This window comes from Mycobacterium sp. (assembly GCF_029961025.1).
In the GTDB taxonomy this organism is placed as follows: Bacteria; Actinomycetota; Actinomycetes; order Mycobacteriales; family Mycobacteriaceae; genus Mycobacterium.
Map to the genome: position 1 here is coordinate 228,670 of NZ_JASBVP010000011.1, position 56,239 is coordinate 284,908.

Here is a 56,239-nt window from a genome sequence, read left to right on the forward strand (position 1 = left end):
TCAGGCCCCGATCCCCGGCCTGCTCACGCATCGCCTCGTCAACGGCTTTCCCGGTGGGGGCGATCACCAGAACCTCTTTGTTGGCGCGGCGCGCCCCGGCGCGCAGCGCGCGCAGGGAATGCGTTTTGCCCGCGCCGGCCGGCGCCTGCAGCGGCTGCACCAAAAACGGGGAGTGCGCGATCGCATACACCGTGTCACCCTGATCGGGGGAGAGATCATCCAGGTCCTCGTCGCGCACATCGACTCGGCTGCGGTTGTCGCGCGCATCAACCATCTGCAGGACGCGGATTTCCTCAGCGATGATCGCATCCACGGTGTAGCGCTCATGTCCTTCGCGATGGTGGGCTTGCCAGGGAGCGCTGACCCGCAGGCTCACCGCGTCCACCGCCTGCTCGATGAGCAGCCGCGGATCCCCGGCCGCGTCCACCGGCAGCTGCGCGCCGACCAGCTCCACCAGATCCGCGCGGGTTAACACGGCCTTGTCGATGCGCGCCGCGGCGCGCGCCAGCGCCGCGCGGTCGGCCAGGATGCGCGGCGCGGCGCGGCGAGCGCGCCGCGCCGCCAGGTGCGATTCGCGGTCCAGGCGCAACCCGCGCGGGTCGGCGCGCCACTCCTGCTGCAGTTCCCGCCAGGCTTTCGACTCCGGCTTGGGTGGGCGCGTGGCTTTCTGCGCCGCGGCCAGCTGCGCCGCGCTGGGCCGTCCATCAATGAGCACCAGGTTGTCGCGCGCCCATTCACGCAGCCGCGTGGATCGACGCGACCACGCGTGGATACAGCTTTTACGCACCCCGGTGATCTCAGCCATGCCGGAGAACTCATCAACCGGCAGCCACTCGAAGCCGCGCTCGCTGTGCAACTCGTGGCGCAGCACCGCCTGATAGATGATCCCGGCGGCCTTGGCCTCATGGTGCAGGGATTTCGAGTCGATCGACACCAGCACCCCGTCGGCGCGGGGCTGGCGGTTCGGCACGATGACATGGGTGTGCAGGTGCGGATCCCCGCAGCGGCTCGTCTCATGCTGGTAGTCGACCGCCACCAACCCGGGCAGCAGCGGCTGACGACCGCGCCGTCAGCGAACCCACCAGCCAGCTCGCCGCCACCCCAGCCCGGTCAAGAGTGGTGGCCGCGCCGCCGGCGCGGCCACCACCAGGGTTGCACACCCTGTGTCAATGTGCCAGAAGCTGAGAGGGTGTGGTGTGGGGTTTGGAAGGTTGGGTTGAGGGTGTGTGGCGGGAGATGAGGGCCGTGGGGAGGGATCTGATCTGGTCTGGGCGGATGGTGGACGGTGGCTGGTGGTGATGGTGGGCTACGATCACCCCATGCCGGGCGGCGCAGCGGGAGGCGGGAATGCCCTGAGGGTGCTCGCCTCGGGGTTGCATCAGCTAGGCGGCGCGTGCGAGACGGTCAGCGCCGAGATCCTCTCCGTCGCCGACGGGGTGGCGTGCTGTAGCGCTGTGTCGTCGTGGCAGTCATGCGCCACGACGGTCAGCCTCGCCGCGGGCGTGGCCGGGAAAAACCTCGTGGAGATCGCGCGGCGGGTGAGCGCGCGCGGCGGAGGGTATCGGGCCGCGGGCGGTCGCTACACCCGGGCCGATGAGCACAACGCGGGCATGTTAAGTGGGCTGGTGAGCTGATGGCGGCGCTGCCGGGGGGCTGGCCGACGCTGTCGCAGCTGTGCACCTCGCAGTTCGACTATCTGCAGCGCTTCGCCGACTGGTGTGAGCGCATCGCCGGCGTGGAGGAAACGCTGCAGCGGCTGGCCCGGGAGGTGCGCGCCCCCGGGGGTGTGGAGTGGGAGGGTGAGGCCGCCGACGCCGCGATCACCCAGGCCGAGACGGATGTGTTTCGGGCGCGCCCGTTTTTGTGGAGCGTCGCCGATGCCGCGGTCATCGCCCGCAACGGCCAAGACATGCTCGAGGCCGGCCGGCGGGCGGTCTTGGACGCGGTTGATGACGCCGAGCGCGACGGTTTTGTGGTCCAGGAGGACTACAGCGTCACCGACACCCGCCGGTGCGCCACCCGCGCCGACTACCAGCAGCGTCTGGGGATCGGCGCCGCGCACTCGGATTACATCCGCCACCGCGTCGCCGGGCTGGTCAGCAACGAGCAGTGGCTTAACAGCCAGCTCAAACAGGCCACCAGCGGCTGGGGCACACTGACCTTCGAAGAGCCAAACACCGCTGACACCAGCGCCGGCGACAACCACCACACCCAGGCCCAACCCGTCGACCACCACTGGAAACAAGACCCGGCTCCGAAGCCACCGCCAGGACCCAGCGGTGACGATATTCGCCGCGTGCTCGACAAACTGCCCGTAGGCGATAGTCCTGAAGTGAGAGAGGTCCGCTCGCAGCAGGATCTCGACAATCTGTGGAACTGGATGACACAGAACGGGGTAGACAACCCAAACCGATATGGTGACCCCGCAAAAGGCGAGTGGAAGGACTTGCCTGATGGTTCCGGTGTCGGTCGACGCGGCGCCGCGCGTTCGACCAACCAGCCCGTGCTGGACGTCCGCCTCCCAGGCAAGGATGGCTACGTGAAAGTGCACGTCAACCCTAGGGGAGGAGTGCCGGACATCCCAGCCTCAGCCGGCCCAGGATCGGCATCGGTGATCAGCGCGCCGCCCAATTTACCGCCGGTGCTGGCTCATCCTCCAGTCACCGCAGTTCCCCCAACAGAAGCCAACCATCCGCCTGTGGCGGTACCGCCGAGCGTTCTTGACCACCCGCCGCTTCCGCCGTGGTTACAGAATCCGTCGCCGCCCGGTTTCGATGTCCACCCCGGCGAGCCTCCCCTGTTTGCTCCAATGGATACCCCTGGCGAGGCTATTCCGCCGCCACAGCATGGCCCGCTAGTCATCCTGCACCTGCCGCAGGTCCACGCGCCCGACATGCCCCCGCCTACCCCGGAACAGCAGCGCGGATTCCTTGGAATCGTGGGTGCGTTCGTTTTGGGTGGACTGGCCGCCTTGGGCAGACTGGGTGAAGGGTTAAAGTAATCATGTCCCTGAACAGCGATGATCTTGTGGCCGAACAGCGTCGGCTAGCGAGCGCCTCATCTGTGATCAATGTGGTCGCGGACTATGTCGATGACTTGGTTCAGCTTGCCCCCGAGCAGCTGCCCAACCCGCTACAACGATTAAGCCTGCCGCCGGGATGGCGGATCGCTCGCGTGGACGGTGCGGGTATTGCGCCATCGCGGATTGCGGTGTGCGGCCAGCGGCCCGACGGCCGCTGGGACGGGTGTGACACCATCAACGTTTTTGGGTTCACCGGCGAATCGCCAGAAGAAGCCGTGTGGGACAACGCCGATTGCACATTGCGCGACCTTGACGCCGACGACATCACGACGTCAGCCCCGGCCGCATCGCTCATACCTAGAGTGACGGCGGTACGGTGCAGCGGCTATTTCAGCGCTGCGGGCCAGCGTGTCTGGGCTCAGTACAGCACCTATGTCGCTGGCTCCAACGTCTCCGGCGAAGGTCGCCTGATACAGCACAGCCTGTTCATCGACGCGAGCTGCCGCGCGACGCTGATCGACGACATTGCCCAGCTCAGCAACGGTGTTCAGCGGGCCTTCCTCGCCAGCATCGACGTGCCTTAAGTCGGTTGCCGACGCCCCCCATTCTCGGTGTCTTGTCGCTTAGGCCGAAGTTGCGCCTGTTTGGGTGGCTGATCTGGGCTTTGGGCTGGGGATTTGGTGGTTTTTGGTGGGTTGGGTCTGACTACGCGGCGATGGTGAGGGGTATGGTGACCCCGATGAGGTCGAAGGCGCGGCGTTGTTCGGGTGTTGGCTGGGTGAGTGTGTCGATTTCGATGTTGGTGTGGTGGTAGCGGATTCGGTTGCGGGTCAGGGTGCCCAGGTGGTCGAGCAGGGCGCGAAAGCTCCGCGGGGTGCTGTGGGGGGTTTGTTGGCGGGAGGCTTTGGCTTTCGCGGCTGGTGAGCGTTGGGCGGGCGCGACGGGGTTGTCGCGAGCTGGTGGGTGTTCGTCGGTGTAGGTCAGCGGTGCCCAGGTTTTACGCAAGTGCCAGGTCAGATAGCAGGCCAGCAGGCAGATCAGCACGTGGGCTTTGACACGGTCGGACAGCCGGTGGTGGATGGGCCGCAGGTCGAGGTCGTCGGTTTTGATGCTGCGGAAGTCGCGTTCGAGGTGGGCGAGGTTCTTGTAGCTTTGCACCACGGCGGGGGCGTCGAGGTCGGTGGCGGGCACGCAAGTGCGCAGCACGTAGATGCCATCGAGGGCGGCTTCGGCGGCGATGGCGGCCTCATCGCGCCCGTAGGTGAAGCCGGTGTCGGTGATCTGGTAGCGAAAATGCTTGCCCACCTTGTATTGATTGATGACTTTCCCGACGGCTTCTCCGATGCGGGCCGCGCCGGTGAGGGTTCCACGATCGACCCGCTCGGCGATACGGGCCAGCAGCGCCTGGGTCGCGGCCAACAGTTCGGCGCGTTTGCGGGCGCGCTCGGCGGCCAGGGCGGGGTTGCGGCAGGCGATCAGCCGCTCGCCCGGGTAGTCGGGGTGGGTGATCTCGGCGAGGTCTTGGATGTCGAACAGGCTCATCTGCAGCGGCCCGTCGTCGGCGGCGAGTTTGGCGATCGCCGGGGCGCGCAGCGCGGTGATCCACCCGAACCCGGCGCCGGTGTCGTTGAGTTTTTTGATCGCCTCGATGCGCGCGCGGGTGATCATCCCGCGATCACCGATCAGCACCAGCTGGGTCAGCCCAAACCTGGTTCGGATGACGTCGACGATCTCGGTGAAGGCGAGCGGGTCGGCGGTGTCGCCGGGAAACACCCGCACCGCCACCGGACGCCCGGCCGCATCGGTAAGCACCCCGTAGGTGATCTGGGGAAGTCCCTTTTTGCGGTCGCGGGAATACCCGCGGGCGGCCAACTCGCAGCAGCGCCCGGTCACCCACGAGCTGGTCAGGTCAAACAACGCCATACGCGACGGGTTCACATCGCGACCAAGGTGTTTGGCGACAAGCTTTTTTTCGATCACGTCTTGGCGGGCCAGCAGCCAGTCCATCGCGGCATACACCTCGTCGGTGGATGCGCCGGCAATGGCCAGGTCGGCTCCCAGCGTGGTGTCAGCCCAGCGCGACAGCGTCGCCAGCTTAGAGCCCGGGTGAATCACCCGGGAGATGATCAATCCCAGCACGAGATCGCGGGACCGGCAGGGCGGTCCCAAAAGCGCCGGCAAGCCAAGCTGGCGGGCCATCGCCGCCACGGCGGCCACATGCCCGTGCGGCAGCGCCCGCGTCACCGTGAATTCATCGTCGGCGGGCACCAGGGTATGCCCCTTCAACGTCGCCTCCAGCGCGGCGATCGCCGCCTGGGGCAGCGTCGACAGATTGGCCACCGTCTCGTTACGCACCTTGGGCCCATCACGGTAGGTGCGGCGCAGCAGCACCGACTCATAGATCCGTTCGCTGCCCTGCTTATCCACGTGAGTCTTCCTCACTCTGACTACGTGGGCCTTCATCGGGCTACGCGGCATAGCCACAAGTGTAAACGCTTCACACCAGAATACTCCGAACAACACACACCTAAATTCGTGACTACATCTTCAGGCCAGGTCCATGCCCAAAATGTCAGCTCAAACGGCTAATCCCCGATCAGAACCGTCGCAACTTCGGCTTAGGTCGAAAGATTGCACCACCGGCTGCTCGATTGGGTGCAGGCTGAAACTCGACGGCGTCTTCTAGTTGTGTAACAGCGTAAAAGCTCGCAGCTCGCTACGCTTAGGCTACTGCGAGGTATGGAGAATGATGACTCAACCCGATGAGGCCCGCTCAACCGAGTACCAGACTGCGATGGCCGCACAAGATCGGCTGCGCACGGAGTTGCTTATTAGTGGACTCTACGACTGGGTGCCACTGGCACAGGTCCAATCGTTAATTACGCGCGACAGTCTCGCCGAAACGCTCCCGGGTCAGCAAGATTTGGCTTTGCAGACAATCCGATCGCTTGTGGCAGACGGGCTCATGGAAGTCGGGGACCTGCCCGGCCCGGGTGAGAAGTTTTCGGCATGGAATCTACCGATTGATGCGGTCATGGAGCGTGTATACGACCGCTTCGTACGACACTACGATGATCCAACACTATGGGAATTCTCCATCTGGCTCAATCTGACTGACCTAGGCGAGCGCATCGCTAAGGTGCTGAAAGCGAACCCGGCTGACTGAGCATGCGATTCGGCGATGGCCACCGCGGGGCGGCCAAACTTGATACCAGTGGAGAGCCGGTGGGTGTCGGCGACGCCGACTTCGCGCTCGTAGCGTTCGACGAACTGACTACCGAGCCGCCAGAGCACGAACCCGCTCAGCACTTGACGCCGAAAGACCTCGCCGGCAACAAAGTGGAACGAGGGGGCAGCACGGTGGCGAACGCGAACGGGTCGATCCAGCTGGGATGGTTGGCCACAGCGATCGAAGGCCTGCGCGAAAGCCGGTCAAGATCGTGCCCGGTGACCGCGGTGCCGGTGAGGCGGGCCAGTAGCCGGACCGCCCCGGAAGCCACCCGCCACGGCCACCGCTGCGCGGGTATCAGCGCCAGCAGGGCCACCACCGTCAATCCCAGGACCGCGTACACCGTCCACGCGTAGACCGCGAACCCGACGGCGGCTGCCGCCCGACCGGCGCGGCGCACCGACGGCACCGAGCCGTGCGGGCGAAAGCGGGCCAATTCCCACCACAGTGCCCGCCGCCGGGCACCGATCTTTCCTGCCTCGGAGATCTGCCGGCTGGCGGCCCGCCGAATCTTGCCGCTCGAGGTTTTCGGGACGGTGCGCGGCGGGGCCAGGACCACGTCGTCGGGAGGCACCCCCAGCAGGTCCACCGTCGTCGCGACGATTTCGGAGCGCAACGTGTCCAGCCAGCCGTCGTGAAACAGCGAACGGGTGGCCGGGGCGTTGTTGAAGTAGCCGGCGGTCGCCGAGGGACCCCGGAACGCGATGCGGCCTTCACGGCGATCACCCAGCTCATTGCCGGCGGCGTCGACAATCCGGATCTCATGGCCCGGCAGCGGTTGGCCGCAGGCGACGAAACGAAGCTCGTCGTGCTCGCCCGGTTTCACCGGCCGGGCGCGCCCGGAACGCACGAATGCGTCGCGGCCGATTCGGTCGATGAGCGGACCCCGGCCCAACGGCGGGAAAGCCAGCCCGACCGAGGACTCGGCCAGCCCGTACACCGGCGTCATCGCCTCCCGCCGGAACCCACAGGGGGCGAAGCGTTCGACGAACCGCTCGACCGTCGCAGCGCTGACCGGCTCGGCGCCGTTGAAAGCCAACCGCCACGAGCTCAGGTCCAGTCCTTCCAGCTCGGCGTCGCGAACCTTGGCCAGGCACAGCTCGTAGGCGAAGTTCGGGGCGGCCGACATGGTGGCCCGGTTGTCGTGGATGGCCCGGAGCCATCGCGACGGGCGGATCAGGAAAGCCTGGGGACTCATCACCACCAGCGGGACGCCGAAATAAACGAAATAAAGAGGTGCAAGCCAGGCGCCGATCAGGCCCATGTCGTGATACAGCGGCAGCCAACTGGCGAAGCTGTCCGTCTGTGACACGGCCGCGGCCTGGCCCAATGCCCGGATGTTGGCCATTAGGTTGATGTTGGCCATTAGGTTGCCGTGGGTGAGCGCCACCCCCTTGGGCTGACCGGTGCTGCCCGAGGTGTACTGCACCAGCGCCAGGTCGTCGGATCGCGGCCGGGGAAGAGCACCCCCGGCTGCGCCGGTGAGGGATTCGGGGACGAGGACGTGACGCAGGCTCTCGACGTTGGAGCGCAGCAGGTGGCCGAGCGCCACGGCTTCGGGCACGGTGATGAGCAGTGCGGCGCGGGCGTTGGCGAGGATGCCGGCGGTGCGGTGCAGGTGTTCCGCCGGCTGGGCACGCCGGGTCGGCGGGTAGACAGGAACCGGTACGGCGCCGGCGAGGAGCACGGCGGTGAAGGTGATGAAGTACGACCGGCTGGTGGGCAACATGATGGCGACCGTCTCGCCGGGCATGATGTCGTGTGCCAGCAGCCCGGCCGCCGCGGCAATCGCCTCCCGGTGCAGCGCCGCATAGGTGATGTCATCGGGGCCGCCCCCCTCGTCGAGGATGCGGATGTGGGTTCGGTCCGGGGTAGTTCGCACGTGCCAGTCGATCGCGTCGTTCAGGGTGGCTGCCTCGCCGGGAGCCCAAACGCCCGGGGAGGTTATTGGCGCTGCGACCATGCCGACGCCCTCGCCTGCGGGCGGGCGACCGCGGCCGATGGCCTGCACCAGGTCACGCGGCGTCTCCGCGCTGGCCAGGATATGCGGGGGCAGCGCCACCCCGAATTCGTCCTGGATCCGCAGCAACAGCTCCGCCAGTTCCAGGCTGCCGATGCCCAGGTCGTCGAACGCGGTGTCCAACGCCACCGGCGGCGTGGCGCGCGGGTGAACCTCGGCGACGAGGCCGCTTACCAGCGCGAGAACGGCAGACGCGCGCTCTTCGGCAGCCATCGCTCAAAATTCAGCCTGGGAACCGGCAACCCGCGGCAGCTCACCCGCGCTACCGCATCGCGGTGCTGCACGGCTCCGAGCTCAACATCGCCGCCGACGGATCCCTGGATTGGGATGACGACTGCCGCGATCATTTCCCGGCGTCGCATTTCGCGGGGGCGCCGAGGATGCGGATGCCGGTGATGATCTCGGGTTCGATTGCGATCACGGTGTCCGCCGGGTGCACCCATGGCTGCAGCAGCCGCTCGTAGCGGGCGACCTGCTCAGGGTCGGTGATGGTGCTCGCCAGCCCGGTCACCACCACGCTCCAGCCCGTGCGCCGCCGCGGGTCGAGGTCGTCGGCCTCGTAGGCCACCACCGTCCCGGTATCGTCGCCGGCTCGCACCGCGGTGGAGAGCCGAGCGGTCAGCCGGGTACGGATGATCACCCGTCCGGCGTCGACGAGGTGGTTCACCGGGCGGATCGCCGGCAGCGCGTGCTGGGTGAACACCACCCGCCCGTGATCGACACTGGCCAACAGCCGCATCGCCTCGCCGCGGTCGAGTTCAACCACCCGGCGCGGTGTCGTATCGAGGCTCTCGCCATCCGGCCGATGGTCACTTTGCGGCATTTTCCCCTGTGTCCCCCACCGTGTCGGCGTCGTCGACCGGCGTGATCAGCCCGAGGTTGCCGTCGTAGCGTGGATACAGCAGCCGGCCGCGACCGGTCTGCGGGTCGGTGAAAAACAGGAACCGCAGGCCGTCGCGCACCCGCTCCACCGCGGCGGTCTCGCTGAGGGCCGGTGTCGGTGACGAGTTCACGATCAGGGGCACCGGCGGGTTGCAGGCGGCCGGCGACCACGACCACCCCGGCGGATACATTCGCCGCTGGCGGGCTAGCCGCAGCCCTGACGGCCCGGCCCGATACACCACCGCCTCCTCTCCGGATTCGACGTCGGTGAACAGGTGCGCGTCGTAGTCCATCGCGTCCATCACCGCCAGCGCCTGTAACGGTGTCTCGCGCTGCAGCACAAAGGCTTTGCGACGGGTGACCAGCGCGTCGGCGGACGCGGTCAGGATCCGGCGGGTCCGATCGGGCCAGGGCCGCGGCCGCCATGGCCCCCACACCCGCACGATCTGGCGATCCAGCCGCACCAGCGCCGGCGACAGATCATCCGGGCCGGCCGTGAGCGCCTGCACCCGCGCCGGGGTGTCCCGCACCCGCAGATTCACCTGCACCAGCATCGGCCCATCGGCACGGTCCGCGGTGGTCAGCCGCACTCGAGCACCCCCGGAGATCCCCCGATGCTCCAGCACCCGGCCCACCGCGTGTGCCACATGTTGGGCTTCCGCTGCCGAGATTCGGCCATCGGAGAAGACGGCGACGTCGGGGAAGTATTGAGCCGCCGAGGGCTCGACTGCGGACACCACCTGGCAGCCCCACTTTCTCCTCAACCCATCACTTACGAAGTGGCACATAAGTGTGACTTACCGTCACCCCAACCGGGTAGGGCCGAAAGTCCTCACCTGCAGACCGCGTGTGCGCAGCTCCCCACCACCGGCTAAGTAAACGGGTTTGGCTCGCAATGGTTTTCCCGCCGCACCACCCTGGGCCCTGGGCCCCGGTGCGCCCGGCGAACAAACGACCATCGGGGTGCTGAGCTTAGCCTTTCACCACGCCGAGGGGAACGAGGCGGGCGACCTTGCGGGCCAGCCCGGCACGGCCGCTGGTTTCGATGACAGCGTCAATGTCCTTATACGCCTCGGGCTTTTCCTCGGCGAGCCCCCTGCGGGATATGCCGCGCACCAGGATACCGGCTTCCTCGAGACCTTTGGATAGCGCGTCGGCATTGGTGTGGCGGGCGGCCTGATGGCGGCTCAACACCCGACCGGCACCGTGGGCGGTGGAAAAGAATGCCGGGTTGTCGGGCACACCCACCAGCACATACGACGCGGTGCCCATGGTGCCCGGGATCAGCACCGGCTGGCCGACCGCGGCCAACTCCGCCGGCACATCGGGGTGGTGCGGCGGCAGTGACCGCGTCGCGCCTTTGCGGTGTACGCACACGGTCCGTACCCGGCCGTCGACGGGATGGTCTTCGATCTTGGCCAGGTTGTGCGAGACGTCATAGAGCAACTCCAGCGACGCACCGGTGTGCTCCTCGAAGACCCGGCGGGCGGCCTCGGCGAGCAGCTGGCGGTTGGCACGCCCGTAGTTGGCCGCCGCCGCCATTGCCGCCAAATACGCCTGGCCCTCAGGGGAAGCGACGGGCACGCACGCCAATTGGCGATCGGGTACCTGAATTCCGTAGCGGCCCATCGCCTCTTCCATCCGATGCACGTGATCGGTGCAGACCTGATGGCCCAGCCCCCGCGAGCCGGTGTGAATCATCACGCACACCGTGCCCTCTGATAACCCCATCTGCGAGGCGGCCGCGGTGTCATAGACACGGTCCACGGCCTGCACCTCCAAAAAGTGGTTGCCGGAGCCCAGGCTGCCGATCTGCCCGAGCCCGCGTTCGACCGCCCGGTCGCTGAGCGCCGCCGCATCGGCCCCCGCCAACATGCCACCGTCTTCGCAGCGCTCCAGGTCACGAGCCACGCCGTGCCCCTGCTCCACCGCGAAGCGGGCGCCACCGGTGAGCACCTTTTCCAACATGGCGCGGTTGGGCAGCCGCCACACACCCTTGGTGCCCACCCCGCGCGGGATCGCGATGTCGAGGTGATCCATCACCGCTTTCATCTTCGGTTGCAGCCGATCACGGTCTACATCGCTCACTAAAAGCCGTACCCCGCAAGAGATGTCGAAACCGACGCCGCCGGGCGAGATGACCCCGTCGGCGTCGACGTCGGTGGCGGCCACCCCACCGATCGGAAACCCGTACCCCCAGTGCACATCCGGCATCGCGTACGACGCACGCACAATCCCCGGCAGTGTCGCCACGTTGGCGACCTGGCTCAACGCCATATCCCCGGGTTCGTCGGGAAGCAGCGATTTGGACGCATACACGATTCCGGGCACCCGCATTGCCCCTTCTTGCTCGATCCGGAATCGGTAAGGGGTTTCCTCGATGATCCTCATGGTTCGCCTCAATCACACATCAAGCGTCACCGCGCAACGCCAGCCTGCCTGACCGTGAGTAAAGCGCAACTCGTTGAGCGACACCGCCTTGGGCACCGCGCCTATCTGCGGCAGCGCGCTCGCGTCGACCATCGCAAACGAGACATTGACGTCCCCGTCCGCGTTGTTCAGCGTGACATCAACCGGCGCCTCACCATCAATGTCCAAAAGATAGATCATCTCGTCAAGCACGCCGACCAGCAGGTCCTCATCACCGTCGCAGCTCAGCCGGCGCTCGCGGATGCGCTGCGGGCGAGCGCCCGAGGTGTCCAGGAAGCTCTCCACCACGCCCAGCACCGCCTCCCTGACACACCCGTCACGGGTGGGTGCCCATGCCTCAATCCGCAGATCCGCCGTATGTGGTATGCTGCGATGCCCTGACATATTGCCCGCCACCGCTTTTCACCGTGACGCTAGGCGCGGGCGACCGGTGTGCGCAGGTGGGCGAGGAACCAGTCGCGGGCCAGCGTGGCAACCTGCTCGAGCGTGCCCGGTTCTTCGAAAAGGTGGGTGGCTCCGGGCACTACCGTCAGCCGGCTTTCGCTCGGCATCTCGGCCTGCGCCCGCCGGTTGAGCTCCAGCACCAGTTCGTCGCGACCGCCCACGATGAGCAGCGTCGGCGCCCGCACCCTGGCCAACGCCGCGCCCGCCAAATCGGGTCGGCCGCCGCGGGACACCACCGCCGCCACCTGCACCCGGGGATCGGCGGCCGCAACCAGCGCCGCACCCGCCCCGGTGCTCGCGCCGAAGTAGCCGACCGGCAGCGCCGCGGTGTCGGGCTGGCTCGCCAGCCACCCGGTGACATCAACCAACCGACGAGCCAGCAAGGAGATATCGAAGACGTTGGCGCGGTTTCGCTCCTCGTCGGGGGTCAGCAGATCGAAGAGCAGGGTGGCCAAACCGGCCCGGTTTAAGACCTCGGCCACATACCGGTTACGGGGGCTGTGGCGGCTGCTTCCACTGCCGTGGGCGAACACGACGATCCCCGCGGAGTGCGCGGGAACCGTGAGGTGTCCCGCCACCGTGACCGGTCCGGCGGTCACCCGGACTTCCTCATCGCGCAGCAGCGGATCGGCGGTGTTGTTCGCAGCGGGTTCTAGGAACCCGGCGCGCGCACGGTCGAGCAGCGCAACCACCTCGTCGTCGGAGGTCTTGGGGAACCGGTGGTAGCCCCGACCCACCGCGGCGTAGAAAAAGTAGGCCGGTGTCTCCAGGCACACCACTTCGTCGGCGCAGGAGCGCAGCACGTCGACGACATCGGGCGAGCCCACCGGGGCGGCAAACACCACCCGCGCCGCGTTTTGCTCCCGAACCGCCTGACACGCCGCCCTGGCGCTCACCCCGCTGACAAACCCGTCGTCCACGATCACCGCTACCCGTCCGGCGAGCGGAATACGTTCGCGTCCATGGCAATACAGCTCTACCTGCCACTGCAGCGCGGCGCGTTGCACGTCTTCCGCCTCGGCGATCTCCTCCGGGGTCAGCCCGGTCTGTTTCAGCACGGCATCGTTGATCACCCGCACCGCACCCTCTGCGAGGGCCCCGAAGGCCAACTCGGGCTGGAACGGCACCCGCAGCTTGCGCACCACAAGCACGTCCAGCGGGGCGTTGAGCGCTTTGGCGACCTCGAAGGCCACCGGCACCCCGCCGCGGGGCAGACCCAACACGACGACATCCTGACCGCGGAGCCAAGTCAGGCGTTGGGCCAGCCGGCGTCCGGCTTCCGCGCGATCGTGAAACAACTGCACATCGTCGAGTCTGCCGCGCTGTGCCGGCCCGGCGAAGGGTCCTATGGCCACTTTCATCGGGACCAATGCCCTGGCAGCACCGCTCGCGCTCCAGGTGTGACGTGCGGCCATGTTCGTGGTGACTTCCGGCCCTATCCGCCACGAGTGCACCACCCCGATGATGGGTGACACCGCAGACAGCACATCACCGCAGCCAGCTCGAAGACCGCGAGCGAGGGGAGACACGACATGCACACTGCCGGCGGCGATTCACCGTTGCTGACCGACGCCGACATTGATGCGCTGGCATGGCAGTTCCTGCATTCGGATTATGCCAGCGAGGGGTATCTCAGGTCGTCACTGGACCAACGTCTCGGCAACTTCCTTCGGCGCCGTGACCTGGTCCGAGTCGCCGATGACGGTGACGTGTTCGCAATCCTTCTCGACCGCGTGATGGCCGGGATCAGCCGCCATCCGGCAACCGCGATCAGCTCAGCGGCCGGGGTTCGGGCGGCCCGCTGACGCACTTTGGGCCGGTGCCCGGCGAATGGGGCGCGTGACCGCGGCCGCCAGTTAGCGGTCCCGGTCCCGCCGGACACCGAGAAGCTGGACCGCACCGAACCGCGGCAGCATGGTGCCGACGGCCTCGGTGAGCGGACCCGACCACCTCAGCAGCGGGAGGGGTTCGGCGGCATAGAGCAGCCCCCGGACCTGGGCGGCGCCATATCGACGGCCGAGAGCCAGCAGGGCATCCCGGGACAGGAACCGACCGGCCCGATATGGGGGGCGCTCACGCACGCGGCCGACCCATCCCCAGGGGCTGGTGGGGTTGAGCATCGCCGCCACCAGCCGGCCACCGGGGCGGGTGATGCGGGCCATCTCGGCCAGTGCCTGGGCGGGATCGGCGGTGAATTCCAGGGTGGCAACGCTCACCGCGGCGTCGACGCTGGCGTCGCGTAGCGGCAGGGCCATAGCGTCGGCACGCACCAACCGGCCCGGCAGCCGGAGAGCGGCCACGGCCAGCATCGCCGCATCCACATCGATCCCGATCACCTGGGCGTCCCGGGAAGCCAGCAGCGCGCCCAGCCGTCCGGTGCCACATCCGATGTCCGCGATCCGCCGCCCGGACACCGGTCCCAGCGCGCGCAGCACCGCAGCCGATTCGACACGCCATGCATAGCGGCCCCACCGCCGGTCGAACCAGCTGTCGTAACGGCGGGCCGCGTCAGGATCCGAGTGCGGAAAGGCTACCGACATCACAGGTCGAGCGCCTGCAGCTGCGTCAAGTCGATCTGCAGGCTGATCACCGGACCGTCGCGCTGCGTTGAATATCGCCACCCGGCGTCGAAGAGGACTTTCAGCATCGCACTGTTCTCGGCGAGCACATCGGCGGTAAAACTATGGATCCCGTTGTCGAGAGCGATCTTCGCCAGGCTTCTGAGCAAGGCAGTGGCCACACCGCGGAGATGGTCTTCGTGGGCGACCGCAACGGCAACTTCGGCGACACCCGGATCGGCGGACACCACATAGTTCGCGACACCGATCAGCCGTCCGGATTCAAATGCCCCAAGCGCCCACTGATTCTGATTGCACTCGACCACTTTGGCGGCGAACGTCTCCAGATAGGCCGGGCTGGGGATGAAAAACCGCAGGTATTGTTCGCGTGCGGTGAGCCGCCGGTGAAGCTCTAAGACGGCGGCCGTGTCACCGCGGTCGAGGCGGCGCAGCACCACTTCGGCGCCGTCGAGCAGCCTGACTTTTTCGTTTTCGTTGACGCGTCCGTCCGCCACTGAGCTTCCCTTACTCCCTCCGGCGAATACCGCCATACGTTCGCTGATCCGGATGTTTTGCGCAACGCCACGGTTTGGCCGTGCACGTGCCGTGTGCGTGACCTTCCGGGTGCCGGGCCCAACAGAGCCGAGCTTCGCAGCCGGCCGGGCCATCGCTGTCCGGGCCGCCGCGCCGCGGCGGCGGCCCGCCGGTCCACGCTGCGGCCGGGGACATCAAAGCCGAATGGACCCCGATCCGAGGGACTTCGGACCCTATCGCGGCACGGTCGTGTCGTGATCCCATCGAAAACCACGGATGCACCCAGCGGGTAGGGAGATTGAGATGACACTGCGCACCCGACGGCCACCGCGGTCGCTGCTCTCCGACGCCACCACCGCTCGATTCGGTGGGCGATACGACGAGGACCACCGGCCGCCCGTTGACGAGCTGCTTCAGGAAATGCTTCCCGGACAGAGCCTCGGATCCGGCCTGGCGGACATCGACGATGGCGGCGAATCCATTGGACCGGCACCATTCGAGCCTACCGACGCCGAGCTCACCGGCGAAGAGATCACCGTTCCGGTCATCCCCAGGCGGGCGGACGAATTTGTCTGTTCGAGTTGCTTTCTCATCCTGCACAAGAGCCGTCTGGCCGACTCGCGGGACGGTCGGCCGCTGTGCATGGACTGCGCTTAACCGCGCGGGTAGCGGCGTCCACGGCGATGACAGTGGACTGCGAGGAAACTGCGGAAAAGTGCAGGAGGTAGCGATGTCCAGCAACACAAAAGTCTCGGCACTTGACCATGCCATGCACGTCGCGCACACGTGGATTCACGACGTCGCAAAGGAGTTCGACACCGAGGATCGGGAGTTCGCCTATCGGGTGTTGCGGGCATGGCTGCATACCCTGCGCGACCGGCTTACCGTGGAGGCCAGCGCCCACTTCGCCGCCCAGCTGCCCGATCTCATCAGGGGTATCTTCTACGCGGGCTGGAATCCGCACATCGTCCCCGAGAAGTATGGCGCGCAGGACTACACCGCCCGCTTTGCCCGGGAAGCCAACATTTCCCTCGACGATGTCAGCAAGGCGGCCGCGGCAACCACCGCGGCCGCGTTACGCCACCTGCCGCCCACGCAGCTGGACAAGGCGTTGAACCAGCTTCCCGCCGACATCCGCGACCTGCTGCAACCCGCCCGCTGACGGGCTCTCCCCGACCTGCCAGGACACGAACGGTACACCGCCCGCAGCTTCCGGGGATCACGTCGGTGCCGCAGATCACCGGCGGAGATCACCGGGAGACAGCAGCCCCCAGGTACATCATGAACCAGTCACGGGCCAGCAGCGCGACCTTCTCGAGGGCACCCGGCTCTTCGAAAAGGTGAGTCGCCCCGGCGATCACCATGATTTCGCACTTGGCCGGGATGACGTCCCGCGCCCGCCGATTGAGTTCGAGGGTGGCATCGTCACGCTCCCCGACGATCAGCAAGGTCGGGGTGTGCACCAGCCTCAAGTGCTCGCCCGCGAGATCGGGGCGGCCGCCGCGGGCAACGACCGCCGTCACCTTGACCCGGGGATCGGCGGCGGCTGCCAGCGCCGCTGCCGCTCCGGTGCCGGCACCGAAATAGCCTATGGGCAAAGACGCGGTCTCCGGCTGACCGGCCAGCCACTCGGTGACGCGAACCAGCCGAGCGGCGAGCAGCTCGACGTCGAAGACGTTGGCGCGGTTGCGTTCTTCGTCGAGCGTGAGTAGGTCGAACAGCAGTGTGGCGAAACCGGCGCCATGCAGCACCGTGGCGAGGTAGCGGTTACGCGGGCTGTGCCTGCTGCCGCCGCTGCCGTGGGCGAAAACGACGATGCCCCTCGGATGCTCGGGGACCGTGAGATGCCCCGCCAACATCACCGTCCCGGCGGCGACCCGCACGTCCTCGTCGCGCAGCAGAGGATCGTCTCCGGCGGTGCTGGTGACCATGTCCGGATAGCCGCTGCGCGCTCGATCGAGCAGCTCGATGACCTCCTCGTCAGAGGTCTGTGCGAAATTGCGGTAGCCCTGCCCGACCCCGAAGAAGAACGCCGGGGACTGCAGGCAGACTACTTCGTCGGCGTATCCGGCAAAGTTTTCGGCGACGTCGGCGGGGCCGATGGGCACCGCCAGCACTACCCGGCGGGCACCTTGGGCGCGGGCAACCTGGCATGCCGCCTTGGCCGTCGCGCCGGTTGCGACGCCGTCGTCGATAATTATTGCGATCCGCCCGGCCAAGGGAATGCGGTCATGTCCGCGGCGGAAGCGATCGAGTCGATGCCGCAGCTCGGTGAGCTCCTTGTTTTCGACCGCGGCCATGTCGGATTCGCTCAGGTTGGCATCCCGGACGACGGATTCGTTGATGACCCGCACCCCGCCCTCACCGATCGCTCCGAAGGCCAGTTCAGGCTGAAACGGCACCCCGAGCTTACGCACGATGAGGACATCGAGCGGTGCCCCCAGCGCCTTGGCGACCTCGAATGCCACCGGCACTCCACCGCGCGGCAGCCCGAGCACAACAACGTCGGAGCCGCCGAACGAGGCCAGCCGCCGGGCGAGCCGGCGTCCGGCGTCAGCACGGTCAGCGAACTGCATCATGTTCTCAGTGTGACCCGGCGGGCCGCCACATCAAAGGGCCCTATGGCCGCACTTGGTGGGACTAATTCCCTGGAGCCACAGCAAGCTCCCAAGCGCGTCCGGACTCGCAGCGGCGTCATCGGCTGCCCCGCGGGGGGCGTCCGAGCCGCTGCTCGAGGGCCAGCACCGCTTTGGTGGTCTTGAGCACGGTGTCGGGGTTGAGGCTCATCGAGTCGATGCCGATCTCGACGAGAAACTCCGCCATGTCCGGGTAGTCGGAGGGCGCCTGACCGCACAGCCCCGAGTGGATGCCGTTGCGGCGGCAGCCCTCCACCGCCAGCCGGATCATCTGCTTGACACCGTCGTCGCGCTCATCGAAGTCGAACGCGACGATCTCGCTGTCGCGGTCGACCCCCAGGGTGAGTTGGGTGAGATCGTTGGAGCCGATGGAAAACCCGTCGAAGTGCTTGGAGAAATCGTCGATCAAGACGATGTTGTTCGGGATCTCGCACATCGCATAGATCTTCAGCCCGTTCTCCCCTCTGCGCAGGCCGAGTTCGGCCATCCGGGCCAGTACCTGCTCGGCTTCGGCGACGCGGCGCACGAACGGCAGCATCAGCATGACGTTGGTCAGCCCCATCTCCTCGCGCACCCGCTTCATCGCCTGGCATTCGAGCGCGAAGCCCTCCGCGTAGGCGGGATGGGCGTAGCGGGAGGCGCCGCGAAACCCCAGCATGGGGTTGTCCTCATGGGGTTCGAAGTCCGCCCCGCCGATCAAGCTGGCGTATTCGTTGGTCTTAAAGTCCGACATGCGCACCACCACGGGCTTGGGCCAGAAGGCCGCGGCGATGGTGCCGATCCCCTCGGCGAGCCGCTGCACGAAATAGGTTGCCCCGTCGGGGTAGCCGCGGGTCAGCTGCGCCAGCTGCGTGCGCGCCCCGGGATCGGTCACCTGGTCGGGATGCAGCAATGCCAGCGGGTGGCCTTTGATCGACTCGCTGATGATGAACTCCATGCGGGCCAGGCCGACCCCGTCGTTGGGCAGAAATGAGGTCTTGAACGCCAGGTCGGGGTTGCCGAGGTTGACCATGATCTCGGTGGCCGGCCGTGGCAGGTCGGTAATCTCGGTGCGCTCGACCCGGAACGGGACCTCTCCGCGGTAGACCCGTCCGGTATCGCCCTCGGCGCAGGACACCGTGACCATTTGCCCGCTGGTTAGCCGGCTGGTGGCATTGCCCGAGCCGACCACGGCGGGAATCCCGAGTTCGCGGGCGACGATCGCGGCGTGGCAGGTGCGCCCGCCGCGGTTGGTGATCAGCGCGGCCGCGGTCTTCATCACCGGCTCCCAGTCCGGTGTGGTGGTGTCGGCGACCAGCACCTCCCCCGGCCTGAACTCCGCGAGGTGGGTCAGGTTCTCGATCAGATGAGCCCTCCCCGACGCGATCTTCTCACCCACCGAGCGACCCTCCACCAGCAGCTCGCCCGGGCCGTCGAGCACGTAGCTTTCCAGCGTTGTCACCCGGCGCTGGGAGGCGACGGTCTCGGGCCGGGCCTGCACCACGTAGAGCCGTCCGTCGATACCGTCTTTGGCCCACTCCATGTCCATCGGCCGGCCGTAGTGGCGCTCGATCTTGATGGCGTAACCGGCCAACTCGAGGACATCCTCGTCGGTCAGACAGAACCGGGCGCGATCGGCCTTCGGGGTGGGGATGTTGCGGGTGGTATGTCTGGTCTCGCCCTCGACGAATACCATCTTCACCGCCTTGTCGCCCAGCAGACGGCGCAGCACGGCGCGGTAACCCGCAGCGTAGGTGGGCTTGTGGACATAGAACTCGTCCGGATCCACCGCTCCTTGCACGACGTTCTCCCCCAGACCGTAGGCGGCATTGATGAACACCACGTCGCGAAAGCCGGACTCGGTGTCCAGCGAAAACATCACCCCCGACGACGCCAGATCGGAGCGCACCATCTTCATCACGCCGATCGAGAGCGCGACCCTGAAGTGGTCGAAACCCTGGTCGATGCGGTAGTGAATGGAGCGGTCGGTAAACAGGCTCGCAAAGCAACGCCGGCAGGCGTCAAGCAGGCTTTGCTCGCCGCGGATGTTCAGGTAGGTCTCCTGCTGGCCGGCGAAGCTGGCCGTCGGCAGGTCCTCCGCGGTTGCCGAGCTGCGCACCGCCAGGCTCACGTCCGGGCCGTACTGCCGCTGCAGCCGCCGGTAGCCCTCGAGCACCTCCGCCGCGACGTCATCGGGCAGCCCGGCGCCGTAGACGATCTCACGGGCCTGCTTGCCGCGGCGCGCCAGGTCGGCGACGTCGCTGGGGTCGAGCCCGTCGAGGGCGGCCCGCAGCGGCGACCACGCCCCCGCCGCGTCGAGCATCCGGCGGTAGGCATCGGCGGTGACAGCGAAGCCGTTCGGGACCAGCACCCCCTCCCCGGACAGCTTGCTATACATCTCACCCAGCGAGGCATTCTTGCCGCCGACCAGCCGGACATCCTCGATGCCGAACTCCTCGAAAAACCGCACATACTTCAATGCGTTCACGGTGATCCTTCCTGGTGATGCCGTTCGAGCAGGCGCGCGGCCAGCGGGCCCCGGCCGGGTCGCTCGCAGCGTCGAGATCGCTCGGTGACGGGCACCCAGCCCGGCGTCGGGCCGCTCCGCTCGCAAATCCCCGCTCGCCATCCGCCGCCACCTCCTTAGCCAGCGAACCAACATGCGACCCGCGCGGATAGGGCCGAACGGCCTCGATCAGGGCGTCATTCGGTGTTCAGCTCCCGTCGAACGGCGCAGAACGGCGCGGCAGGCGAGCCGTTTTGGTCTACGGCTGGGCTTGCCGACATGCTGCGCAACCACCGCTTAGTCCCGGCCGGATTCGGCCAGGCGCTGATGCAACCGGGCCCGAATCTCAGCGGGGGTGTAGACGTTTCGCTTCCGCCGGTCCCGAACGACCAGCACACCCCCGGCGGCAACGCCGACGACTCCGGCCAATCCCAGCCATTTCCACAGCTTGCGCATGGCCTCAGGCTATCTGCGGCAACGTAATCCGGGAATCTAAGCTGCACTTGTGGACGCCAGCACGGTGACCCTGGAGCGGGCGCTAGAGGAGACCCGGACCGGTGACATCTGGCTGTTCCGCGGCGTCTCCGGGCCGGACCGCGCCATCCGGGCCCTGACGAACGCCCCGGTGAACCACGTCGGCATGACGGTAGCCATCGACGACTTGCCGCCGCTGCTCTGGCACGCCGAACTCGGCAACCGGCTCCCCGATGTCTGGACCGGCACCAACCATCGGGGCGTGCAACTCAACGATGCCCGCCAGGCCGTGGAGCAGTGGATGGGCCGCTACCGACAGCGGTGCTGGCTGCGCCAGCTCACGCCGTACGCCAACCGGGAGCAGGAGGACCGCCTGCTGCGGGTCATCGCCCGAATGGACGGCATCCCGTTTCCGACCACGGCCCAGCTCACCGGGCGCTGGCTGCGCGGCCGACTCCCGGGCGTTTACCAATGGATGCGCGCGATCCCGGTGCTGGGCGGCAAGGTTCGCGAGCGTGCACCGGCGCGCCAAGCGCGCCACACCGTGAGCCTGGAGACCGCGTACTGCGCGGAAACGGTGGCGATCACCTACGCGGAAATGGGGCTGCTGACCACCCGGAAGTCTGCGAACTGGTTTGACCCCGGGTCGTTTTGGAGCGGTGACAGGCTGCCACTGACGCCGGGTTATCAACTCGGCGGTGAAATCGCGGTGATAGCGGGGTGATCAGCCGCGTCTGGTTGCCCGGGATCTCAGAAGAGCGTGTAGATCAGCGGACCGGCACCCGAGCCGGCCACGACGATCAGGACCGCGACCAAAAGCAGGGTGGCAATGATCGGGATGAGCCACCACTTCTTGTTGTGCAGCAAAAACCGCCAGAACTCGCCGATGAAGCTGCTCGAGCGTTCGGAGGCGGCGCGGTCGAAATCGGGGTCGGGCACGAAATCTCCTCAGAATTGCTGAAAGTACCGGCGGGGGTCGTCGGCGGAGCGGTGCGCCACCCAGTATGACGGTGCCGACGGGTCGAAGCGGCGCTGCATGGGATCCTGCCCCAGCAGTCGCAACAGCAGCGCGACCGGGGTGACGACGACGACGAACACGGCCAACAGAATCAGGTGCGAGACCACCCAACCAATCGGGTATACGGCCCGCGACATCCCGAGATAGAGCGGCCGGCGCAGCCGCGGCACCGTGAGATAGGCCACGGTCAGCACGGTGCCGGCCACCCACAGCCCGGTGCGCACCCCGACCATGCCCAGTCGATGACCCGCCACCAGGCCCAGCGCGGCGAAAGTGAGGGGCAGCACGACGCCGAACACCGCCAGCTGGCGGCGGCCCGGATCACGGTCGAGGCGGATCATCAGTCCAGGGAGAACTCCCGCAGGTAGCGCTGCAGCTGCACCGGGGCGGTGCCACGCTGCTCGGACTTCAGCAGCACCGCGTCCTCGAGCACCAGCGCATCCATCTGGGTCGCCATGAAGCAGCGGAACGCGTCGTCGGGGGTGCACACGATCGGCTCGCCCCGGACGTTAAACGACGTGTTGACCAACACCGGGCAGCCGGTGCGCTGATAGAACCGCTGCAGCAGCAGGTGGAACCGGCCGTGGCGCTCGGCGTCAACGGTCTGCAGCCGCGCCGAGAGGTCCACATGGGTGACCGCGGGAATGCTCGAGCGGACCACACCAAGCTTGTCGAGTCCGTGGGCCTTTTCCCGGGCCGTCTCGGCGGCGGCCGGGGTGCGGCGCGCGGGAGCCACCGGAGCGACCAGCAGCATGTAGGGGCTTTCCTCACCGGCCGCCCGCTCGAACCAGTCGTCGACGTGTTCCAACAGCACCGCCGGGGCGAAGGGCCGGAAGGACTCCCGGAATTTGATCTTCTGATTCATCACCGACTGCATGCCGGGGCTGCGCGGGTCGCCGAGGATGCTGCGGGCACCGAGCGCTCGCGGCCCGAACTCCATACGGCCGTGGAACCAGCCGACAACGTTGCCGTCGGCGAGCAGCCCGGCCACCACGTCACACAGCTCGGCCTCGTCGTCGAACAGGCGGTAGGTCGCTCCGTGGCGGGCCAGGGCGGCGGTGACGTCCTCGCGGCGGTAGCTGGGGCCGAGGAACGACCCGCGCTGGGAGTCGCGACCGTGCGGCGCCCGTTCCCGGTCGAGCAGCTGATGCCAGACAAACAGCGCGGCCCCGAGCGCGCCGCCGGCGTCCCCGGCGGCCGGCTGCACCCAAATCCGCTCAAACGGCGTGTCGCGCAGGATGCGGCTGTTGGCCACGCAGTTAAGGGCAACCCCGCCGGCCAGGCACAGATTCGTTAGCTGCGTGGTGGCCTGCAGGTGGCGGGCCGCCCGGACGACAATCTCCTCGGTGACCCGCTGGACCGAGGCCGCTAAGTCCATCTCCCGCTGGGTGATCGGCGATTCGGGTGCTCGGGGCGGACCGTCGAAGAGCTCGTCGAAACGCTTCGATGTCATCTTCAGCCCGGTGCAGTAGTCGAAGTAACGCAGATCCAACCGAAATGACCCGTCGTCACGCAGGTCTACCAGTTTGTCCAGGATCTTCTCGGCATAGATCGGCTCACCGTAGGGAGCCAGACCCATCAGCTTGTACTCCCCGGAGTTGACCTTGAACCCGGTGAAGTAGGTGAACGCCGAGTACAGCATGCCCAGCGAGTGCGGAAAGCGCAGCTCGGCGTGCAACCGGATCCGATTCCCGCGGCCGGTGCCCATGGTCGCGGTCGCCCACTCGCCGACACCGTCGAAGGTCAAAATCGCGGCTTCGTCAAACGGCGAGGGGAAAAACGCGCTGGCGGCGTGGGACTCGTGGTGTTCGACGAAAGACAGGCGCCTGGTGTAGCCGGCGAGCTGACGGCGGATCTCCCGCGGCAGGTGCAGCTTCTCGGTCAGCCACACCGGCATGGCCCGCACGTAGGACCGGAAGCCGCGGGGCGCGAATGCCGCGTAGGTTTCCAGCAGCCGCTCGAATTTGAGAAACGGCTTCTCATAGAAGACCACGTGGTCGAGGTCTTCGGCCGTGAGCCCGCCTTCCTGCAGGCAGTAGGCGACGGCGTGCGCCGGGAACGACGGGTCGTGTTTGCGGCGGGTGAACCGTTCCTCCTGGGCGGCTGCCACCAGAGCACCATCGACCACCAGCGCGGCGGCCGCGTCGTGGTAATAGGCCGAGATGCCGAGGATGGCGGTCATCGGAGGGCCTTGGCCTCCAGCACTTCCCGCAGTAGGGGCTCGATCTGATCGGTGAGCAGCTCCGCGATCTGGCGGTGCCCGGTGGCGTTGGGGTGCCCGTCGTTGGGAATCAGGTTCTCCGGGACCAGCGCCGGGTCGATGCGCACCAGCGGAATGCCCTGCGCCTCGAAGGCGGGCATGTCGAGCTGCTGCAGGTCGAAGTCTTGGCCCATGAGCACGAAGCGCGCACCGTCGCGGCGCACCTCATCGGCCATCCGGCTGATGAGCACCGAGGTCAGCCGTTGGGAGTACGGGGTGGCCGGCGGCGGGGCCGGTGCCGGCGGCGCCGGCGGGGAAACGGCGTTCCCGGCAGCCGCTTGCGGGCCCGCCGCCGCGGCGACGGGCGGGTGGTGGGCGGCCTCGTCGTCGGTGCTGCCCAGGTTGTACAGCGCCGTCACCAGCGCCGGATTCCGCTGCAGGCGCTCGGCGACGAAGCTGAAGAAGGCGGAGTGGTTGGCCAGGCTCAACTGCAACTGGCACACCATTCGGGCGCGAGCGCCGTCGACGCGGCGCACCGCCTGGTCCACCACCCGATACTCCGAGCAGCGCGGATAGTCGGGCACCGGCTGGCCCACCACATGCAGGCTGTCGTCGGGACCCAGGATGAAGGCCGGCTTGCCGAACACCCGCCGCATCCGGTGCAGCGTCACGTTGTCATCCGGGTCGTTGGCGGTTTCGTGAAGCAGGACGACGTCGGGATGCAGCGGCTTGAGTCGTTCCCGGTATAACAGCCACTCCTGGTCGGTGCCGTAGCCTCGAACGCCGGCGTTGACGACTTGCACCGGCACGCTCAGCCGTTGAGACAGCAAGCCGGCCGCCACCGCCGAGTAGGTCTGGTTCTCGGCCACCTCCAGACCACTGGCCACCGAGTCGCCCAGCACCAGCACCCGCAGCCCACCGGGAGCAACCGGGGTTAACTCGGGACCGCGCAACCCAAGGGAGTTGATCCGGATGCGGGTGCGAAACGTGATGGGAAACGGTCGCGGCCCCGCGAACTCACCCGTCGTCCCCGGTCCATACGACCAGCCGACCTGCTCGTCGGCGACATAGAAGTTATCGGGCTTGGCGTAGACGTCGTAGAGGGGCTGGTAGCCGAGAAGGCGGAAGGCGACTTCAACCGCTCCCATGGTCGCGGCGACGGCGAGGCCGACGGCCAGCAGACGAAACAGCACCCTGCGGATCCGGCGACGCGGCCGGGGCGCGTCTCCTTCACCATCGGCGGCCGGCGGACGGCTCGTCACGTCCAGCGTGGCCATTGGTCCAGCTCCCGTCGTCGTCGCCGTTCCCGGCAATTAGTTACCGAGGTAGCGTACTGCAGTGCGCAACACCGGCCGGCGTGGTCGTGGTGCGCCGGCTTCGGTTGCATCGGGGCAACCTGGTCGCATTCTCGGGCACGACGACGTGAAATGACGGCCCATCGACATGCCCGGCTCCGGCGGGGAGGTATGCATCATTTGCGGTGAGCCCGGCGCGCGCGGGACGAGTCACGGCCCGGTGGCGGTGCGCCGCCACCGGGCCGTGATCAAGGCCGGGTGGCTTGTCCGCGCCCGCCGGTTCGGCGGGGCCGCACCGCCGCCGGGCAGACACCGCCGGGTCAACCGGACGGCACGCCGGTCCCGTCGTCCCGGCAATCCGCTCACCCGTCCCGCCATCCCGGCACTAGACGGTGTCCGCGCCCTGGCCATCGTACTCGTTCTGGCCGACCACGGCGGCATCCCCGGGGTGCGAGGGGGATTCATCGGGGTCGACGTCTTCTTCGTGCTGAGCGGTTTTTTGATCACCTCGCTGTTGCTGGCCGGCGATACCGGCCGGCTCGACCTGCCCGGATTCTGGGCGCGGCGCGCCCGGCGGCTGCTGCCCGCGCTGGTGGTGATGGTGCTGGCAGTGGGTGTGGCGCGCGGGCTCTTCCCGCCCGACGCCGTTTCCGGGCTCCGGACCGACGCCCTCGCCGCCTTCTTCTGGGTGGCGAACTGGAACTTCGTCGCCCATAAGACGGACTACTTTTCGCAGGGCGGCGCCCGGTCGCCGTTGGAGCACACCTGGTCATTGGGCGTAGAGGAGCAGTTCTACGTGGTGTGGCCGCTGCTGCTCACCGCCGTTGGCGCACTGCTGGTCGTGCGGGCTCGGCGCCGGCGCACCCCGGTTGCGCGGTCCGCGGTCCGGATGTGGGTGGGGCTGCTCGCCGTGTCGGGTGCCCTGGCATCGGCCGGTGCGGCCATCGTCTGGGCTTCCGACGCGGCGCTGAACCGGGTCTATTTCGGCACCGACACCCGGGCCCAGGCGCTGCTGATCGGGGCCGCGGCTTCGGCTGTACTGGTGCGGGATTGGCCGGCCCTGGCGGCAGGTCGCCCACCGGCCCGATCGCGTCGGGTCCGTGCGGTGGCCGAAGCGGTGTCGGTCGCGGGTCTGACGGGGTTGGCCGCGGCCGCCCACTTTGCGACCGGCAGCGCGGCGGAGTTCCGCCGCGGTTTGCTCGTGCTGGTGGCGCTGGCCGCCGTCGCGGTAATAGCTCCGGCGGCGCTGAGCCAGCGCACGACGGCGGCCCGTGTGCTGGCGTGGCGTCCCCTGGCCGCGCTCGGCGTCATCTCCTACGGCGTGTACCTCTGGCATTGGCCGGTGTTCCTGACGATCACCGGCCAACGAACAGGATGGTCCGGCTGGGCTCTGTTCGCCGTGCGGTGCCTGGTCACCCTGGCGCTGGCCACGGTGTCGTGGTGGCTGATCGAGCGGCCGATTCGCCGCCTCGCACCGACCGGCGCCCGGCTGTTGCCGCTGGCCGGGGCCACCGTGGCGACGGCTGCTGCGGTGACGGCACTTGTGATTCCGGTCGGGACGCGACCGGGTGACCCGGTGACCCGGGACCGACCGCTCAGCGCCCCCCCAGCCACGTCCTCCTCGTCGGCGGCGCCGATCCCCGCACCGCCGGTCTCCGCGGTGGTGGCGCAGCGAGATCCCTTGCGGCCGCGCACAATCTCGGTCTTCGGCGATTCGATCGCGTGGACCCTGATGCGTTACCTACCACAGACCCCGGGGTTCACCTTCATCGACCACACCACCCTCGGGTGCGGTGTCGTGCGCGGCGGCCCCTACCGGTACTTCGGGCAAATCCACGATCAACAACCCGAGTGCGACACCTGGCCAACCAGATGGCCCCAACAGGTCGCCCAGGACCGACCCGACGTGGTGTTGCTGCTCGTGGGGCGCTGGGAGACCATGGACCGGGTTCACGACGGCCGGTGGACGCATATCGGAGATCCGGCTTTCGACGCGTATCTGTTCGGGGAGTTGCAGCGCGCATTCACCGTTCTCGATGCCCCCGGAGCCCGACTGATGGTTGCGACGGAGCCCTACAACCGGCGCGGCGAACAGCCCGACGGAAGCCTTTACCCCGAGGACCTGCCGGATCGGGTCACTCGCTGGAATGCCTTGCTGCGCCAGACGCTTGCGCAACATCCGAACATCGGCGTGCTGGACCTGAACAAGAAGCTGTGTCCGGACAGCGTGTATACCGACAACGTTGACGGCATCCGGGTGCGCAGCGACGGTGTGCATCTCACCCCGGAGGCCGTGACCTGGCTGACGCCGTGGCTGGAGCGGTCGATTCGGTGAGGGGGCCTGAGGCCAAATAGGCGTTTCGACACACAGATTCTCAGGCATGAACTCTGAAGTTTTGTGGGCGTTACGGTTGTTTACACGTTAAATCTGAACTCCACCACGTCGCCGTCGGCCATCACGTAGTCCTTGCCCTCTATCCGGACCTTGCCGGCGGCCCGCGCCGCGGCCATGGAACCCGCGGCGATCAGGTCGTCGTAGGAGACCACCTCGGCCTTGATGAAGCCCTTCTCGAAGTCGCTGTGGATCACCCCGGCAGCCTTAGGTGCGGTATCACCCTGGTGGATCGTCCACGCCCGCGCCTCCTTTGGCCCCGCGGTCAAGAAGGTCTGCAACTTGAGGGTGTGAAAACCGGCCCGGGCCAACGCGTCGAGCCCTCGCTCGCTCTGCCCGATCGACGCCAACAATTCGGCGGCCGACTCATCGTCGAGTTCTTGGAGTTCGGCCTCGATCTTGGCGTCGAGGAAAACCGCGTCGGCGGGAGCGACCAGATCGCGCAGCTGGGCAACGCGGTCCGCGTCGGTCAGCACCGCCTCATCGGCATTGAAGACGTAGAGAAACGGCTTGATGGTCAACAGGCTCAACTCCCGCAGCGGGGAGCAGTCTATCCCGGCCGCGAACAACGTCGTCCCGCCCTCGAGCACCCGTTGGGCAGCCACCGCGGCCTCATAAACCGGTTTACGGTCCTTGCGGTTACGGGCTTCTTTCTCCAGCCTGGGCACCGCACGTTCCAAGGTCTGCAGATCCGCCAGGATCAACTCCGTCTCGACGACTTCGATATCCGATTTGGGGTCGACCCTCCCGGCGACGTGCGCCACGTCGTCATCGGAAAACACCCGCACCACCTGGCAGATGGCGTCGCACGCGCGGATGTGAGCCAGGAACTTGTTGCCCAGTCCAGCCCCTTCGGACGCGCCCTGGACGAGACCGGCGATGTCGACGAAGGTGACCACGGCCGGGACAATCCGCTCCGAGTGAAAAATCTCCGCCAGCTTCGCTAGCCGCGGATCCGGAAGCGGAACGACGCCCTCGTTCGGTTCGATCGTCGCAAACGGATAGTTGGCGGCCACGACGTTGTTCCGCGTCAGCGCGTTGAACAGCGTCGACTTGCCGACATTGGGCAAACCCACTATCCCCAGGCTCAGGCTCACAGCGCTCCCAAGTGTAGAGAGACCCGCTCCTCCGCGGGGCGTTCCGCCCCGCGTCGTCGCCGGCCCACCCAATCACCGCCGCTCCTCCGCGGGGCGTTCCGCCCGCGTCGTCGCCGGCCCACCCAATCACCGCCGCTCCTCCGCGGGGCGTTCCTCCGCCGTCGCCGGCTCACCCAATCACCGCCGCTCCTCCGCGGGGCGTTCCGCCCGCGTCGTCGCCGGCGGGCACGCCGGAGGCGTGCGGGCCACCACCCATAAGCCGCCAACCGGTACGGTCAACGTGTGTCAGCGCAGCGGGCGAGATCAGCGGTGGCGGCGGGTCACCGCTCAATTCACCCTGGAATCCCCGGAGCGCCCTGGTGGGCGGCCGTGGTCATCGCCGCAACCGGGACCGCGCTCGGCTTCGCCTTCGACGCGGGGTCGGGTGGCAAAGAGCTGACGAACGTCTTCGCCGCTCTCTACGCGTCGGGTTGTGTGGCGGCGGTACTCGCCGTCCGGCAATCGGGAGTCTTCACCGCGGTCATCCAGCCGCCGCTGATCCTGTTCTTCAGCGTGCCCGCTGCCTATTGGCTGCTCCACGGCGCCAAGATCACCAGCCTAAAGGACATCCTGATCAACTGCGGCTATCCGCTGATCGAACGCTTCCCGCTGATGCTGTCCACCTCGGCCGGTGTGCTGTTGATCGGCATCGTCCGCTGGTACCTCGGAAGGGCGGCACGCGTGCGGACAAAGACCATCGGCGGCGCAGAGTCCGCCACACGCCCCGCTGCGCGTCGCTCCCGGCGGGTGGTACCCTCGCGGCGCGGCGCGCCTGAGCCACCGGATGAGCGGACCCGGGGCCGGCGCCGTCCCCGCCCCGCCGAGGTGCAGGCCGCCGAGCCGCCTGCCCCCCGGCGCCGTCCCAGGGTGCCCCGCGAGCCGGACATGCGCGGCCGAACGCCGCGGGAGATCGGCCGGGAGCCGCGGGTACGCACCGGCCGACCCGCCGCGCGCGGCAGCCGCTACGACCCGTATGAACCCAGGGAAGCCGGCGAGCCGCTCGCACCCCACCAGCCGCGCCGCCGGCCCGCACCGAGCACGGCGGACGGCGCCGCGGCAACCCACCACCCCATTTCACGAGTCCGCTATCGCAGGTCGGCCGGTGACGAGGAGAACCCCGCCGGCCCGAAAACCTGGAGTCCGCGCGATTCGGCGGCCGAGTCCTGGGAGTACGACATCTGACGGCCCGGGCAAGCACCCGCCGACGGCCCGGGCAAGCGGCCCGTCAATTGCCCGGCGGTAACGGCGACGGGCACAGGTCAGCATCGGGCCGGGCGAATCTCCCGCGGCAGCGCGAACACCAGCGTCTCGTTGGCCGTCGTCACCGGCTGCACCACGTCGTAGCCGTGCTCGGCCAGCCGCGCTAGCACACCGCGCACCAGTATCTCGGGGACCGATGCGCCGGAAGTGACGCCCACCGTGACCACACCGTCCAACCAGCCGGGGTCGATGTCGTCGGCGCTGTCGACCAGATGAGCCGCCCCAGCGCCGGCACCCGCGGCCACCTCGACCAATCGCATCGAGTTGGACGAATTGGCTGAACCCACGACGATCACCAGGTCACACTCGGGTGCCATCGCCTTGACCGCGACCTGGCGGTTCTGGGTGGCATAGCAAATGTCGTCGCTGGGTGGATCCTGCAGTTTGGGAAAACGCCGCCGCAGCCGCTGCACGATCTCCAGCGTCTCGTCGACCGACAGCGTGGTTTGCGACAACCAGATCACTTTATTCTCGTCGCGGACCGTCACCGAGTCGACGGCCGCGGGCCCGTCGACGACCTGCACGTGTTCGGGGGCTTCCCCGGCGGTCCCGATGACTTCCTCATGGCCCTGATGGCCGATGAGCAAGATGTCGTAGTCATCCCTGGCGAAGCGCTTGGCCTCGTTGTGCACCTTGGTGACCAGCGGGCACGTGGCGTCGATCACCTGCAGCCCCCGCCTGGCGGCCGATTGATGAACGGTCGGCGCCACCCCGTGCGCGGAAAACACCACGATCGCGCCCTCGGGCACCTCGTCGATCTCCTCGACGAAAACCGCTCCGGCCTTGGCCAGGGTGTCCACCACGTGGCGGTTGTGCACGATCTCGTGGCGGACATAGACCGGTGGACCGTGTTTCTGCAGCGCCCGCTCGACCGTCTCGACGGCGCGATCCACGCCGGCGCAGTACCCCCGGGGTTGGGCCAAAAGCACCCTTTTGCCGCCGGCGGTGGCGGTTGCGGAGCCGGAAACGCCGGGACTGCCCACGTCGACGGTCGGCGACATGGCCATCAGCGTACTTGCCCCGGATGGCGACCCGCCAGCTCAGGGCGACGGCTTGGACTTGACCGCCGGTTAGGGCAGTCTGGGACACATGTCTACTGCACCGTATGGAATCCGGCTGTTGGTGGGCGTGGCGACGGTCGCCGTCGAGGAAACGCTGAAGCTGCCGCGGACCATCCTGATGTACCCGATGACGCTGGTCAGCCAGGCGGCACACCTGGTGATGCGAGTCCAGCAAAACCTGGCAGAACTGGTCATCAAGGGTGACGCCACGCTAGAAACGCTGTTTCCCCCGAGGGAGGAGCAGCCGGAGTGGGCAACCTTTGACGAGGACTCCGGGCAACCTCGCGATGAGGACTCCGGCCCAGGGCCGCTGACCGCGGACGACGATCACCGAACCGAGGGACGGTTTGCCCTGTATTCGGTGGGCAAAGCGGCACAAGCCTCCCGCGAGTCCGGCACGCCGACCCGGCCCGCGCCGGTCGATCGGGCCACCGGGTCAAGGCCGGCAACGACACCGTCGGCAAAAACGGTAACGGCGCCGCCGGTGGCAACGGAACTCGACTACGACGCGCTGACGCTGGCCCAGCTGCGAGCCAGGCTGCACACGCTCGATGTCGACGAGCTCGAGGCCCTGCTCGCCTACGAGCAGGCCACCAGGGCCCGCGCTCCGTTCCAGACGTTGCTCGTCAACAGGATCACCCGCGCGACTGCAAAGTGACCCGATCGGTGCCGAATCACCCGGTGAATTCGGCGGAAAACCCGTTCCCGGTTCGCGCTGTGGCCGTCCGGATCGCGGGCTGGATCGACAAACTGGGTGCGGTTTGGGTCGAGGGGCAGTTGACACAGATCACCATCCGGCCCGACTCCAAGACCGTGTTCATGGTGCTGCGTGACCCGGCAGCCGACATGTCGTTGACCGTGACATGTACCCGCGACTTGCTGCTCGACGCGCCGGTCGAATTGGCCGAAGGTGTGCAGGTAGTGGTCTGCGGCAAGCCGACATTTTATACGGGACGTGGCACATTTTCCTTGAGGCTCAGCGACATTCGTGCTGTAGGGCTAGGCGAGCTGCTGGCTCGCATCGAGCGGCTGCGCAGGGTGCTGGACGCCGAGGGGCTTTTCGACCCCCGGCGTAAGCGACCGATTCCGTTCCTGCCCAACACCGTTGGGCTGATCACCGGCCGGGCCAGCGCGGCCGAGCATGACGTGACGACGGTGGCGGCGGCGCGCTGGCCCGCGGTGCGCTTCGCCGTGCGCAACACCGCCGTGCAGGGACCTAACGCCGTCCCGCAGATCGTCGAGGCGCTGCGCGAACTAGACCGCGACCCGGATGTCGACGTGATCGTGCTGGCTCGTGGCGGCGGCAGCGTCGAGGATCTGCTGCCGTTCTCCGACGAGACGCTGTGCCGCGCGATCGCCGCCTGCCGCACGCCGGTGGTCAGCGCGATCGGTCACGAGCCCGACAACCCGCTGTGCGATCTGGTCGCCGATCTGCGAGCCGCCACCCCCACCGACGCGGCGAAGATGATCGTCCCGGACACCGCCGCCGAGCAGGCGTTGATCGACGACCTGCGTCGGCGCAGCGCCCAGGCATTGCGCAACTGGGTGGCCCGCGAACAACGGGCGCTGGCCCAGTTACGCAGCCGCCCGGCGCTGGCCGATCCGCTGGCAGCGCTGACGACGCGCGCCGAGGAAGTGCGCCGCGCCCGCTCGGCGCTTCGCCGCGACATCACCCGCCTCGTGGCCACCGAGACCGAACGCATCGGCCATCTGGCCGCCCGGTTGGCCACCCTGGGCCCTGCGGCTACCCTTGCCCGGGGGTACGCCGTGGTGCAGACGGTTTCCGCGCAGGGGGCCACATCGGTGCTGCGGTCGGTCCGCGACGCGCCCGCCGGCACCAGGCTGCGGGTGCGGGTTTCCGACGGCGCCCTCGCGGCGGTAAGTGAAGGACTCACCGATGGAGCCTGACAAGGGAGCTGGCACACCCGTTAGCCAGCTGGGTTACGAGCAATGCCGTGATGAATTGATCGAGGTCGTCCGCCTCCTCGAGCAGGGCGGTCTGGATCTGGAGACATCGCTGAAATTGTGGGAGCGAGGCCAGCAGCTTGCCAGGCGATGTGAAGAACACTTGGCAGGCGCCCGCAAGCGAGTCGAGGAGGTGCTGGCCGCCGACGATGCCGACGAAAGTTGACGCGAGGCCACCGCTTCGCCCGGTCCGACCGGCGAGGCGTACGCAATTGCGGGCTAACCGCCGAGCCGCTGGGTGGCCATCAGCAAGGTGCCAGCAACGCTTTCCGCTTTCAGGTCGGCGGGCACGGGTCGGCCCAGGCGGGCGAGTTCCCGCTCGCTGGGGACGGCTTCGACGTCCCAACCATGCTCACCGAGCCAGCGCGAAACCTGCACCGGCTGGTCGTCATAGACCAGCGCCGTGGCATCCACCCCGATACCCAGGCGACTGCGCAACCGCGCCGCACGCTCACGCCAGGCGGCAAGGCCGTTGGCGCTCAACGAAGATTCAAGGTCAACCTCGTCGACCGCGAGCATGCTGCCGTCGCAGCTCAGCGCGGTGATGCGTTGCAGCAGGCTTTCCCGGTCGGCGGCCCGCAGATAAGGCAGAATCCCCTCGGCCAGCCATACGGTGGGCTGCCAGCGGTCGAACCCGGCACCGATGAGCGCCACTTCCCAGTCTTGGCGCAAATCCACCGATACCGCGCAGCGATGCGCCCTCGGCACCACGTCGTGGCCATCCAGCGTCGCATCTTTGTAGGCGAGCACGCCCGGCTGGTCGAGTTCGTAGACCTCGGTGTGGGGCGGCCAATCTAACCGGTAGGCCCGCGAATCGAGCCCGGCACCCACGATCACCACCTGCCGGATGCCGGCCTTCGTCGCGGCCCGACAGCATTCGTCGAAAAAGCGCGTGCGCATCGCGTGGTAGTCGCGGGCTAAGAATTCCATCCGGCGCGCGTGCTCGTCGTTTCCCAACCAGTCAAGGTTGCCGTCGGCAAGGCGAGCCCAGGCCGGGCCCGCACCCGCGACCAGCAGTTTGGCGAACGGGTCGCAGATCAGCGGGTGCGCTTGGGCGGTTTCGGCGGCCCGCGCCGCCGCCCCCTGCAGGGCCATTGCCCCCACACTCTCGGTGATATCCCAGCTGTCACCGTCTTTCCTGGCGAATCCGCTCGCCGCGCAAGTCATGTCATGGATGTGCTCGCCTGTGTCGGCGGTCATGCGCCGGTAGAAACTCATCGCTTCGACGCCCAACCGATGCAAGGGCCAGCCGTCACCGGGCCTAAGAATTGCCGTCCTCACCGATCAAACCCCCTCACCGATCACATCCCTCACCGATCAAAATCCTCGGCATCGTTTGTCGACCTTCGCCGCGGTCATCCGCCTGCGGTGCACCCGAACGTGGGCGATCGAGCCATTCAGGCTGCCCCCACACGGGAAAGGACTGGCGCCGCCCGCCGCGCGGCAGAAACACCCGCCGGTGACGCCGGCGCGGATCCGGGCCCGCACCCGCGGTGGGTGACGTCGATCACCCGAACCGAGCTGTCCCGAAGCTGGTAACGCAGCAGCCGGCCGTAGGCGCGCAGCGCCGCCCTGGTCACCCGGTACCTCGGCGTGGCGGCCTTCGGCACGCCCGCTACGTCGCACGTGACATTGACGATCGCGGCACAGGGCCGGGTCGCCAGGGTGGGCAATACCGCCGCGATCAGCCGCATCGGTCCCAGCGGACCGATGGTTTCGATATCCGGTGCCGTCTCGGGCCCGCCGGGAACGCGACGTTCGGCGCACGCGGCGCACAACACGTTGTTGATCACCAAATCAAGACCCGGATAGCGGGCGGGCAGCTCGATGGCGAATCGCCGGATGTCGGCGGGATCGCCCGGATCCAGCCGCAAGCACTGCATACCCGGGTTCGCATCCGCGACGCTCTGCAACAGCGAGTGGCATCGCCCCACGATGATCACCTGGTTGCCCAGCCAGTGAAATGATTCGGCCAGGTCGCGGCCGATCCCGGTGGCACCGCCGGTCACCAGGACGGTATTTCCCGTCAACTGCATGGCATCGCCTTCCCGTCATCTCCGTGCCGGTCCCACACAGAACAGACTCACACCCGCCGCGGCGCAATGCCTTGCCCACCCGGCTAACCGTTAAGAAATCCACACGATGTCGGCTAAAACCGGATACTTTCCTCATGATGGAAGCGCTCGACGCGCAGATCCTGCACGCGCTGAAGTTAGCGCCGCGGGTGCCGTTCCGCCGTCTCGCCGCCGCCATCGGGGTGCCCGAGCAAACGGTTGCGCGCCGCTATTACCGGCTGCGCCGGGCGGGAGTGATGCGCGTTGTCGGTCTGGTTAACCCCGTTGTGTATGGAAACGCCCGATGGGTGGCCCGCATCCACACGAAACCCGATCGGATACGCACGCTGGCCGAAGCGCTGGTCCGGCGTTCCGAGGTCACCTACGTCAACGTCGCTTCGGATTGGACCGAGCTGGTCTGCATTATCCACGCACCCGTCGGTGAGGCCCCCGACGACGTGCTGCTTCAACAACTTCCACGGTCAGCGTCGGTCCTTGACATCAATGTGGATCTGTTGTTGCACACGTTCGGCACAACGATGACGTCGGCGAGCGGCTACGGCCACACGTGGACCGGCTACGGCCCCAAGCTCACCGGCGAGCAGACCGGTCGGATCCTTGCTGCGCTGCCCGGGCGCCCGTCGACCGGGCATCCGATCACCCCCACCGCACAAGACCGCCCGCTTTTAGACGCGCTCGCCGAGGACGGGCGCGCGCCGCTGGCGGTTTTGGCCGAGCGTAGCGGCTGGTCGCCCGCACGGGTAGCGCGGCGGATCGCGGCTCTGGAAGCCTCGGGCACCCTGCTCTACGACGTCGAGCTGCTGCCGGAGCGTCTCGGCTACCGTGTCAACGCCATGCTGTGGCTCACCGTGGCGCCGCGGCATCTGCACAGTGTCGGTGAGCAGATCGCCGTCCATGATGAAATCGCCTTCGCCGCCGCGGTCAGCGGACGCAACAACCTCATTGCCGTCGCTATCTGCCAGGATGCCGATGACCTCTACCGGTATCTCACCGAGCACCTGGCCGCGATCGATCACATCCGAACCTATGAGGTCAGCATCCGCACTCAGCGTCTGAAGCAAGCCGCGTCGCTGGTCTCTCACGGACGCCTGTTTAACCCGACCGCCGCAGCCCGGTCCACCCGCCCGCAACACCCCGCGGCGCCCGCCGCCGAGCATTCACCGACCGCTTGAAGCGTCCCCGAAGACCCGCCGGTCGGGGAACGTCGGGCCCTTCTCGGGCCGATATCGTGGGTCGTCCCCGTTAAGCGGCCGGCGATGTGGGGCCGCCGCGATATCGAGTACCCAGTTGCGCTATCGCGTCGACGGCAGCGGCGGCTGTGACTGCGTCGCCACCGCCAACGTCCGGAATTGATCGGTGCTTCCGGCGCCGGTTATCGCGATCTGCGCGGAACCCGACGGACCGTCCAGCCGGGTGGTCCACACCGGCTCGAAGCTCTTGCCTTCGTAAACGATCCACCTGATGCCATCGATGCCGATCACACCCGTCGGATACATGGCCGGATGGATCGAGCCGACCAACTTGTCCTCGTCGGCATTGCTCTGGGTCAGGCCCAGATACATGCCGGTCGGGCTGAGGTATCCAACGGTGGAGGTGACGGCGTTCACCGCCCGGCCGGTCGACGGGTCGGTTCGGCCGTTTTCGATGCCACCACGACTTCCGGAATTGGCTTGCCAGCCCGCAGGCAGCCGCGGCATCCGGATCGGGAACCCCAGTGTCTGCGCGTCGGCACGCAGGGCGCTCGCGGCGTCGTAAGACGAGACCGGTCCGCCGCGCGGCCCGCCCGGCTGAAACGAGCACGTCCCGACCATGCCCGCCAGGAGGATACAGGCCGCCGCCAACAGCGCAACCGACCAAAACATGTCGCGCCCATCCGAGAGCAGCCGCGGCTTGGCGGGCTTGGCCGTCGGCCGCGGCTGCGTGGTCATGAAACCCAGTATCCCAGCGCGCCACCGCCGGCCTGCGTCTGGGACAATGCACACATGGCTAATGTCGCTGGCACCCCCTCCTCCTCGCCGCCGGGCGGCTCCTCGTCGCGGATGGAAGTCGCTGGCACCCCCTCCTCCTCGCCGCCGGGCGGCTCCTCGTCGCGGCGGGCCCGGGGTGAAGCCCCCGATCGCAACCTGGCGCTCGAGCTGGTGCGGGTCACCGAAGCCGGTGCTATGGCTGCCGGCCGGTGGGTCGGCCGCGGCAACAAGGAAGCCGGCGACGGTGCCGCGGTCGACGCGATGCGCGAACTGGTGAACACCGTGTCTATGCGGGGTGTGGTCGTTATCGGGGAAGGCGAGAAAGACCATGCGCCGATGCTCTACAACGGCGAGGAGGTCGGAAACGGCGACGGCCCGCAGTGCGATGTCGCTGTCGATCCCATCGACGGCACCCGGCTGATGAGTAACGGCATGCCCAACGCCATCTCGGTGCTGGCGGTCGCCGAGCGCGGCGCGATGTTCGATCCGTCGGCGGTGTATTACATGAACAAGATCGCCGTCGGGCCCGAGGCCGCGCACGTGCTGGACATCACCAGGCCGATCGCCGACAACATTCGCGCGGTCGCCAAGGCCAAGGATCTGTCGGTGCCCGATATGACGGTGTGCATCCTGGACCGGCCGCGGCACGCCCAGCTGATCCACGACGTCCGCGCCGTCGGGGCGCGGATCCGATTAATCACCGACGGCGACGTGGCAGGTGCCATCTCCGCGTGCCGACCCAACTCCGGCACCGACATGCTGGCCGGCATCGGCGGCACCCCGGAGGGCATCATCGCCGCCGCAGCCATCCGCTGCATGGGCGGCGCGATCCAGGCGCAGCTCGCGCCGCGCGATGACGCCGAACGCCAGAAAGCCATCCGCGCTGGCTATGATCTCGATCAGGTATTGACCACCGAGGATTTGGTGTCCGGCGACAACGTGTTTTTCTGCGCGACGGGAATTACCGATGGTGACTTGCTCAAGGGTGTCCGTTACTATCCCGGCGGGTGCACCACGCACTCCATCGTGATGCGCTCCAAGTCCGGGACCGTCCGGATGATCGAAGCGTACCACCGGCTTTCGAAACTCGCTGAATACTCGTCTATTGATTTCACCGGCGACAGCAACGCCAGCTACCCATTGCCATAACCCGGATTCGACCCACGAGCAAGGACGCTGATCTATGGCCGATAGCGCCACCGACACCGAATACCGCATCGAGCACGACACCATGGGCGAGGTTCGGGTACCGGCAAAGGCGTTGTGGCGTGCGCAAACTCAACGCGCTGTCGAGAATTTCCCGATCTCCGGAAGGGGTTTGGAGCGTGTCCAGATTCGGGCACTGGGCCTGCTGAAAGGCGCATGCGCACAGGTGAACCGGGATCTCGGGTTACTGGCGCCACAGAAGGCCGACGCCATCATCGCCGCCGCCGCCGAGATCGCAGAGGGACGCCATGACGACCAGTTTCCCATCGACGTATTCCAAACCGGGTCGGGAACCAGTTCGAACATGAACACCAACGAGGTGATTGCCAGCATCGCAGCCCGGGCAACACCTCCGGTTGTCGTGCATCCCAACGACGACGTCAACATGTCGCAATCCTCCAACGACACCTTCCCCACGGCAACGCACATAGCGGCTACCGAAGCCGCAGTGCGCCAACTGATCCCGGCGCTGGAGCTGCTGCGCGACGCACTGGCGGGTAAGGCTCGGGAGTGGCGTACTGTGGTGAAATCGGGACGCACCCACCTAATGGATGCGGTTCCAGTGACACTGGGCCAAGAGTTTTCCGGATATGCCCGCCAAATCGCGGCCGGTATCGAGCGGGTAAGGGCCACGCTGCCGCGGCTGGGCGAGCTGCCCATCGGCGGGACCGCGGTGGGCACCGGTCTCAACGCACCCGACGGCTTCGGGGCCAAGGTAGTCGAGGTACTGATCGCTCAGACCGGACTGACCGAATTACGTACGGCGAAAAACTCCTTCGAAGCCCAGGCCGCCCGCGATGGGCTGGTCGAAGCGTCCGGGGCGTTGCGCACCATCGCGGTATCACTGACCAAGATCGCCAACGACATCCGCTGGATGGGATCCGGGCCGCTGACGGGGTTAGCCGAGATCCGCCTGCCAGACTTGCAGCCGGGTAGTTCGATTATGCCGGGCAAGGTGAATCCGGTTATACCGGAAGCGGTTACCCAGGTTGCCGCACAGGTGATCGGCAACGATGCGGCAATCGCGTGGGGTGGCGCGAACGGTGCCTTCGAGCTCAACGTCTACATTCCGATGATGGCTCGTAACATTCTGGAGTCCTTCAGGCTGCTGAGCAACGTATCCAAGCTCTTCGCCGAGAGGTGCGTCAACGGGCTATCCGCCAATGTCGAGCACCTGCGTCAGCTGGCCGAGTCCTCGCCGTCAATCGTGACACCGTTGAACTCGGTGATCGGCTATGAGGAGGCGGCTGCGGTGGCCAAGGAAGCGCTCAAGGAGCACAAAACCATCCGCCAGGCCGTCATCGACCGCGGCCTGGTCGGCGATATGCTACCCCTCGAGGAACTGGACCGGCGCCTCGACGTGCTGGCGATGGCCAAGGTCAAGGACAAGGATTTCGAGGATTTCTGAGCCACCCGGCATACTGCAAGGGGATGCGGCGAATGTCGCGTGCGAACGCGAGAAGCTACCGGCGTTACGCCGATCGCCGCGGTGATGGGGCTATGCTCGACCCCACCGCGAGGTGGCCGATGACAGTGAAGGGGTTCAGCAATGACGAGTCCGCCCGGCGGCCCACACGGACAGGATCACCCCGAGGCGAATCCGTATGGGCAGGGCCAGTATTGGGGTGGACCTCCCCAAGTTGGCAGCTATCCGCCGGGCGGCGCATATCCGTACCCGCAAGACGGCCCATACCTTCCGCAAGGCGGCCCGTACCCTAGTGCCCCCGGCGGCGCGGATCCCTACACCGGCGGTGCCTACCCGCCTCAGCAATTCACCCCGGGCGGCCAGCAGGGCCCGCAGACCGGCTGGCCGGCGGGATTCTATCCCCCCGGACCCCCGCCGAGAGGGCCGGGCTCGAAGACACCCTGGTTGGTCGGCGCCGGCATTGCGATAGTCATCGTCGCGCTGGTCGTGATTCTGGCGCTCACCGTCGGTCATCAGGGCAAGCCGACCACGACCGCGCCATCGGCGACGACCCGTGTTCCGACGACGCCACCGGCCACGTCCCAGCAGAATGCCACCGACTGCACCCCCAATGTGTCCGGTGGCCCGGTGCCCACCGGCGATACGGTGCGCGCGGGCAAACTGTCGTTCCCGGCCAGCGCGGCACCCGGATGGACGCCGTTCTCCGACGACTCGATGCCCAACGCCATCGACGCGGTGGGCGTCGCCCAAGAGGTCCCCGGAGCCAACCAGTGGATGATGCAGGCCGAGGTCGGCATCACCAACTTCGTCACCAGCATGGATATCGCCGCGCAGGCATCGAAGTTGATGACGTGCGTGGCCAACGGCCCCGGCTATGCCGGGGCGTCGCCCACCCTGGGGCCGACCAAGACGTCGTCGATCAGCGTCGACGGCACCCCGGCCGCGCGGGTGGACGCCGACATCACCATCGCCGACCCCTCCCGTAATGTGAAAGGCGATTCGGTCACCATCATCGTGGTGAAGACGAAGCCGGCGACGTTCTTCCTCGGCGCGACACCCATCGGTGATGCGGATGCCCGCGCCACCATCGACGCGGTCATCGCGGCGTTGCGGGTCGCGAAGAATTGACCTGGCCGGGGGCGGCGCCAGGTTGTCACCTTGCCGTGAGCCAGCGCCGCCGCGGAGGTAAGCGGTGAGCGAGCCACGGGGCGGAGCTTCAGGAGCCGTTGTTCGGCCCGCCCGAGTTCTGCCCCGGGATGTCGGTGATCGGGAAGTTGGGCATCGGCTTGGGTGACGGTGTGTTCGGTAGCGACGGGATTTCCGAGGGCGGAATATCGCGCAAGTCGTTGACCGGCGGTCCGTTCTCGCGGCCCCCGTAGCTGCTCCCGGGAGGGCGGGGCCCCAGCAGTTGACCGACCGTCACCAGCCGGTAGCCGTTGGCCTTGAGCACCGGGATGAACTGGTACACCAAGTCGACGGTGCTGGAGTAGGTGTCATGAAGCAGCACCACAGAGCCGGGTTTGATCTGGCTCATCAACACCTGGCGCGTTGCCGCCGTGTTGGAGTCGTTGATCCAGTCGTAAGGGATCACATCCCAGAGGATTTCGGCAAGCCCCAGCTGACCGGCCGCCTGGCGGACGGCAGCGTTGGATAATCCGCCGGCGGGTCGGTACAGCGTCGGTGTTTGACCGGTCGCCGCACTGATCACGTCGTTGGCCTTGGAAAGCTGGCTGGGGATGTCCTGCGGGGGGATCGTCGTCATGTTGGGGTGCTCCCAGGTGTGATTGCCGATCTGCATGCCCGCATCGGCGATGCGCCTGGCCCCCGAGGGATTGGCCGCCACTTTGTTGCCGATCAGGAAAAACGTGGCCTTGGCGTTGTTGTGATTGAGAATGTGCAACAGCCGGTCGGTGAACGGCGTGGGGCCGTCGTCGAACGTCAGCGCGACGCACTTGGCGCGGGCGCAATCCGCGGCGTCGGCGCCGGCCCGCTTCACATGGCCGGTCAGCCCGCCCACCACCAGCACCGCGGCAGCGGCCAGCCCACCCATAACCGTTCGCCGGTAGCGCCAGGCCTGGCTGTCGGGTCTTCTCGACACGCTGGCAGCCTACCGTGCCGGCGACGCTGCGATGTGTGCGCCGCCGCGGAGGCGGACGGCAAGCACCCCGGGAAACCTCCACCGCAAAGGGCGGGGCTCAGCGCGGTCCGGCGATCTCGTCCAGCATCTCGGTCACCAGCGCGGCAATCGGCGACCGCTCACTGCGCAGCAACGTGATGTGCGCGAACAGCGGATGGCCTTTGAGCTTTTCCACCACCGCCGCAACCCCGTCGTGGCGACCGACCCGCAGGTTGTCACGCTGGCCGATGTCGTGGGTCAACACCACCCGGGATCCCGTGCCCACACGCGAGAGCGCGGTCAGCAACACGTTACGCTCCAGCGACTGGGCTTCATCGACAATGATGAACGAGTCGTGCAGTGAACGGCCCCGGATATGAGTCAGCGGCAGCACCTCGAGCATGCCACGAGAAAGCACCTCCTCGAGCACCGCCGGGCTGGCCAGTCCCTCCAGGGTGTCGAAGACCGCTTGCGCCCAGGGTCCCATCTTGTCGCTCTCGGTGCCGGGCAGGTAGCCCAGGTCTTGTCCGCCCACGGCGTACAGCGGGCGAAACACCACCACCCGGCGATGGGTCTGCCGCTCAAGTACCGACTCCAGGCCGGCGCACAACGCCAGCGCCGACTTACCGGTGCCGGCCTTGCCACCCAGCGACACGATGCCCACCGACTCGTCGAGCAACAGGTCCAAGGCCACCCGCTGCTCGGCCGAACGCCCCCGCAATCCGAACACCTCCCGGTCGCCGCGGACCAGTTGGACCCGTTTATGGGCGTTGACCCGCCCGAGCGCGTACGAGCTGCCCCCAAGTAGCCGGATCCCCGTGTGACACGGCAGGTCCCGAGCAGCTATCAAGTCGATTTCACCGTTGTGGAATAGCGCGTCGATGTCCTCTGCAGTGGTTTCGATCTCGGTCATCCCGGTCCAGCCCGAGATGACGACGTCCTGCGCGTGATACTCGTCGGCGGCCAGGCCTACTGCGGCTGCCTTCACTCGCAGTGGAATATCCTTGCTCACCAATGTGACTCGCTTGCCCGCAGCGGCAAGGTGGGCTGCACAACTCAGGATCCGGCAGTCGTTGCTGTCGGTGCGAAAACCCAGAGGCAGCACTGCGGGATCACTGTGGTTGATTTCGACGCGTAACGTACCGCCCTGTGTTCCAACGGGAATGGGCTGATCGAGCCGCCCGTGCTCTAACCGAAGATCGTCGAACAGCCGCAACGCCTGCCGAGCGAACCAGCCCAGCTCATGGTGGTAGCGTTTGGCCTCCAGCTCACTGATCACCACCAGCGGAACGACCACCTCGTGTTCGGCAAACCGGGTACACGCCCAGGGATCGGACAACAGCACCGAAGTGTCGAGCACATACGTCCGCTTGGTGTCCTGTGAAGCCGATGGCGAATCAGTCACGCAGCGCTCCTCAAGTCATCAGCCCGGCTCCCCAGCCGCCCGTTCCCCGGGCCGCATCGTCGCCGGGCTGGGCCAGCGCGGCCCCGCGCAGGCATCTCGGCGGGGGCGGCGGCACCGAGACCGGGGCCGGTCCTGGTGGAGGTGTGACGAGGGTGCCGTCCGGATAGCAGAACATATCGCTAGCCATCGACTGCGACGCTACTCCGCTCGCCGCAGCGCCGTCAGACAGGCGCGCCGGTCCACCGCGATGGGCGCCGTGGCGTACCCGCGGAGCAGGGCGGACAACCGCTCTAAGCGGTGATGAACCGCTGCAATCGGGGCTCGTCGGCTAACCCCCAGGCGGTGATCCGCCCCGAAATCACCTGCTGCAGCTGGGGGGGACCGAAAATGCCGGCATCGGCCACGTTCTGCACCTTGTCCCGGTAGGCGTCGATATCGCCGCCGACGACATCGAGGTCGGCCGCCCGGGCGGCAATCGCCGCGATGGTCTCGTCGTGGGTGTAGTTCAAGCAGTGCGCAACCAGGTTGGCGAAGAACTCCTCGTGACGCTCCTCGTCTTTAGCGATCCGGCCGATGAGCCCCGCCAGCACCGGCTCCTCGATCTGCGCGGCCAGGTTGCGGCAGAACACGGCATGGGCACGTTCGTAGAACGCCATGTAGACCAGGGTTTCCACCTGGCTGTAGTGATCGGCACGATAACCCTTCATCACATGCTCAACGCGGACCTTCTCGTTAGCCGCCGGGTCGACCTCGCGGGTCACCACCAAATATTCCCGCAGCGCAATGGCGTGCAGGTGCTCCTCGGCGGTCCACCGGCCCAGCCAGCGACCCCACATGTCCTCGAGGATGAAGTGCTCGACGAGCTCGCGGTGATGCCCGGCCAGGTTGTCCTTGGTGATCAACAGGATCTCACAGGCGTCGGTGATCACTCGGGGCAGCGTCACCTGCGTGGGGTCCCAATCCCGTCCGCCGAGGAAAGCGAAGTTCTCCCCCTGCTCGAACGGCACGTAGTCGTGTGCAAACCAGAGTTCCTCGGTTTCCAGGTGGCGCTCCAAGTTCTCACCCACCACCGGCTCGAGTTCCAGCGTCAGCGCGTTAGCTACAGGTTTCAGTGCCATGAAAGTAACTGTAACTCGTGTTCACACATTTCGGGAAATCGCCGGCCGGTGTCGCGGGGATTTTCTCCGGCTCTTCCACCGGCTTGGGCATTCCCCCACCGTGCGTGCCCCGGCCCGACGGCCCCGGCCCGGTTGTGGTACCACGCCACGAAGCGGGCCACGGCAGCGGCATCCACCGGGTCCTACAAGGTGAGGCCGGGATAGAGCGGATTGGCGGCCAGCAACTCGGCGGCGCCGGCATGCACCCGCTCGGCGGTCCCGTCGGCCAGGGTATAAGCGGCCTTCGACGCACCCTGCGGACGGGTGTGGGCAAGCACGTCGACCACCAGTTCGGCCACCCGGTCGAATTCGGCGACGCCGAAGCCGCGGGTGGTCAGCGCCGGAGTGCCCAACCGGATACCGCTGGTGTACCACGCGCCGTTGGGGTCGGCGGGGATCATGTTGCGGTTGGTGATCACACCGGCCTCCAGCAGCGCGGACTCGGCCTGCCGGCCGGTCAGGCCGAACGATCTGGTGACGTCGAGCATCACGATGTGGTTGTCGGTGCCGCCGGTGACCAGTCGCGCTCCGCGGCGCAAAAACCCTTCGGCCAGGGTCTTGGCGTTATCGGCAACCCGCTGGGCGTACCCTCGAAACTCCGGCCGGCGGGCTTCGGCCAGCGCGACCGCCTTGGCGGCCATGACGTGCGGCAGCGGCCCTCCCAGCACCATCGGGCAGCCCTTATCGACGGCGTCGGCGTATTCCGGTTGGGCCAACACCAGCCCGCCGCGCGGCCCACGCAACGACTTGTGCGTGGTGGTGGTGACGACGTGCGCGTGGGGGATCGGGTCCTCATCCCCGGTGAATACCTTGCCGGCCACCAGCCCGGCGAAATGCGCCATGTCCACCATCAATGTGGCGCCCACCTCATCGGCGATCTCGCGCATTGTGGCGAAGTTGATCCGCCGCGGATAAGCCGAGTAGCCCGCGACCAAAATCAGCGGCTTGAACTCCCGCGCGATAGCGGCCACGGCACCGTAGTCCAGCAGGCCGCTGACCGGATCGGTGCCATAGCTGCGCTGACAAAACATCTTGCCGGAGATGTTGGGCCGAAAACCGTGGGTCAGATGACCACCGGTGTCCAGCGACATGCCCAGCAGCCGTTGGTTGCCCAGCTTGACGCGCAGCGCCTCCCACTCCGACTCGGAGAGCTCGTTGACGTGTTTGACGCCGGCCGCTGCCAGGCTGGGCGCCTCGACCCGGGTGGCCAGAATCGCCCAGTAGGCCACCAGGTTGGCGTCGATGCCCGAGTGCGGCTGGGCGTAGGCATACGGCGCGCCGAACAGCTCGCGGGCGTGCTCGGCGGCCACCCCCTCCACGGTGTCGACGTTCTGGCAGCCGGCGTAAAAGCGATGCCCCACGGTGCCCTCGGCGTACTTATCCGACAGCCAGCTGCCCATGGTGAGCAGCACCGCCGGCGAGGCATAGTTCTCGCTGGCGATGAGCTTGAGCGAATCCCGCTGGTCGGCAAGCTCCTTGCGGGTCGCCGCCGCGATGCGGGGCTCGACGGTCTCGATAACCTGCAACGCCGCCCGATAGGCCGCACCAGCAATGTCGGCGTGCCTGGCCTCCGGCGGCGCGGGCGGGGTGCCCACCGTCGCGTCTGCTGACATGGGCTCCAGCGTAGTCGGCGATGAACCCGGCTAATTGTGGACCTGATTGTGCGGCTTGGGCGGCCGGCGGTGCCGGCGAGTGGCGGTGCGCAATCGCCGTCAACGCCTCGATCGACGATCGGGCGCCGGTCGCCGCCTACCGTCCGGCGTAGCATTGACTCGCTAACGCATTCACCGATGAAGGAGCCAGCGCAGCCGGCTCGAGCCGACCGATGAGCAAACCAGGGTTAGAGCACTTTCCCGCTGCGGCCTACGGCGTCGCCCCCGCCTCTACCCGCCCGGGCACTGCTGCAAGACTGGCACCCATGCGGCGGCTTAGCGAGCCGAGCCCCTATGTGGAGTTCAACCGGAGTGAGTGGCGCGCGCTGCGGATGTCGACACCCCTGGCCCTGACCGAAGAAGAACTGATCGGCCTGCGTGGTCTTGGGGAACAGATCGACCTTCTGGAAGTCGAAGAGGTCTACCTGCCGCTGGCCCGGCTGATTCACCTCCAGGTCGCCGCCCGTCAGCGGTTATTCGCCGCCACCGCGGAGTTCCTCGGCGAACCCCTGCAGAACCCGCACCGCCCGGTGCCGTTCATTATCGGTGTGGCCGGCAGCGTAGCCGTCGGCAAATCGACCACCGCCCGCGTGTTGCAGGCGTTGCTGGCCCGCTGGGACCACCACCCCCGGGTGGACCTGGTAACCACCGACGGGTTCCTTTATCCTAATGCCGAACTTATGCGACGAAACCTAATGCACCGCAAGGGATTTCCGGAGAGTTACGACCGAAGGGCCCTGCTGCGGTTCGTGACCTCGGTGAAATCCGGTGCCGACTACGCGTGCGCGCCGGTGTATTCGCATCTGCGCTACGACATCGTCCCCCATGCCAAGCAGGTCGTCCGGCATCCCGACATCCTGATCCTGGAGGGTCTGAACGTCTTGCAGACCGGGCCGACGCTCATGGTCTCTGACTTGTTTGACTTCTCGCTGTATGTGGACGCGCGGATCGAAGACATCGAGCAGTGGTATGTTTCGCGGTTTTTGACCATGCGTACCACCGCGTTCGCCAACCCGGAGTCGCATTTCCACCATTACGCACGCCTGAACGACCGGCAAGCGGCGGCCGCCGCACGGGAGATCTGGCGCTCGATCAACCTGCCGAACCTGATCGAGAACATCTTGCCGACCCGGCCGCGTGCCACCCTGGTGTTGCGCAAGGACGCCGACCATTCCATCAACCGGGTTCGCCTGCGCAAACTGTAGCTCGGCAGCCGACACGCATCGATGTGCAGGATGCGACCCCGAACGATTGCATTCTCTGGCCCTGGTTCCGCTGCATCGCGGCACGTATCGCCACCGGCTTCGGCTACATGCCGAAACGCCGGTGCCGCAAGCTGTAATCGCGGAGTGCGCGCAGAAAATCGACCCGGCGGAATGCCGGCCAGTACGCTTCGGTGAACCACATCTCCGAATACGCGCTCTGCCAGAGGAGAAAGCCAGACAATCGCTGCTCACCCGAGGTTCGAATGACCAGGTCCGGGTCGGGTTGGCCTGAGGTGTAAAGGTTTTCCGATATCGCGTCAACGGTCACGGCGTCGATGAGTTCCTCTGCGCTGGCCCCGTTGGCAAGTTCCTTGCTCAGCAAGGCCCGCACCGCGTCGACGATCTCCTGACGCCCGCCGTAAGCGACCGCGACGTTGACGTGAAAGCCGCAATTTGCCGTCGAGACCGTCCCTTCGACAGCATCACGCAGCCGGCGAGCCGGCTCCTCGCCCAAAAGCTGCAGATCCCCGACGGTACGCACGCTCCAGCGGTTAGCCGGAGCGCAGATCTCCTCGACCACATCGGTGATGATCTCGATGAGCGCGGCCAGCTCGTCTGGATCACGCTGTAGGTTTTCGGTGGACAGCAGGTAGACGGTGGCCATTTCAATGCCCGCCTCTTGACACCACCGCAGCATCTCGGCGATCTTGGCGGCACCCATCCGATAGCCATAGCTGACGTCGTCGTATCCTGCGCTGCGCGCCCATCGACGGTTCCCGTCACAGAGGACGGCGATATGCCGCGGCAGCGCGGATTTGGAGGCCGCCAGGCCTTGACGCAGTCTCATCTCATAGAGCCGGTACAGCGGTTCTTTGAGACGTGCAGGGACTATCTCCACAGCCATTTAGCCTACTGTGAACGGCAAAAATTTCGGCAATCTCAGTAGTTTCTCAGCGGTCACAACGGGCATTCGCGGCTAACGTGCGGCTAGCGTAGTTGATGCCGGCCATCAACCGGGCGCCAGTCGAGAAGGGAGACGAGCAGCGGGATGAACATCACTCAGCCACAGCCGCAGCTGGATATCGCCCTGCCGACGGGCTCCGTCGGGGGCCTCACCACCGGACTGGTCAAACCACGATTCCGGGGATGGATCCACGTGCACGCCGCCGTGGCTGCCGCCGTCGCCGGCGTGCCGCTGGTGGCGGTGGCCTGGGCAGTGGTCTCCCCGCGCGCCGGGCTGGCGACGCTGATCTATTCGGCCTCCATCGTGGCGATGTTCGCCGTCAGCGCCACCTACCACCGCATTCAGTGGAAGTCGCAGACCGCCCGCAAGTGGATGAAACGGCTCGACCACTCGATGATCTTCGTGTTCATCGCCGGCAGCTATACCCCGTTTGCGATGGTGGCGATGCCACGCCCGACCGGCCACCTGGTGCTGTCGATCGTGTGGGGCGGTGCCCTGGGCGGCAGCGTGTTGAAGATGTGCTGGCCGTTGGCCCCGCGATGGGTGGGCGTGCCGCTGTACCTGGTGCTGAGTTGGGTGGCGATCTGGTTTATCGGACCGATCCTGCACGGCGCCGGGGTAGCAGCGATGGTGCTGCTGATCGTCGGGGGCGTGATCTATAGCATCGGCGGTCTGTTCTACGGGCTGCGCTGGCCCGATCCGTGGCCGCGAACGTTCGGCTACCACGAGTTTTTCCACGCCAACACGCTGGTCGCGGCGATCTGCCACTACATCGCCGTGTGGATCGCACTCTTCTGACGCCGCACCACCGCGAAAGTGCCGCTACCGACGCCCGTACCCGCGAAACACGTCGGCAGATGCACTTTCGCGGATTCGCGACAAGAACCGCCACAGCGGGAGCGGCTACTCGCCGGGCACGCCCAGGGCGGTCGCCAACTCCGCCGCGGTGGTGACCGGCAGATCGCAGACCGCGCCGCGGCACAGGTAGGCGGCGTCCGCGCCGGCCACCCGATCCCGGCCGACCAATAGCGGTGACGACCCCGCTTCCCCGCCGACGACGATCGCCCCGCCGGGTGCCAGTCGGCGAGCGTCGGCCAACAGCGAAGACCGCGAGGCGTCGCACGCGACCACGATCTGCAGCGGCCCGCGGACTGCGGATTCGGCCACCGCCAGCCAATGGCCGGCCGATCGCGGCGCACGCGCCAGCAGCGACGAATGCGCCCGCAGCGCGTCGGCGGCCGCCTTCCGGTATCGCCTGGCGCGGTCACCCCCGGCCAGGTGCGCGGCGAGCAGCAGCGCCTCGGTGATCGACGACGCCCCCGACGGTGTCGCCCCGTCCAGGGGGTCGGCGGGCCGCAACACCAGCTGCTCGGCGTCATCGGCGCTGTCGAACCAGCGGCCGGGCCGGTCGGGATCGGCGAAATGCGCCAGCGCGGTGTCGAGCAACTCGGTCGCCGTCGCCAGCCAGGCGTCGGCCGGGCTCAGCTGGTAGAGCGTCAGCAACCCGGTGGCCAGCGCCGCATAATCTTCGAGAATCGCCGCACTCTCGCCGACCACGCCCCCGAGGCTGGCGCGCCGCAGCCGCCCGTCGACGAGGTGCAGGCGTATCAGCGCGCCCGCGCATCGCCGCGCGGCGTCGGCCAACTCCGGGGCCTGCAAGGCCACGCTGGCCTCGGCCAGCGCCGTGATCGCCAGCCCGTTCCAGGCGGTGACGACTTTGTCGTCACGGCCGGGCTGAGGGCGCCGCGACCGCGCCGCCAGCATCGCGGTGCGGACCCGCTCGAAGCGAGCCGGGTCATCGGGATCGGCCGGCAGTTGCAGCACCGATGCCCCAGCTTCGAATGTCCCCGGTGAACCGACCAGGAAAACATCGGCGGCCCAACGTGCGTCGTCCTCACCGAGCACCTGGGTCAATTGCGCGGGGGTCCAGACATAGGTCGAGCCCTCACGGCCGTCGGCGTCGGCGTCCAGCGAGGAGACGAACATGTCGGCCTCGGCCAGTTCGTCGAGCAGAAACCGCGCGGTCTGCCGGGCAACCCGGTGAGCCAACCGATCCCCGGTGCGCCGGGCCCAGTGCGCGTAGGCGCGCAGCAACAACGCGTTGTCGTACAGCATTTTCTCGAAGTGTGGTACTACCCAAGCGTTGTCGACGCTGTAGCGGGCGAATCCGCCGGCAAGTTGGTCGTAGATCCCCCCGCGCGCCATCGCGGTGCAGGTGCGGGCGACCGCCCCCAGTGCCTCCTGCGACCCGGTGCGTTCGTAGTGCCGCAGCAGCGCCTCCAGCAACGTTGACGGCGGGAACTTCGGCGGCCCCCCGAAGCCGCCCCGAACCGTGTCCTCGTCGCGTAACACGGCGGCAACCGCGTCGTCGCACAGCGCCGGCTCCACCTCCGGACCGCCGGTGGGCAGTTCCGACACCATCGCCCGCAGCTCTGCCGCGATTCGGCCCGACGCCTGCTCAACCTCGGCGCGGCGATTCCTCCAGGCCTCGGTGATAGCCGAAAGCAGCTGCAGAAAAACGTCTTTCGGATAGTAGGTGCCACAGAAGAACGGCCGGCCATCCGGTGTGAGGAAACAGGTCATCGGCCAGCCACCCTGTCCGGTGAGCGCGACAGTGGCATTCATGTACACCGCGTCGATGTCCGGGCGTTCCTCGCGGTCGACTTTGACGCAGACGAACCCGGAGTTCATTGCGGCGGCTACCTCGTCGTCCTCGAACGACTCGTGAGCCATCACGTGACACCAGTGGCATGCCGCGTAACCGATGGACAGCAGGATCGGCACGTCGCGTTCGGCGGCTTCGGCCAGAGCCAGCGGGGTCCACTGCTGCCAGTGCACCGGGTTGTCGGCGTGCTGGCGCAGATACGGGCTGGCGGCCCGCGCGAGGGTGTTGGCTGCCGGGCTCATCGCCGGTTATCCGTCGGGTTCACGGGATGATCCGTCTTGCTCGTCGCGAACGTGGTTCCCGCCGGAGGCGCCGGGGGTTTCCGGGGCCCGGCCGCCGGCCGCGGCGCGCTGGCCGGCGGGGTGATCCGGCTCGGGATTTTCCCGCTCGAACGACTTCGGGATCTTTCTCAGGTGGCGGTTCATCGAGCGGATCAAAAACACCGTTCCGAGCAAGAGCAGCACGATGATCAGCAGCCCCACCGGGCTGGCCTTGCCGAAGTCCGGCCCGGTGCGGCCGGGAGGGCCGTCGGCTTGCCAGTCCGCAAGAACCGCTGCGGTGCCGCCAAGGATCACTGGTCGGCCTCGATTCCGGCGAACAGATCGGTTTCGGGAAGTGTCACCACCACCCGTGAGCGCGCCAACTCGAACTCCTCGGTGGGCCACAACCGCTGCTGCCAGGCAATCGGTGCGGCGAAGAAATCGCCTTCCGGGTCGATCTGGGTGGCGTGCGCCCGCAGTGCGGCATCACGCCGGCCGAAATACGCCGAGCATTCCACCCGCGTCGTCACCCGGTCGGCCGAGACGTCGTGCTCGGGATCCCACTGTGCCAGCCATTGCCCGAAGGGGCCCTCCCGGCCATGTTTGGCGAACTCGTCGTGCAGCAGCTGGATACGTTGCCGCAGAAAGCCGTGATTGTAGTACAGCTTGGACACCGCCCATGGCGCACCGACGTCCGGGAAGCGATGCGGGTCCGCGGCCGCCTCGTAGGCGGCGATCGATACCTGGTGGCAGCGGATGTGGTCGGGATGCGGATAACCACCGTTTTCGTCGTAGGTGATCATCACGTGCGGGCGGAACTCGCGCACCACCCGCACCAGCGCTTCGGTCGCCACCTCGAGCGGCACCAGCGCGAACGAATCCTCCGGCAACGGGGGCGGCGGGTCGCCCTTGGGCAGCCCGGAGTCGATGAAACCCAACCACCTGTGCTCCACCCCGAGGATCTCGGCCGCCTTGGCCATCTCGTCGCGGCGGATCTCGGCGATGCGCCCGTGCACCTCGGGCAGGTCCATCGCCGGGTTGAGGATCTCGCCGCGTTCACCCCCGGTCAGCGTCACCACCAGCACGCGGTGGCCCTCGTCGGCATACCGGGCAAGGGTAGCGGCGCCCTTGCTGGACTCGTCGTCCGGGTGGGCGTGCACCGCCATCAACCGCAGTCCGTTCACGTCCGCCTGTCCGTCTGCTGTGCGACCGCCGGTCCCATAGCTTCAATTTTCATCGTTACATCTCGTCGACCAGGGTTAGCAACTCGGCGTGAACCCGCCGGACCGCTAAACCACCGGGGCAGTGACGATGATTTTAAAATCCGGCGCGCCGCCGGCGGCCCACCCTCGCCCTCCCCGTTCGGTTCCTGACGCCGGGGCGTTTCGGTAGCGGCCGCCGCGCATGAAGACCCCGGACCATGAAGGCACCACGCCTGGGCCCGGCGCGGTGGTAGCATCTTAATCGCACGGTTCCTCGCACTGGAGCCGTGCTCTGCGTTAGCGGCACTATGCGGCTATATGGGGAAACATCCGGCAGTACCCCACCGGCACCCTGCCTGGCAGCGAGACCACAGGTCAGCCCAGCGCGAATATCGTGGAACCAACGGCACAAGGAGCGCGACGAGATGACTGACACCAAGGTGACCTGGTTGACCCGGGAGGCACATGACCGACTCAAGGCCGAACTCGAGCAGTTGATCGCGAACCGTCCCGTCATTGCCGCGGAAATCAACGCCCGTCGCGAGGAGGGTGATCTGCGCGAAAACGGCGGATACCACGCGGCACGCGAGGAGCAGGGCCAACAAGAGGCCCGCATTCGTCAGCTGCAGGATCTGCTCAACAACGCCAAAGTCGGTGAGGCTCCCACGCAGTCTGGGGTGGCGCTGCCCGGCACCGTGGTCACCGTCTTTTACAACGACGACGAGTCGGACACCGAAACGTTCCTCATCGCCACGCGCCAAGAAGGCGTCAACGACGGCAAGCTCGAGGTGTACTCGCCGAACTCGCCGCTGGGTCGCGCGTTGCTCAACGCCAAGGTGGGCGAGAGCCGCACTTACCAGGTACCCAATGGCAACACCGTCAAGGTGACCTTGGTCAGCGCAGAGCCGTACCGCGGCTAGTCGGGGGTATGCTGCTTCACCCGCTGACCCGGAAGGGACGCGGGGTGGCTGGGGAGTCCGGGCTGCGAACCATCTCGCGCGTGCGCGGCCGCTAACCGAGGGCCTGTTCGAGATCGGCCAGCAGATCGGCGACATCCTCGATGCCCACGGATAATCGCACCAGGTCGTCGGGTACTTGCAACCGGGAGCCGGCCGTGGAGGCGTGGGTCATTGCGGCCGGGTACTCGATCAGCGATTCGACGCCACCCAACGACTCGGCCAAGATGAACACCGAAGTGTTCGCGCACAACGCCTCGGCGGCTTTCCGGCCACCCCGCATCCGGGCTGACACCATGCCGCCAAAACCGCGCATCTGTCGCGCTGCGACCCGGTGGCCCGGGTGGTTGGGCAGACCCGGATACAGCACGGTGTCGACCGAACGGTGTCCGGCAAGGAATTCCGCGACGGCGGCGGCGTTTTCGCTATGCCGTTGCATCCGCAGCACCAGCGTCTTGAGGCCACGCATAACCAGGTAGGCGTCAAAGGGGCCGGGAACCGCTCCGGCCGAGTTTTGTAGAAAGCCAAACGCGGTGTCTAGCTCTTCGTCGTTGGTGATGAGCGCACCCCCCACTACGTCGGAGTGCCCACCGATGTACTTCGTGGTGGAGTGCAACACGACGTCGGCGCCGAGCGTCAACGGCTGTTGCAGCGCGGGTGACGCAAACGTGTTGTCCACCAACACCTTCGCTGAGTTTTTCCGGCCGATCTCGGCGATCGCCGCGATATCGGCGATTGACAGCAAGGGGTTGGTGGGTGTTTCCACCCAAATCAGCCGGGTTCGCGGCCTGAGCGCCGCGCGCACCGCATCGAGATCGTAGAGCGGAACCGGCGTGTACTCGATATGCCACTGGGTAAACACCTTGTCGATCAACCGGAACGTGCCGCCGTAGGCGTCGTCGGGGATGATCACGTGGTCTTCGGGCCGTAGCAACGCGCGCAGAGCGCAGTCCTCGGCCGCCATCCCGGAACTGAACGCGCGGCCGAACGCGCCCTCCTCGACGGCCGCCAACGCCGCTTCCAGTGCAGACCGGGTGGGGTTGGCGCTGCGCGAGTATTCAAATCCGCCCCGCAGTCTCCCGACGCCGTCTTGGGCGAAGGTGCTGCTGGTGTAAATCGGGGAGTTCACCGCTCCGGTCGACGGGTCCGGCCGGTAGCCGGCGTGGATGGCGCGGGTGGCCAAACCGGTCAACCTTCGGTCAGCCGCACTGGGGTGTTCGCTCATTGGCGGTCAGCCTAATCGGTCGGGTCACCACACCGTCGGGCAGGCGTGCGCGGTACCGCCACGGCCGGACGGCTAACGGAGCTTGCGTCCGTGCGCGTCGGTGACCGTCCCGGTGAACATCATCACCGCGTCGATCAACGCCCACACCCCGACGCCGAACAAAAGGTTGCCGGATCACGCCCATAGGGGGCCTCCGGATCAACGCCGTAGCCCGGCCCGGGATAGCCGGGGTACCCGTATGGCTGGCCCGGATACGCCGGGTATCCCCACGGCGGCGGCCCGAGGGGACTCGGATACCCATAGGGTTGCGGTTGCCGCCGTTCCGGCGGCCAAGCCGGCGGCTCTCCGGGTGGTGTCGGCATGCTTTCAACCTCCATTTCGTTGTTTTGTCGCATTGTTTTGCTGCATCCACAGCGGCAATTCGACCCCGTGCCGCTCGGTAGAACGCCAATGGTCAGCGCCGGATAGGAAGGCAAACGGTCGACATGATCTTGTCGGCCAGGGTTTGCCGCTTCGGATCCCAGAGCGGAAACAATAAACCGATGCCGAGGCTGATGACGTCGACGCAATGCGCGACCGCCCGCAGGATGGATAATGCGAAGCCGATCGGCTCGCCGGTGTTCTCGCTGACCACCCTGAATCTCAGCACCGACTTCCCGATACTTGAGCCGGTGGTTCCCTGGCGGTAGCCGTAGTTCCAGAGCAGGTAGCCTGACGCCGCCAGCGCCGCCAACCACATCGCGGTCATACCCACCGGGGAAAATCCGGTGGCGCAGTACTGCGCGACATTGAACGGCGAGACATCGGTGATACATGCCGTCTGCTGCGTGGCGAACAGCACCAGAAAGCCGCCCCCAATGATGACGCCGTAGGGGATGGAGTCGATGAGAAACGCCAGCACCCGAGTGAACCACGACACGTAGGCCTCCGGCGGCAGGGCGCGCACCAGCGGGCCGGGCGCGGGCGGCACCGGCCCGCCCGCGGCGGGGGGCGGCGGAGGGTAGCCGCCCGGGGGCGGTGGCGGCAGCGGCGGGTTAGCACCTCCCGGGGGTGGAGGAGCCGAATGATCACCGGGCGGCCGAGGCGGTTGCTCAGGCATGGACACCTCCCAAAACGAAGGGATTCGGCCGCATCACACTACCGTCAGCAACCACTCCCGTTCCCGCGGCCACCGCCGGAAACGGGCGGCTCGGCGCATCCGGTGACCACCGCAGCGCGGTCGCCGGGAGCAGCGCCGCAGGGAGCGGTTTTGTAGCCGAATTAATTTGCCAAACAATCGCCTGGCTATCCCCGTCGGGGGGGCTCAGAGAGAAAGCCCAAGAGGTCGTGGCGGGTGATGACGCCTATCGGCTTGCCGTCCTCCACCACCATCAACGCATCACAGTCCCGCAGCGCCTTAGCGGCCGCACCGACCAACTCACCCGCTCCGATCATCGGCAACGGCGGGCTCATGTGCAGCCGGACGGCGTCCGCGAGCTTGGCCCGCCCCTCGAAGACGGCCGACAGCAGTTCGCGTTCGGACACGCTGCCGGCGACCTCACCGGCCATCACCGGCGGCTCCGCGCCAACCACGGGCATCTGGGATACCCCGTACTCGCGCAGGATGCCGATCGCGTCGCGTACCGTCTCCGAGGGATGGGTGTGCACCAGGTCGGGCAGCTCACCGGATTTTCCGCGTAACACGTCACCGACCGTGGGCTGTTCACGGGATCCGTCG

The 56,239-nt window shown here is 67.2% G+C and carries 53 protein-coding genes and 1 pseudogene (2 of these 54 running past the window's edge); 20 read left to right on the forward strand and 34 right to left on the reverse strand.

Annotated features, from left to right (window positions below; genetic code table 11):
• A pseudogene (gene mobF, locus QJR12_RS13890) lies at nt 1–1,048 on the reverse strand (MobF family relaxase); its annotated part reaches 345 nt to the left of the window's first position; the annotation flags it as partial.
• A 178-nt stretch (nt 1,049–1,226) separates the two neighbouring features.
• Here mobF and QJR12_RS13895 point away from each other — a divergent pair.
• Genes QJR12_RS13895 through QJR12_RS13905 form a run of 3 tightly spaced genes read left to right on the forward strand, consistent with a single transcriptional unit; the run spans nt 1,227 to nt 3,606 of the window.
• The gene (locus QJR12_RS13895) at nt 1,227–1,634 is read left to right on the forward strand and encodes a hypothetical protein (RefSeq protein WP_300583287.1); all 408 of its coding nucleotides are present in this window, start codon (nt 1,227–1,229) and stop codon (nt 1,632–1,634) included.
• Nucleotides 1,634–3,001 (forward strand): hypothetical protein, encoded by a 1,368-nt coding sequence (locus tag QJR12_RS13900; protein WP_300583290.1) that lies wholly within the window; start codon nt 1,634–1,636, stop codon nt 2,999–3,001. Before QJR12_RS13895 ends, QJR12_RS13900 begins: the two co-directional genes overlap by 1 nt.
• 2 nt (nt 3,002–3,003) lie before the next feature.
• Nucleotides 3,004–3,606: a hypothetical protein gene (locus tag QJR12_RS13905; RefSeq protein WP_300583293.1), complete on the forward strand. Its 603-nt coding sequence runs from the start codon at nt 3,004–3,006 to the stop codon at nt 3,604–3,606.
• Between the two features lie 121 nt (nt 3,607–3,727).
• On the opposite strand, the gene QJR12_RS13910 is transcribed toward QJR12_RS13905, so the two are convergent.
• The gene (locus tag QJR12_RS13910) at nt 3,728–5,464 is read right to left on the reverse strand and encodes an IS1634 family transposase (protein WP_300579557.1); all 1,737 of its coding nucleotides are present in this window, start codon (nt 5,462–5,464) and stop codon (nt 3,728–3,730) included.
• Between the two features lie 304 nt (nt 5,465–5,768).
• Between QJR12_RS13910 and QJR12_RS13915 the strand changes: the two genes are divergently transcribed.
• A complete protein-coding gene (locus QJR12_RS13915; RefSeq protein ID WP_300583295.1) occupies nt 5,769–6,188 on the forward strand; it encodes a hypothetical protein in 420 nt (139 codons plus the stop codon).
• Nucleotides 6,189–6,324: 136 nt separating this feature from the next.
• Here QJR12_RS13915 and QJR12_RS13920 read toward each other — a convergent pair whose 3' ends face one another.
• The 6 genes from QJR12_RS13920 to QJR12_RS13945 form a co-directional block, all read right to left on the reverse strand.
• The gene (locus tag QJR12_RS13920) at nt 6,325–8,484 is read right to left on the reverse strand and encodes an AMP-binding protein (protein ID WP_300583298.1); all 2,160 of its coding nucleotides are present in this window, start codon (nt 8,482–8,484) and stop codon (nt 6,325–6,327) included.
• 130 nt (nt 8,485–8,614) lie between these two features.
• Nucleotides 8,615–9,094 (reverse strand): pyridoxamine 5'-phosphate oxidase family protein, encoded by a 480-nt coding sequence (locus QJR12_RS13925; RefSeq protein ID WP_300583300.1) that lies wholly within the window; start codon nt 9,092–9,094, stop codon nt 8,615–8,617.
• The gene (locus QJR12_RS13930) at nt 9,081–9,890 is read right to left on the reverse strand and encodes a sigma 54 modulation/S30EA ribosomal C-terminal domain-containing protein (protein WP_300583303.1); all 810 of its coding nucleotides are present in this window, start codon (nt 9,888–9,890) and stop codon (nt 9,081–9,083) included. The genes QJR12_RS13925 and QJR12_RS13930 overlap by 14 nt, the downstream gene beginning before the upstream one ends.
• Nucleotides 9,891–10,125: 235 nt before the next feature.
• Nucleotides 10,126–11,544, reverse strand: a complete 1,419-nt coding sequence (locus tag QJR12_RS13935; protein ID WP_300583306.1) for an RtcB family protein — start codon at nt 11,542–11,544, stop codon at nt 10,126–10,128.
• A gap of 12 nt (nt 11,545–11,556) precedes the next feature.
• Complete coding sequence (locus QJR12_RS13940; RefSeq protein WP_300583474.1) at nt 11,557–11,967, reverse strand: archease; 411 nt, start codon at nt 11,965–11,967, stop codon at nt 11,557–11,559.
• Between the two features lie 29 nt (nt 11,968–11,996).
• Entirely contained in the window at nt 11,997–13,331 is a 1,335-nt protein-coding gene (locus QJR12_RS13945; protein WP_300583476.1) for an alpha/beta family hydrolase, read from the reverse strand.
• Between the two features lie 228 nt (nt 13,332–13,559).
• Here QJR12_RS13945 and QJR12_RS13950 point away from each other — a divergent pair, with 228 nt between their 5' ends.
• The gene (locus tag QJR12_RS13950; RefSeq protein WP_300583308.1) at nt 13,560–13,832 is read left to right on the forward strand and encodes a hypothetical protein; all 273 of its coding nucleotides are present in this window, start codon (nt 13,560–13,562) and stop codon (nt 13,830–13,832) included.
• A 51-nt stretch (nt 13,833–13,883) separates the two neighbouring features.
• Here QJR12_RS13950 and QJR12_RS13955 read toward each other — a convergent pair whose 3' ends face one another.
• On the reverse strand, nt 13,884–14,567 hold the full coding sequence (locus QJR12_RS13955) for a methyltransferase domain-containing protein (RefSeq protein WP_300583311.1): 684 nt from the start codon (nt 14,565–14,567) through the stop codon (nt 13,884–13,886).
• Nucleotides 14,567–15,100: a GNAT family N-acetyltransferase gene (locus tag QJR12_RS13960; protein ID WP_300583314.1), complete on the reverse strand. Its 534-nt coding sequence runs from the start codon at nt 15,098–15,100 to the stop codon at nt 14,567–14,569. Before QJR12_RS13960 ends, QJR12_RS13955 begins: the two co-directional genes overlap by 1 nt.
• Before the next feature lie 322 nt (nt 15,101–15,422).
• Between QJR12_RS13960 and QJR12_RS13965 the strand changes: the two genes are divergently transcribed.
• Both QJR12_RS13965 and QJR12_RS13970 read left to right on the forward strand, forming a co-directional pair.
• Nucleotides 15,423–15,776 carry a DUF4193 family protein gene (locus QJR12_RS13965; protein ID WP_300583317.1) on the forward strand — a complete coding sequence of 118 codons (354 nt, stop codon included), beginning with the start codon at nt 15,423–15,425 and terminating at the stop codon, nt 15,774–15,776.
• A gap of 73 nt (nt 15,777–15,849) precedes the next feature.
• Nucleotides 15,850–16,281 carry a DUF2267 domain-containing protein gene (locus tag QJR12_RS13970; protein ID WP_300583320.1) on the forward strand — a complete coding sequence of 144 codons (432 nt, stop codon included), beginning with the start codon at nt 15,850–15,852 and terminating at the stop codon, nt 16,279–16,281.
• Nucleotides 16,282–16,369: 88 nt separating this feature from the next.
• Here the strand turns inward: QJR12_RS13970 and QJR12_RS13975 are convergent, their stop codons facing one another.
• The 3 genes from QJR12_RS13975 to QJR12_RS13985 all read right to left on the reverse strand — a co-directional run bounded on the left by QJR12_RS13975 (nt 16,370) and on the right by QJR12_RS13985 (nt 20,696).
• On the reverse strand, nt 16,370–17,698 hold the full coding sequence (locus QJR12_RS13975; RefSeq protein ID WP_300583323.1) for a phosphoribosyltransferase: 1,329 nt from the start codon (nt 17,696–17,698) through the stop codon (nt 16,370–16,372).
• A gap of 115 nt (nt 17,699–17,813) precedes the next feature.
• Entirely contained in the window at nt 17,814–20,222 is a 2,409-nt protein-coding gene (gene ppsA, locus QJR12_RS13980; RefSeq protein ID WP_300583325.1) for a phosphoenolpyruvate synthase, read from the reverse strand.
• Nucleotides 20,223–20,537: 315 nt separating this feature from the next.
• Complete coding sequence (locus QJR12_RS13985) at nt 20,538–20,696, reverse strand: hypothetical protein (RefSeq protein ID WP_300583328.1); 159 nt, start codon at nt 20,694–20,696, stop codon at nt 20,538–20,540.
• 49 nt (nt 20,697–20,745) lie between these two features.
• On the opposite strand from QJR12_RS13985, the gene QJR12_RS13990 reads away from it, so the two are divergent.
• Nucleotides 20,746–21,438, forward strand: coding sequence for a guanylate cyclase (locus tag QJR12_RS13990; RefSeq protein ID WP_300583330.1), 693 nt, complete (start codon nt 20,746–20,748; stop codon nt 21,436–21,438).
• A gap of 26 nt (nt 21,439–21,464) precedes the next feature.
• On the opposite strand, the gene QJR12_RS13995 is transcribed toward QJR12_RS13990, so the two are convergent.
• Genes QJR12_RS13995 through QJR12_RS14010 form a run of 4 tightly spaced genes read right to left on the reverse strand, consistent with a single transcriptional unit; the run spans nt 21,465 to nt 25,209 of the window.
• On the reverse strand, nt 21,465–21,653 hold the full coding sequence (locus QJR12_RS13995) for a DUF5989 family protein (RefSeq protein ID WP_300583332.1): 189 nt from the start codon (nt 21,651–21,653) through the stop codon (nt 21,465–21,467).
• 9 nt (nt 21,654–21,662) lie between these two features.
• On the reverse strand, nt 21,663–22,073 hold the full coding sequence (locus QJR12_RS14000) for an SxtJ family membrane protein (RefSeq protein ID WP_300583335.1): 411 nt from the start codon (nt 22,071–22,073) through the stop codon (nt 21,663–21,665).
• The gene (locus tag QJR12_RS14005; RefSeq protein ID WP_300583338.1) at nt 22,073–23,914 is read right to left on the reverse strand and encodes a carbamoyltransferase; all 1,842 of its coding nucleotides are present in this window, start codon (nt 23,912–23,914) and stop codon (nt 22,073–22,075) included. Before QJR12_RS14005 ends, QJR12_RS14000 begins: the two co-directional genes overlap by 1 nt.
• Entirely contained in the window at nt 23,911–25,209 is a 1,299-nt protein-coding gene (locus QJR12_RS14010; protein WP_300583341.1) for an SGNH/GDSL hydrolase family protein, read from the reverse strand. The genes QJR12_RS14005 and QJR12_RS14010 overlap by 4 nt, the downstream gene beginning before the upstream one ends.
• Before the next feature lie 166 nt (nt 25,210–25,375).
• Here QJR12_RS14010 and QJR12_RS14015 point away from each other — a divergent pair, with 166 nt between their 5' ends.
• The gene (locus tag QJR12_RS14015; protein WP_300583343.1) at nt 25,376–27,562 is read left to right on the forward strand and encodes an acyltransferase family protein; all 2,187 of its coding nucleotides are present in this window, start codon (nt 25,376–25,378) and stop codon (nt 27,560–27,562) included.
• Nucleotides 27,563–27,642: 80 nt separating this feature from the next.
• Here QJR12_RS14015 and ychF read toward each other — a convergent pair whose 3' ends face one another.
• A complete protein-coding gene (ychF, locus tag QJR12_RS14020; RefSeq protein WP_300583345.1) occupies nt 27,643–28,716 on the reverse strand; it encodes a redox-regulated ATPase YchF in 1,074 nt (357 codons plus the stop codon).
• Nucleotides 28,717–28,998: 282 nt separating this feature from the next.
• Between ychF and QJR12_RS14025 the strand changes: the two genes are divergently transcribed.
• Nucleotides 28,999–29,937, forward strand: a complete 939-nt coding sequence (locus tag QJR12_RS14025; protein WP_300583347.1) for a DUF6542 domain-containing protein — start codon at nt 28,999–29,001, stop codon at nt 29,935–29,937.
• Nucleotides 29,938–30,014: 77 nt separating this feature from the next.
• Here QJR12_RS14025 and QJR12_RS14030 read toward each other — a convergent pair whose 3' ends face one another.
• Complete coding sequence (locus QJR12_RS14030) at nt 30,015–31,016, reverse strand: 4-hydroxy-3-methylbut-2-enyl diphosphate reductase (RefSeq protein ID WP_300583350.1); 1,002 nt, start codon at nt 31,014–31,016, stop codon at nt 30,015–30,017.
• An 88-nt stretch (nt 31,017–31,104) separates the two neighbouring features.
• Here QJR12_RS14030 and QJR12_RS14035 point away from each other — a divergent pair, with 88 nt between their 5' ends.
• From QJR12_RS14035 to QJR12_RS14045, 3 genes are read left to right on the forward strand one after another with little or no spacing between them, the layout of a single operon-like run.
• Complete coding sequence (locus tag QJR12_RS14035) at nt 31,105–31,734, forward strand: lipid droplet-associated protein (protein WP_300583352.1); 630 nt, start codon at nt 31,105–31,107, stop codon at nt 31,732–31,734.
• Entirely contained in the window at nt 31,731–32,984 is a 1,254-nt protein-coding gene (xseA, locus tag QJR12_RS14040) for an exodeoxyribonuclease VII large subunit (RefSeq protein ID WP_300583354.1), read from the forward strand. The genes QJR12_RS14035 and xseA overlap by 4 nt, the downstream gene beginning before the upstream one ends.
• On the forward strand, nt 32,974–33,207 hold the full coding sequence (locus tag QJR12_RS14045; RefSeq protein ID WP_300583356.1) for an exodeoxyribonuclease VII small subunit: 234 nt from the start codon (nt 32,974–32,976) through the stop codon (nt 33,205–33,207). Before xseA ends, QJR12_RS14045 begins: the two co-directional genes overlap by 11 nt.
• A gap of 53 nt (nt 33,208–33,260) precedes the next feature.
• Here the strand turns inward: QJR12_RS14045 and QJR12_RS14050 are convergent, their stop codons facing one another.
• Together QJR12_RS14050 and QJR12_RS14055 are read right to left on the reverse strand one after the other, a co-directional pair.
• Nucleotides 33,261–34,208 (reverse strand): class I SAM-dependent methyltransferase, encoded by a 948-nt coding sequence (locus tag QJR12_RS14050; protein WP_300583478.1) that lies wholly within the window; start codon nt 34,206–34,208, stop codon nt 33,261–33,263.
• A gap of 230 nt (nt 34,209–34,438) precedes the next feature.
• Nucleotides 34,439–35,077: an SDR family NAD(P)-dependent oxidoreductase gene (locus tag QJR12_RS14055; protein ID WP_300583359.1), complete on the reverse strand. Its 639-nt coding sequence runs from the start codon at nt 35,075–35,077 to the stop codon at nt 34,439–34,441.
• 134 nt (nt 35,078–35,211) lie between these two features.
• On the opposite strand from QJR12_RS14055, the gene QJR12_RS14060 reads away from it, so the two are divergent.
• Nucleotides 35,212–36,288, forward strand: a complete 1,077-nt coding sequence (locus tag QJR12_RS14060) for an Lrp/AsnC family transcriptional regulator (RefSeq protein WP_300583361.1) — start codon at nt 35,212–35,214, stop codon at nt 36,286–36,288.
• A gap of 120 nt (nt 36,289–36,408) precedes the next feature.
• On the opposite strand, the gene QJR12_RS14065 is transcribed toward QJR12_RS14060, so the two are convergent.
• Nucleotides 36,409–37,044, reverse strand: a complete 636-nt coding sequence (locus QJR12_RS14065) for a DUF4245 domain-containing protein (protein WP_300583363.1) — start codon at nt 37,042–37,044, stop codon at nt 36,409–36,411.
• Nucleotides 37,045–37,155: 111 nt separating this feature from the next.
• Between QJR12_RS14065 and glpX the strand changes: the two genes are divergently transcribed.
• The 3 genes from glpX to QJR12_RS14080 all read left to right on the forward strand — a co-directional run bounded on the left by glpX (nt 37,156) and on the right by QJR12_RS14080 (nt 40,843).
• Nucleotides 37,156–38,232, forward strand: coding sequence for a class II fructose-bisphosphatase (gene glpX, locus QJR12_RS14070; protein ID WP_300583480.1), 1,077 nt, complete (start codon nt 37,156–37,158; stop codon nt 38,230–38,232).
• Nucleotides 38,233–38,266: 34 nt separating this feature from the next.
• Nucleotides 38,267–39,697, forward strand: a complete 1,431-nt coding sequence (locus QJR12_RS14075; protein WP_300583365.1) for a class II fumarate hydratase — start codon at nt 38,267–38,269, stop codon at nt 39,695–39,697.
• Nucleotides 39,698–39,838: 141 nt separating this feature from the next.
• Nucleotides 39,839–40,843, forward strand: coding sequence for a DUF3824 domain-containing protein (locus tag QJR12_RS14080; RefSeq protein ID WP_300583367.1), 1,005 nt, complete (start codon nt 39,839–39,841; stop codon nt 40,841–40,843).
• Between the two features lie 88 nt (nt 40,844–40,931).
• Here QJR12_RS14080 and QJR12_RS14085 read toward each other — a convergent pair whose 3' ends face one another.
• The 5 genes from QJR12_RS14085 to QJR12_RS14105 all read right to left on the reverse strand — a co-directional run bounded on the left by QJR12_RS14085 (nt 40,932) and on the right by QJR12_RS14105 (nt 46,006).
• Complete coding sequence (locus tag QJR12_RS14085) at nt 40,932–41,813, reverse strand: polysaccharide deacetylase family protein (protein WP_300583369.1); 882 nt, start codon at nt 41,811–41,813, stop codon at nt 40,932–40,934.
• A 97-nt stretch (nt 41,814–41,910) separates the two neighbouring features.
• On the reverse strand, nt 41,911–43,236 hold the full coding sequence (locus tag QJR12_RS14090; protein ID WP_300583370.1) for a PhoH family protein: 1,326 nt from the start codon (nt 43,234–43,236) through the stop codon (nt 41,911–41,913).
• 10 nt (nt 43,237–43,246) lie between these two features.
• Complete coding sequence (locus tag QJR12_RS14095; protein WP_300583373.1) at nt 43,247–43,423, reverse strand: hypothetical protein; 177 nt, start codon at nt 43,421–43,423, stop codon at nt 43,247–43,249.
• Between the two features lie 103 nt (nt 43,424–43,526).
• Entirely contained in the window at nt 43,527–44,354 is an 828-nt protein-coding gene (locus QJR12_RS14100) for an acyl-ACP desaturase (protein WP_300583376.1), read from the reverse strand.
• A gap of 182 nt (nt 44,355–44,536) precedes the next feature.
• Nucleotides 44,537–46,006, reverse strand: coding sequence for a glycine hydroxymethyltransferase (locus QJR12_RS14105; protein ID WP_300583378.1), 1,470 nt, complete (start codon nt 46,004–46,006; stop codon nt 44,537–44,539).
• Between the two features lie 305 nt (nt 46,007–46,311).
• Between QJR12_RS14105 and coaA the strand changes: the two genes are divergently transcribed.
• Entirely contained in the window at nt 46,312–47,250 is a 939-nt protein-coding gene (gene coaA, locus QJR12_RS14110) for a type I pantothenate kinase (protein WP_300583482.1), read from the forward strand.
• A 103-nt stretch (nt 47,251–47,353) separates the two neighbouring features.
• Here coaA and QJR12_RS14115 read toward each other — a convergent pair whose 3' ends face one another.
• Nucleotides 47,354–48,148, reverse strand: coding sequence for a (2Z,6E)-farnesyl diphosphate synthase (locus QJR12_RS14115; protein WP_300583484.1), 795 nt, complete (start codon nt 48,146–48,148; stop codon nt 47,354–47,356).
• 150 nt (nt 48,149–48,298) lie between these two features.
• On the opposite strand from QJR12_RS14115, the gene QJR12_RS14120 reads away from it, so the two are divergent.
• Nucleotides 48,299–49,012 (forward strand): hemolysin III family protein, encoded by a 714-nt coding sequence (locus QJR12_RS14120; RefSeq protein WP_300583380.1) that lies wholly within the window; start codon nt 48,299–48,301, stop codon nt 49,010–49,012.
• A 105-nt stretch (nt 49,013–49,117) separates the two neighbouring features.
• Here the strand turns inward: QJR12_RS14120 and QJR12_RS14125 are convergent, their stop codons facing one another.
• The 3 genes from QJR12_RS14125 to mca are packed head-to-tail and all read right to left on the reverse strand — an operon-like array spanning nt 49,118 to nt 52,323.
• Nucleotides 49,118–51,121, reverse strand: a complete 2,004-nt coding sequence (locus tag QJR12_RS14125; RefSeq protein ID WP_300583383.1) for a thioredoxin domain-containing protein — start codon at nt 51,119–51,121, stop codon at nt 49,118–49,120.
• Nucleotides 51,122–51,127: 6 nt separating this feature from the next.
• Complete coding sequence (locus QJR12_RS14130) at nt 51,128–51,451, reverse strand: hypothetical protein (RefSeq protein WP_300583486.1); 324 nt, start codon at nt 51,449–51,451, stop codon at nt 51,128–51,130.
• Nucleotides 51,451–52,323, reverse strand: coding sequence for a mycothiol conjugate amidase Mca (gene mca / locus QJR12_RS14135; protein WP_300583385.1), 873 nt, complete (start codon nt 52,321–52,323; stop codon nt 51,451–51,453). The genes QJR12_RS14130 and mca overlap by 1 nt, the downstream gene beginning before the upstream one ends.
• Nucleotides 52,324–52,766: 443 nt before the next feature.
• Between mca and greA the strand changes: the two genes are divergently transcribed.
• Nucleotides 52,767–53,261, forward strand: a complete 495-nt coding sequence (gene greA, locus QJR12_RS14140; RefSeq protein ID WP_300583388.1) for a transcription elongation factor GreA — start codon at nt 52,767–52,769, stop codon at nt 53,259–53,261.
• Between the two features lie 91 nt (nt 53,262–53,352).
• On the opposite strand, the gene QJR12_RS14145 is transcribed toward greA, so the two are convergent.
• The 3 genes from QJR12_RS14145 to QJR12_RS14155 all read right to left on the reverse strand — a co-directional run.
• Entirely contained in the window at nt 53,353–54,522 is a 1,170-nt protein-coding gene (locus QJR12_RS14145) for a cystathionine gamma-synthase (RefSeq protein WP_300583391.1), read from the reverse strand.
• A gap of 454 nt (nt 54,523–54,976) precedes the next feature.
• A complete protein-coding gene (locus tag QJR12_RS14150) occupies nt 54,977–55,621 on the reverse strand; it encodes an RDD family protein (RefSeq protein WP_300583393.1) in 645 nt (214 codons plus the stop codon).
• Nucleotides 55,622–55,806: 185 nt separating this feature from the next.
• Nucleotides 55,807–56,239, reverse strand: the 3' portion of a protein-coding gene (locus tag QJR12_RS14155) for a cystathionine beta-synthase (RefSeq protein ID WP_300583396.1). The gene runs 962 nt beyond the window's last position; 433 of the gene's 1,395 nt are visible here — the last part of the coding sequence; its start codon lies beyond the right edge, outside the window; the stop codon is at nt 55,807–55,809.

Excerpts from the sequence above, each read along its gene's own strand:
- QJR12_RS14005 (WP_300583338.1), bottom strand. The coding sequence starts at position 23,914 with ATGACCGCCATCCTCGGCATCTCGGCCTATTACCACGACGCGGCCGCC.
- QJR12_RS13940 (WP_300583474.1), bottom strand. The coding sequence starts at position 11,967 with ATGTCAGGGCATCGCAGCATACCACATACGGCGGATCTGCGGATTGAG.
- QJR12_RS14055 (WP_300583359.1), bottom strand. The coding sequence starts at position 35,077 with ATGCAGTTGACGGGAAATACCGTCCTGGTGACCGGCGGTGCCACCGGG.
- QJR12_RS14030 (WP_300583350.1), bottom strand. The coding sequence starts at position 31,016 with ATGTCGCCGACCGTCGACGTGGGCAGTCCCGGCGTTTCCGGCTCCGCA.
- QJR12_RS14010 (WP_300583341.1), bottom strand. The coding sequence starts at position 25,209 with ATGGCCACGCTGGACGTGACGAGCCGTCCGCCGGCCGCCGATGGTGAA.
- QJR12_RS14050 (WP_300583478.1), bottom strand. The coding sequence starts at position 34,208 with ATGACTTGCGCGGCGAGCGGATTCGCCAGGAAAGACGGTGACAGCTGG.
- QJR12_RS14075 (WP_300583365.1), top strand. The coding sequence starts at position 38,267 with ATGGCCGATAGCGCCACCGACACCGAATACCGCATCGAGCACGACACC.
- QJR12_RS14045 (WP_300583356.1), top strand. The coding sequence starts at position 32,974 with ATGGAGCCTGACAAGGGAGCTGGCACACCCGTTAGCCAGCTGGGTTAC.
- QJR12_RS14150 (WP_300583393.1), bottom strand. The coding sequence starts at position 55,621 with ATGCCTGAGCAACCGCCTCGGCCGCCCGGTGATCATTCGGCTCCTCCA.
- QJR12_RS13970 (WP_300583320.1), top strand. The coding sequence starts at position 15,850 with ATGTCCAGCAACACAAAAGTCTCGGCACTTGACCATGCCATGCACGTC.
- QJR12_RS13905 (WP_300583293.1), top strand. The coding sequence starts at position 3,004 with ATGTCCCTGAACAGCGATGATCTTGTGGCCGAACAGCGTCGGCTAGCG.
- coaA (WP_300583482.1), top strand. The coding sequence starts at position 46,312 with ATGCGGCGGCTTAGCGAGCCGAGCCCCTATGTGGAGTTCAACCGGAGT.
- QJR12_RS14120 (WP_300583380.1), top strand. The coding sequence starts at position 48,299 with ATGAACATCACTCAGCCACAGCCGCAGCTGGATATCGCCCTGCCGACG.
- QJR12_RS14100 (WP_300583376.1), bottom strand. The coding sequence starts at position 44,354 with ATGGCACTGAAACCTGTAGCTAACGCGCTGACGCTGGAACTCGAGCCG.
- greA (WP_300583388.1), top strand. The coding sequence starts at position 52,767 with ATGACTGACACCAAGGTGACCTGGTTGACCCGGGAGGCACATGACCGA.
- QJR12_RS14145 (WP_300583391.1), bottom strand. The coding sequence starts at position 54,522 with ATGAGCGAACACCCCAGTGCGGCTGACCGAAGGTTGACCGGTTTGGCC.
- QJR12_RS13950 (WP_300583308.1), top strand. The coding sequence starts at position 13,560 with ATGCACACTGCCGGCGGCGATTCACCGTTGCTGACCGACGCCGACATT.
- QJR12_RS14105 (WP_300583378.1), bottom strand. The coding sequence starts at position 46,006 with ATGTCAGCAGACGCGACGGTGGGCACCCCGCCCGCGCCGCCGGAGGCC.
- QJR12_RS14095 (WP_300583373.1), bottom strand. The coding sequence starts at position 43,423 with ATGGCTAGCGATATGTTCTGCTATCCGGACGGCACCCTCGTCACACCT.
- QJR12_RS13935 (WP_300583306.1), bottom strand. The coding sequence starts at position 11,544 with ATGAGGATCATCGAGGAAACCCCTTACCGATTCCGGATCGAGCAAGAA.
- QJR12_RS14000 (WP_300583335.1), bottom strand. The coding sequence starts at position 22,073 with ATGATCCGCCTCGACCGTGATCCGGGCCGCCGCCAGCTGGCGGTGTTC.
- QJR12_RS14065 (WP_300583363.1), bottom strand. The coding sequence starts at position 37,044 with ATGACCACGCAGCCGCGGCCGACGGCCAAGCCCGCCAAGCCGCGGCTG.
- glpX (WP_300583480.1), top strand. The coding sequence starts at position 37,156 with ATGGAAGTCGCTGGCACCCCCTCCTCCTCGCCGCCGGGCGGCTCCTCG.
- QJR12_RS14035 (WP_300583352.1), top strand. The coding sequence starts at position 31,105 with ATGTCTACTGCACCGTATGGAATCCGGCTGTTGGTGGGCGTGGCGACG.
- QJR12_RS13925 (WP_300583300.1), bottom strand. The coding sequence starts at position 9,094 with ATGCCGCAAAGTGACCATCGGCCGGATGGCGAGAGCCTCGATACGACA.
- QJR12_RS13955 (WP_300583311.1), bottom strand. The coding sequence starts at position 14,567 with ATGTCGGTAGCCTTTCCGCACTCGGATCCTGACGCGGCCCGCCGTTAC.
- QJR12_RS14125 (WP_300583383.1), bottom strand. The coding sequence starts at position 51,121 with ATGAGCCCGGCAGCCAACACCCTCGCGCGGGCCGCCAGCCCGTATCTG.
- QJR12_RS13965 (WP_300583317.1), top strand. The coding sequence starts at position 15,423 with ATGACACTGCGCACCCGACGGCCACCGCGGTCGCTGCTCTCCGACGCC.
- QJR12_RS14060 (WP_300583361.1), top strand. The coding sequence starts at position 35,212 with ATGATGGAAGCGCTCGACGCGCAGATCCTGCACGCGCTGAAGTTAGCG.
- QJR12_RS14080 (WP_300583367.1), top strand. The coding sequence starts at position 39,839 with ATGACGAGTCCGCCCGGCGGCCCACACGGACAGGATCACCCCGAGGCG.
- QJR12_RS13915 (WP_300583295.1), top strand. The coding sequence starts at position 5,769 with ATGATGACTCAACCCGATGAGGCCCGCTCAACCGAGTACCAGACTGCG.
- QJR12_RS13920 (WP_300583298.1), bottom strand. The coding sequence starts at position 8,484 with ATGGCTGCCGAAGAGCGCGCGTCTGCCGTTCTCGCGCTGGTAAGCGGC.
- QJR12_RS13975 (WP_300583323.1), bottom strand. The coding sequence starts at position 17,698 with ATGATGCAGTTCGCTGACCGTGCTGACGCCGGACGCCGGCTCGCCCGG.
- QJR12_RS13985 (WP_300583328.1), bottom strand. The coding sequence starts at position 20,696 with ATGCGCAAGCTGTGGAAATGGCTGGGATTGGCCGGAGTCGTCGGCGTT.
- QJR12_RS13900 (WP_300583290.1), top strand. The coding sequence starts at position 1,634 with ATGGCGGCGCTGCCGGGGGGCTGGCCGACGCTGTCGCAGCTGTGCACC.
- QJR12_RS14015 (WP_300583343.1), top strand. The coding sequence starts at position 25,376 with ATGCCCGGCTCCGGCGGGGAGGTATGCATCATTTGCGGTGAGCCCGGC.